This is a genomic window from Nakamurella flava (assembly GCF_005298075.1).
GTDB lineage: Bacteria > Actinomycetota > Actinomycetes > Mycobacteriales > Nakamurellaceae > Nakamurella > Nakamurella flava.
On record NZ_SZZH01000008.1, the window covers coordinates 1 to 57,671 of the forward strand.

At 72.4% G+C, this 57,671-nt stretch carries 50 protein-coding genes (1 of these 50 running past the window's edge); 16 read left to right on the forward strand and 34 right to left on the reverse strand.

Annotation, left to right across the window (positions count from 1 at the left end; all coding sequences use genetic code 11):
* The 3 genes from FDO65_RS23185 to FDO65_RS21095 form a co-directional block, all read left to right on the forward strand.
* Positions 1-1,219: 2-oxo acid dehydrogenase subunit E2 (locus tag FDO65_RS23185; RefSeq protein WP_137451738.1), on the forward strand; the 1,219-nt coding region annotated here is incomplete at its 5' end.
* Between the two features lie 142 nt (positions 1,220-1,361).
* On the forward strand, positions 1,362-2,120 hold the full coding sequence (locus FDO65_RS21090) for an IspD/TarI family cytidylyltransferase (protein ID WP_137451739.1): 759 nt from the start codon (positions 1,362-1,364) through the stop codon (positions 2,118-2,120).
* Position 2,121: 1 nt separating this feature from the next.
* The gene (locus FDO65_RS21095) at positions 2,122-2,478 is read left to right on the forward strand and encodes an SIR2 family NAD-dependent protein deacylase (RefSeq protein ID WP_137451740.1); all 357 of its coding nucleotides are present in this window, start codon (positions 2,122-2,124) and stop codon (positions 2,476-2,478) included.
* A 28-nt stretch (positions 2,479-2,506) separates the two neighbouring features.
* Here FDO65_RS21095 and FDO65_RS21100 read toward each other — a convergent pair whose 3' ends face one another.
* From FDO65_RS21100 to FDO65_RS21160, 13 genes are all read right to left on the reverse strand, one after another.
* A complete protein-coding gene (locus tag FDO65_RS21100; protein WP_137451741.1) occupies positions 2,507-3,394 on the reverse strand; it encodes a cell division protein FtsQ/DivIB in 888 nt (295 codons plus the stop codon).
* The gene (murC, locus tag FDO65_RS21105; RefSeq protein WP_137451742.1) at positions 3,391-4,860 is read right to left on the reverse strand and encodes a UDP-N-acetylmuramate--L-alanine ligase; all 1,470 of its coding nucleotides are present in this window, start codon (positions 4,858-4,860) and stop codon (positions 3,391-3,393) included. The genes FDO65_RS21100 and murC overlap by 4 nt, the downstream gene beginning before the upstream one ends.
* Positions 4,857-5,966: an undecaprenyldiphospho-muramoylpentapeptide beta-N-acetylglucosaminyltransferase gene (murG, locus tag FDO65_RS21110; protein WP_137451743.1), complete on the reverse strand. Its 1,110-nt coding sequence runs from the start codon at positions 5,964-5,966 to the stop codon at positions 4,857-4,859. The genes murC and murG overlap by 4 nt, the downstream gene beginning before the upstream one ends.
* Positions 5,960-7,429: a putative lipid II flippase FtsW gene (gene ftsW / locus FDO65_RS23190; protein ID WP_166442333.1), complete on the reverse strand. Its 1,470-nt coding sequence runs from the start codon at positions 7,427-7,429 to the stop codon at positions 5,960-5,962. The genes murG and ftsW overlap by 7 nt, the downstream gene beginning before the upstream one ends.
* A gap of 152 nt (positions 7,430-7,581) precedes the next feature.
* Positions 7,582-9,147 carry a UDP-N-acetylmuramoyl-L-alanine--D-glutamate ligase gene (gene murD / locus FDO65_RS21120; protein ID WP_137451745.1) on the reverse strand — a complete coding sequence of 522 codons (1,566 nt, stop codon included), beginning with the start codon at positions 9,145-9,147 and terminating at the stop codon, positions 7,582-7,584.
* A gap of 4 nt (positions 9,148-9,151) precedes the next feature.
* The gene (gene mraY, locus FDO65_RS21125) at positions 9,152-10,243 is read right to left on the reverse strand and encodes a phospho-N-acetylmuramoyl-pentapeptide-transferase (protein WP_137451746.1); all 1,092 of its coding nucleotides are present in this window, start codon (positions 10,241-10,243) and stop codon (positions 9,152-9,154) included.
* Positions 10,240-11,751, reverse strand: a complete 1,512-nt coding sequence (locus tag FDO65_RS21130) for a UDP-N-acetylmuramoyl-tripeptide--D-alanyl-D-alanine ligase (protein ID WP_137451747.1) — start codon at positions 11,749-11,751, stop codon at positions 10,240-10,242. Before FDO65_RS21130 ends, mraY begins: the two co-directional genes overlap by 4 nt.
* Entirely contained in the window at positions 11,748-13,442 is a 1,695-nt protein-coding gene (locus tag FDO65_RS21135; protein ID WP_240757788.1) for a UDP-N-acetylmuramoyl-L-alanyl-D-glutamate--2,6-diaminopimelate ligase, read from the reverse strand. The genes FDO65_RS21130 and FDO65_RS21135 overlap by 4 nt, the downstream gene beginning before the upstream one ends.
* Before the next feature lie 17 nt (positions 13,443-13,459).
* Positions 13,460-15,541, reverse strand: a complete 2,082-nt coding sequence (locus FDO65_RS21140) for a peptidoglycan D,D-transpeptidase FtsI family protein (RefSeq protein WP_137451748.1) — start codon at positions 15,539-15,541, stop codon at positions 13,460-13,462.
* Positions 15,538-16,242 carry a cell division protein FtsL gene (ftsL, locus tag FDO65_RS21145; protein WP_137451749.1) on the reverse strand — a complete coding sequence of 235 codons (705 nt, stop codon included), beginning with the start codon at positions 16,240-16,242 and terminating at the stop codon, positions 15,538-15,540. The genes FDO65_RS21140 and ftsL overlap by 4 nt, the downstream gene beginning before the upstream one ends.
* A gap of 97 nt (positions 16,243-16,339) precedes the next feature.
* Positions 16,340-17,335 (reverse strand): 16S rRNA (cytosine(1402)-N(4))-methyltransferase RsmH, encoded by a 996-nt coding sequence (gene rsmH, locus FDO65_RS21150; protein ID WP_137451750.1) that lies wholly within the window; start codon positions 17,333-17,335, stop codon positions 16,340-16,342.
* A gap of 335 nt (positions 17,336-17,670) precedes the next feature.
* Positions 17,671-18,105 carry a division/cell wall cluster transcriptional repressor MraZ gene (gene mraZ, locus FDO65_RS21155; RefSeq protein WP_137451751.1) on the reverse strand — a complete coding sequence of 145 codons (435 nt, stop codon included), beginning with the start codon at positions 18,103-18,105 and terminating at the stop codon, positions 17,671-17,673.
* Between the two features lie 429 nt (positions 18,106-18,534).
* Entirely contained in the window at positions 18,535-19,086 is a 552-nt protein-coding gene (locus FDO65_RS21160) for a GtrA family protein (RefSeq protein ID WP_137451752.1), read from the reverse strand.
* Between the two features lie 255 nt (positions 19,087-19,341).
* On the opposite strand from FDO65_RS21160, the gene FDO65_RS21165 reads away from it, so the two are divergent.
* From FDO65_RS21165 to FDO65_RS21175, 3 genes are read left to right on the forward strand one after another with little or no spacing between them, the layout of a single operon-like run.
* Positions 19,342-20,355, forward strand: coding sequence for an AAA family ATPase (locus FDO65_RS21165; protein WP_137451753.1), 1,014 nt, complete (start codon positions 19,342-19,344; stop codon positions 20,353-20,355).
* Positions 20,348-21,694 carry a DUF58 domain-containing protein gene (locus tag FDO65_RS21170; RefSeq protein ID WP_137451754.1) on the forward strand — a complete coding sequence of 449 codons (1,347 nt, stop codon included), beginning with the start codon at positions 20,348-20,350 and terminating at the stop codon, positions 21,692-21,694. Before FDO65_RS21165 ends, FDO65_RS21170 begins: the two co-directional genes overlap by 8 nt.
* Positions 21,691-24,051, forward strand: coding sequence for a transglutaminase TgpA family protein (locus FDO65_RS21175; protein WP_137451755.1), 2,361 nt, complete (start codon positions 21,691-21,693; stop codon positions 24,049-24,051). The genes FDO65_RS21170 and FDO65_RS21175 overlap by 4 nt, the downstream gene beginning before the upstream one ends.
* Before the next feature lie 224 nt (positions 24,052-24,275).
* Here the strand turns inward: FDO65_RS21175 and FDO65_RS21180 are convergent, their stop codons facing one another.
* Complete coding sequence (locus tag FDO65_RS21180) at positions 24,276-24,653, reverse strand: DUF3040 domain-containing protein (RefSeq protein WP_137451756.1); 378 nt, start codon at positions 24,651-24,653, stop codon at positions 24,276-24,278.
* A 219-nt stretch (positions 24,654-24,872) separates the two neighbouring features.
* On the reverse strand, positions 24,873-25,679 hold the full coding sequence (locus tag FDO65_RS21185) for a class I SAM-dependent methyltransferase (RefSeq protein ID WP_240757790.1): 807 nt from the start codon (positions 25,677-25,679) through the stop codon (positions 24,873-24,875).
* A gap of 240 nt (positions 25,680-25,919) precedes the next feature.
* On the opposite strand from FDO65_RS21185, the gene FDO65_RS21190 reads away from it, so the two are divergent.
* Complete coding sequence (locus FDO65_RS21190) at positions 25,920-26,825, forward strand: ParA family protein (protein ID WP_137451757.1); 906 nt, start codon at positions 25,920-25,922, stop codon at positions 26,823-26,825.
* Between the two features lie 9 nt (positions 26,826-26,834).
* Here the strand turns inward: FDO65_RS21190 and FDO65_RS21195 are convergent, their stop codons facing one another.
* The gene (locus tag FDO65_RS21195) at positions 26,835-27,428 is read right to left on the reverse strand and encodes an SAV_6107 family HEPN domain-containing protein (RefSeq protein ID WP_137451758.1); all 594 of its coding nucleotides are present in this window, start codon (positions 27,426-27,428) and stop codon (positions 26,835-26,837) included.
* A gap of 231 nt (positions 27,429-27,659) precedes the next feature.
* Between FDO65_RS21195 and FDO65_RS21200 the strand changes: the two genes are divergently transcribed.
* Positions 27,660-28,241 carry a GNAT family N-acetyltransferase gene (locus FDO65_RS21200; RefSeq protein WP_240757791.1) on the forward strand — a complete coding sequence of 194 codons (582 nt, stop codon included), beginning with the start codon at positions 27,660-27,662 and terminating at the stop codon, positions 28,239-28,241.
* 30 nt (positions 28,242-28,271) lie between these two features.
* Here the strand turns inward: FDO65_RS21200 and FDO65_RS21205 are convergent, their stop codons facing one another.
* The 10 genes from FDO65_RS21205 to FDO65_RS21250 form a co-directional block, all read right to left on the reverse strand.
* The gene (locus FDO65_RS21205) at positions 28,272-29,078 is read right to left on the reverse strand and encodes a potassium channel family protein (RefSeq protein ID WP_137451760.1); all 807 of its coding nucleotides are present in this window, start codon (positions 29,076-29,078) and stop codon (positions 28,272-28,274) included.
* A gap of 96 nt (positions 29,079-29,174) precedes the next feature.
* A complete protein-coding gene (locus FDO65_RS21210) occupies positions 29,175-30,941 on the reverse strand; it encodes a DUF885 domain-containing protein (protein ID WP_137451761.1) in 1,767 nt (588 codons plus the stop codon).
* Positions 30,942-30,950: 9 nt separating this feature from the next.
* Entirely contained in the window at positions 30,951-31,370 is a 420-nt protein-coding gene (gene mnhG, locus FDO65_RS21215; RefSeq protein ID WP_137451762.1) for a monovalent cation/H(+) antiporter subunit G, read from the reverse strand.
* 49 nt (positions 31,371-31,419) lie between these two features.
* On the reverse strand, positions 31,420-31,680 hold the full coding sequence (locus FDO65_RS21220) for an MrpF/PhaF family protein (protein WP_137451763.1): 261 nt from the start codon (positions 31,678-31,680) through the stop codon (positions 31,420-31,422).
* A complete protein-coding gene (locus tag FDO65_RS21225) occupies positions 31,677-32,306 on the reverse strand; it encodes a Na+/H+ antiporter subunit E (RefSeq protein WP_137451764.1) in 630 nt (209 codons plus the stop codon). Before FDO65_RS21225 ends, FDO65_RS21220 begins: the two co-directional genes overlap by 4 nt.
* On the reverse strand, positions 32,303-33,997 hold the full coding sequence (locus tag FDO65_RS21230) for a Na+/H+ antiporter subunit D (protein ID WP_205850228.1): 1,695 nt from the start codon (positions 33,995-33,997) through the stop codon (positions 32,303-32,305). The genes FDO65_RS21225 and FDO65_RS21230 overlap by 4 nt, the downstream gene beginning before the upstream one ends.
* The gene (locus FDO65_RS21235) at positions 33,997-34,368 is read right to left on the reverse strand and encodes a Na(+)/H(+) antiporter subunit C (protein WP_137451765.1); all 372 of its coding nucleotides are present in this window, start codon (positions 34,366-34,368) and stop codon (positions 33,997-33,999) included. Before FDO65_RS21235 ends, FDO65_RS21230 begins: the two co-directional genes overlap by 1 nt.
* Positions 34,365-37,235: a Na+/H+ antiporter subunit A gene (locus tag FDO65_RS21240; protein ID WP_137451766.1), complete on the reverse strand. Its 2,871-nt coding sequence runs from the start codon at positions 37,233-37,235 to the stop codon at positions 34,365-34,367. Before FDO65_RS21240 ends, FDO65_RS21235 begins: the two co-directional genes overlap by 4 nt.
* Positions 37,236-37,378: 143 nt before the next feature.
* Positions 37,379-37,921: a VOC family protein gene (locus tag FDO65_RS22610; protein ID WP_205850229.1), complete on the reverse strand. Its 543-nt coding sequence runs from the start codon at positions 37,919-37,921 to the stop codon at positions 37,379-37,381.
* Positions 37,922-38,045: 124 nt separating this feature from the next.
* A complete protein-coding gene (locus FDO65_RS21250; protein ID WP_137451767.1) occupies positions 38,046-38,231 on the reverse strand; it encodes a hypothetical protein in 186 nt (61 codons plus the stop codon).
* Between the two features lie 116 nt (positions 38,232-38,347).
* Here FDO65_RS21250 and FDO65_RS21255 point away from each other — a divergent pair, with 116 nt between their 5' ends.
* Positions 38,348-39,514, forward strand: a complete 1,167-nt coding sequence (locus tag FDO65_RS21255) for a trans-sulfuration enzyme family protein (RefSeq protein WP_137451768.1) — start codon at positions 38,348-38,350, stop codon at positions 39,512-39,514.
* A 49-nt stretch (positions 39,515-39,563) separates the two neighbouring features.
* Complete coding sequence (locus tag FDO65_RS21260; protein ID WP_137451769.1) at positions 39,564-40,382, forward strand: aldo/keto reductase; 819 nt, start codon at positions 39,564-39,566, stop codon at positions 40,380-40,382.
* Between the two features lie 216 nt (positions 40,383-40,598).
* Here FDO65_RS21260 and FDO65_RS21265 read toward each other — a convergent pair whose 3' ends face one another.
* The 3 genes from FDO65_RS21265 to FDO65_RS22360 form a co-directional block, all read right to left on the reverse strand.
* Entirely contained in the window at positions 40,599-43,607 is a 3,009-nt protein-coding gene (locus FDO65_RS21265) for a vitamin B12-dependent ribonucleotide reductase (protein WP_137451770.1), read from the reverse strand.
* Between the two features lie 121 nt (positions 43,608-43,728).
* The gene (gene nrdR / locus FDO65_RS21270) at positions 43,729-44,223 is read right to left on the reverse strand and encodes a transcriptional regulator NrdR (RefSeq protein WP_137451771.1); all 495 of its coding nucleotides are present in this window, start codon (positions 44,221-44,223) and stop codon (positions 43,729-43,731) included.
* Between the two features lie 210 nt (positions 44,224-44,433).
* Positions 44,434-44,730 (reverse strand): LysM peptidoglycan-binding domain-containing protein, encoded by a 297-nt coding sequence (locus FDO65_RS22360; RefSeq protein ID WP_166442334.1) that lies wholly within the window; start codon positions 44,728-44,730, stop codon positions 44,434-44,436.
* 777 nt (positions 44,731-45,507) lie between these two features.
* Here FDO65_RS22360 and lexA point away from each other — a divergent pair.
* Positions 45,508-46,257, forward strand: coding sequence for a transcriptional repressor LexA (gene lexA, locus FDO65_RS21280; RefSeq protein ID WP_240757793.1), 750 nt, complete (start codon positions 45,508-45,510; stop codon positions 46,255-46,257).
* Positions 46,258-46,372: 115 nt separating this feature from the next.
* Here the strand turns inward: lexA and tatA are convergent, their stop codons facing one another.
* The gene (tatA, locus tag FDO65_RS21285) at positions 46,373-46,699 is read right to left on the reverse strand and encodes a Sec-independent protein translocase subunit TatA (protein WP_137451773.1); all 327 of its coding nucleotides are present in this window, start codon (positions 46,697-46,699) and stop codon (positions 46,373-46,375) included.
* 326 nt (positions 46,700-47,025) lie between these two features.
* On the opposite strand from tatA, the gene hflX reads away from it, so the two are divergent.
* Positions 47,026-48,570 (forward strand): GTPase HflX, encoded by a 1,545-nt coding sequence (gene hflX / locus FDO65_RS21290; protein ID WP_137451774.1) that lies wholly within the window; start codon positions 47,026-47,028, stop codon positions 48,568-48,570.
* Between the two features lie 42 nt (positions 48,571-48,612).
* Here the strand turns inward: hflX and dapF are convergent, their stop codons facing one another.
* Entirely contained in the window at positions 48,613-49,464 is an 852-nt protein-coding gene (gene dapF / locus FDO65_RS21295; protein ID WP_137451775.1) for a diaminopimelate epimerase, read from the reverse strand.
* Between the two features lie 61 nt (positions 49,465-49,525).
* On the opposite strand from dapF, the gene FDO65_RS21300 reads away from it, so the two are divergent.
* Complete coding sequence (locus tag FDO65_RS21300; protein ID WP_137451776.1) at positions 49,526-49,879, forward strand: VOC family protein; 354 nt, start codon at positions 49,526-49,528, stop codon at positions 49,877-49,879.
* Positions 49,880-49,959: 80 nt separating this feature from the next.
* On the opposite strand, the gene miaA is transcribed toward FDO65_RS21300, so the two are convergent.
* A complete protein-coding gene (gene miaA, locus FDO65_RS21305) occupies positions 49,960-50,952 on the reverse strand; it encodes a tRNA (adenosine(37)-N6)-dimethylallyltransferase MiaA (protein ID WP_137451777.1) in 993 nt (330 codons plus the stop codon).
* Complete coding sequence (locus FDO65_RS21310) at positions 50,949-51,728, reverse strand: hypothetical protein (RefSeq protein WP_137451778.1); 780 nt, start codon at positions 51,726-51,728, stop codon at positions 50,949-50,951. The genes miaA and FDO65_RS21310 overlap by 4 nt, the downstream gene beginning before the upstream one ends.
* Positions 51,729-52,406: 678 nt before the next feature.
* On the opposite strand from FDO65_RS21310, the gene FDO65_RS21315 reads away from it, so the two are divergent.
* On the forward strand, positions 52,407-53,930 hold the full coding sequence (locus FDO65_RS21315; RefSeq protein ID WP_137451839.1) for a DUF349 domain-containing protein: 1,524 nt from the start codon (positions 52,407-52,409) through the stop codon (positions 53,928-53,930).
* Positions 53,931-54,058: 128 nt separating this feature from the next.
* Here the strand turns inward: FDO65_RS21315 and miaB are convergent, their stop codons facing one another.
* A complete protein-coding gene (miaB, locus tag FDO65_RS21320) occupies positions 54,059-55,576 on the reverse strand; it encodes a tRNA (N6-isopentenyl adenosine(37)-C2)-methylthiotransferase MiaB (protein ID WP_420847560.1) in 1,518 nt (505 codons plus the stop codon).
* Positions 55,577-55,954: 378 nt separating this feature from the next.
* On the opposite strand from miaB, the gene FDO65_RS21325 reads away from it, so the two are divergent.
* Positions 55,955-56,683, forward strand: a complete 729-nt coding sequence (locus tag FDO65_RS21325) for an amino acid ABC transporter ATP-binding protein (protein WP_137451840.1) — start codon at positions 55,955-55,957, stop codon at positions 56,681-56,683.
* 134 nt (positions 56,684-56,817) lie between these two features.
* Positions 56,818-57,671: the 5' portion of a glutamate ABC transporter substrate-binding protein gene (locus tag FDO65_RS21330; RefSeq protein ID WP_137451780.1), read on the forward strand. The gene runs 97 nt beyond the window's last position; only the first 854 of its 951 coding nucleotides appear in the window; the start codon lies at positions 56,818-56,820; its stop codon lies beyond the right edge, outside the window.

Below are 57,671 nucleotides of genomic sequence, written 5' to 3' on the forward strand. Positions count from 1 at the left end.
ATCCCCCTTCGCCGGCACCGTCGCCCGCCTCGTCGCCCAACCCGGCGACACCATCGCCGTCGGCGCCCCCATCGCCTACCTGCTGTCGGAGTCGGACGACCTGATGGCCGGCCTCTTCGACGACCCGGCCCCCACCGGCCCGAACGGGTCGACCGCCGAACCGGCCGTCCCCGGCTCCGACGTCCCCCCCAACCTGGACGCCGAACCCAGCACCAACGGCACCCCGAACCGGGGCCTGCTGGACGCAACCCCCGTCTCCCGCCGCGGACCCATCCCCACCGTCCCCCGCGCCCGCCGCCGCGCGGCCGAACTGCGGGTCAAGCTCGAGAACGTCACCGCGACCCGCGCCGACGGGGTCATCACCGTGGAGGACGTCGAAAAAGCCGCCCAGGCAACCGCTCCCACCCCGGTCGCTGCCCCGGCACCGGTCGCGGCGGCCCCGGTCGCCGCCCCGGCACCAGCTGCCGCTCCGGCCCGACCCGCCCCCGCACCAGCCCCGGCCGCCGCGGCCCCCGCGCCGGCCGCTGCGGCCACCGGCGACGCCGACCCGGGCTTCGCCGACGCCCTGGCCGCCCGGCGTCGCTCCATCCGGTCGGCCGTGGCCCGGACCATGACCTCCAGCGCCGCGGTCCCCCAGTTCACCGTGTTCGCCGAACTGGACCTCGATGCCGCCGCCCGTGCCCGCGGACGGATCGGCTGGACCACCCTGCTGCTGCGGGCGCTGTCGCGCGCGTTGCGCAACAACCCGCAGGTCAACGCCGGCTGGGACGAGCAGGCCGGCACCCCCGCCGCCCCGCACACCAACGTCGGCGTCGCCCTCGCCGTCGACTCCGCGGTCGGGCTGCTGGCCCCCGTCGTCCGCGACCCCGACCTGCTGCCGGTCGAGGAGCAGGACCAGCTGGTCCGGGCCACCATCAACCGGGCCCGCACGGGAGCGCTCACCGGAGCGGACATCACCGGCGGCACCACCACCCTGTCCAACCTCGGCGGATTCGGGGTGCCGTACTTCACCAGCCTGCTCACCCCACCCCAAGCCACCGCCCTGTCGATCGGCGCCATCACCGAACGGCCGGTCGTCCACCGCGGCGGCCTGACCATCCGCCTCGGCGCCACCATCGGACTCACCCTCGACCACCGACCCGTCGACGGGGCCGACGGCGCCAAGGTCCTCGCCGAGATCGGTGAGCTGTTCCGCAACCCGGACCGGTTGCTCGACTGAGACCGAACGCGAGTGGTGCAGGTGCGGTTGTCTTCGACTGCACCTGCACCACTCGACGGGGCCGACCGTCGACGTCGCGGCGGACGGCGGCGGCCCTCGCCGTATCCTGAGGACTCACCCTCCGAGCGACGGGAGCGACATCATGTCCGGAGCCTCTTCCGGACCGTCGCCGACCGTTCGGGCCGCTGGCATCGTGCTCGGCGCCGGCAGTGGCACCCGGGTGGGCGCTTCCCTCAACAAGGTGTTCCTCCCTTTGGCCGGCCGCCGGGTCCTGGCCTGGAGCCTGCTGGCCTTCGCCCGCGTCCCGGCGATCCGCCGGCTGCTGCTGGTGGTCCGGGACGGAGACCAGGATCTGGCCGACGAGATGATCGACCGCGAGGTGGCCCCGGCGATCGGTTCGGGCCGCCGGGTGGAGGTGATCACCGGGGGCAGCACCCGTCACGAATCCGAGCTCTTCGCCCTCCGGCACCTGGCCGCCGACATCGCTGCCGACCGGGTCGACACCGTCCTCATCCACGACGGCGCCCGCCCCATCATCGGCCCGTCGCTGGTGCACCGACTCCTCGACGAGGTCGCCGTCACCGGCGCCGTCTACCCCGGCCTGGAGGACGAGCAGATCTGCGCGACCGGCGAGGACGGCCACCTGGTCGTCGATCCGGCCGCCCGATACGTGAGAGCCCAAACCCCGCAGGTATTCTCCGCCGCCCCCCTGTTGCGGGCGTACGAGCAGGCCTTCCAGGACGGTTTCGACACCACCGACACCGTGTCCTGCTGGAACGCCTACCAGCCGACCCTGTCGTCGTGGATCCCCGGGGACGTCCGCAACATCAAGATCACCTACCCCGACGACCTGGTCGACGCCGAGCGAATGCTGCGGGCCACCGGATTCCAGGTGCAGTGAGATGGCCACCGACGAAACCGAACTCGCCGATCTGCTGTGCTCGTCCTGCGGACGGGTCACCGAACACGACGTCGTCTACGCCGGCCGGCTGCTGCTGCACACCGAATGCCACCGCTGTCACCACATCGTCCGCTACCCGCACGAGTCATTACCCGACGAGTACCTCGAAGACCTCAAGGACCGGGTTCGCACCAAACCGCGGCGGCTGTTGCGGCGGGCCAACCGGCACCCCCGACGGTTCCTCGCCGGGCTGCCGGGTGCGGTCCTGCGACAGCCCCGCAAGATGATCGGTGAACTGCGCCGCGTGCGCCGGGAAAGCGCCGAGGAACGCCGCCGTCAGGATCCCGGTTCGACCTGAGAACGCGGCAACCCGACACGGATTCAGTTCAGCGGACGCTGACCAGCGACGGGTCGGTGACGTCGTACTGCGACCCCTTCTGCTCCAGCAGCGTCGGCAGCACCTGCATCTTGCGAGCGGACTGATCCGCTCCGCCCCAGACCACGGTGCGGCCGTCGGTCAGGGTCAGCTGCACGTCGTAGGCGGTCCGCGCGCTCACCGCGGCGACCTGGCCGCGGAAGGAGTCGGTGAACGACTCGATGACCGTCATCGCCGCCTCCGTGGCCGGATCCCCCGGTCCCGGAGTGGCCAGCTTCAGAGTCACCAGGCCGGCCGGGGCCGCGGCGACCGGGAGATAGGCGACACCCTGCCGATCCATCAACCACAGCTGACCGTTGGCCGACGTGACCGCCACCGGGACGCGCGGGGTGATGGTGACCGTCACCGCGTTCGGCCAGGAGCGGCCGACACTCACCGCGTCGACCTGCGGAACGTCCCGCACCCGCTCGGCGATCCCGCCGAGATCGATACGGGCCAAGGGGGTTCCGTCGGGCACATCGACGACCGCACGCACCGCCGCGTCGAGCGAGGGGTCGAGTGTGCCGCCCGCCACCGCGGCGCCGTCGGCCCCGGTGATGGATCCCGCGGTGATGACGACGGACCGCAGACCGAGCAGCGGAGTGAAGAAGATGACGACCCCGGCCGCCACCAGCAGCGTCGCGGTCAGGGCGGCACCCAGGATCCAGGGCCACCGGCGCACCTGCTGCGGCGCCCGCCGCGGACGCACATCGGGCGCCGGTCGGTCGGCGGTCAGCACTCCCCCGGCCGGAGCGGCCTTCGTCGTCGCCTTCGCGCCGGACCGGCCGCCGGTCGACCGGGACCGACCCGATCCGCCGTCCTTGCGGGCTTCCCGCGACAACCGCGGCAGCCGCGTCATCGGGTTGCCTCCGCCGACAACCGCGCCAGCAGTTCGGGACCGATGGCCGTCACGTCACCGGCGCCCATGGTGATCACCACGTCGCCGTCCCGCAGCACCCGGGCCGCCGACACGGTGGCCGCGGCGCGGTCCGGCTCGTAGACCAGCGGCACCGCCGCGTCGACCGCCCGGGCGATCAACTCACCGGACACCCCCGGCCGCGGATCCTCCCGGGCCGCGAACACGTCGAGCAGCACGACCACGTCGGCCGCCGACAGGGCCCGCCCGAACTCGGTCGCGAACGTCTCGGTCCGCGAGTACAGGTGTGGCTGGAAGATCACCACCAGCCGACCGGTGGAGGGGACCACCGACCGGGCCGCGGCCAGCTGGGCGGCCACCTCGGTCGGGTGGTGGGCGTAGTCGTCGTAGACGGTGACGCCGGCCGCCGCGCCCTTGTGTTCGAAACGTCGGCGGACGCCGCCGTAAGTGGCGAGCCCCGCGGCCAGCGACGCCGGGTCGACGCCCAGCTCGGCGCCGGCGGCCACCGTCGCCGCGGCGTTCAGCATCATGTGGTCACCGGGGACCTGCAGGCGCAGCACCACCGGCGGCCCGCCGGGCAGGGTCAGCACCGCGGTCTGCGGACCTCCGTCCACCGCCGGGGAACCGTCGCGCTCCAGCCGGACCTCCGCGTCGGCCGATCGACCGTAGGTGACGACGCGGCGCAGACCCGAACGCCGGGCCGACGCCGCCAGCGCGGCCGAACCCGGATCGTCGGCGCAGGCGACGAGGAACCCACCCGGCTCGATGCGTTCGACGAACTGCTCGAAGACCGCCTCGTAGGCCTCGGCGGTGCCGTGATGGTCCAGGTGGTCCGGTTCGAGGTTGGTGACGATCGCACCGTGCGGGGCGAAGGCCAGGAACGATCCGTCGGACTCGTCGGCCTCGGCGACGAACACGTCACCCCGGCCGGCATGGGCGGCCAACCCGGAATCAGTCAGTTCGCCGCCGATCATGAACGACGGGTCCAGGTCGGCGGCCCGTAACGCCACCGTGAGCATCGAGGTGGTCGAGGTCTTGCCGTGGGTGCCGGCCACACAGACGGCCCGCTGCCCCGTCATCAACGCGGCCAACGCCACCGCCCGCCGGACCACCGGGATGCCCCGTTCCCGGGCGGCGACCAGCTCGGGATTGTCCGGCCGGACCGCCGTCGACACCACCACGGCCGTCGGCCCCCCGGCCAGCAGGTCCAGCCGATCGGCGCCGTGACCGACCGCGACCTGCACCCCGCGCTCGATCAGCGCGGACACGGTGGCCGACTGCTTGGCGTCCGACCCGGAGACCGGCAGCCCGCGGTCCACCAGGATGCGGGCGATGCCGCTCATCCCGGCGCCGCCCACGCCGACCAGGTGGGTACGGGCCAACGACACCCCTTCGGCGGTCACCGGGACCTCGGCGGCCGGGACGCTGCCGGAGTGGTCCGCGCTCATCGGGCGTTCCCGCCGGATCGGGCCGCGGCCGCGACGTCGAGCACCATCCGGGCCAACACCTCGTCCACCGGGTGGGCGGCCATGCCGGCCGCCGCGGCGGTCATGCCATCGCGGACGATGCCGTCGATCACCAACGGCACGACCTTCTCCACCACGACCGTCGGGGTGAGGTCGGCGTCGTCGATGACGACGGCCGAACCGGCCGCGACCTGCCCGGAGGCGTTCAGCCGCTGCTCGCCGTTGCCGTGCGGCAACGGCACATAGACCGCGGGCAGCCCGACCGCCCCGATCTCGGCGACGGTCATCGCGCCGGACCGGGCCAGCACCAGGTCGGCGGCCGCGTAGGCGAGGTCCATCCGGTCCAGGTACGGGACGGCGACGTACCGGGGCGACAGTCCACCGGGCACGGTCACCTCGTTCTTGCGGCCGTAGGCGTGCAGGACGCCGATCCCGTGGGCGGCCAGCTCGTTAGCCGCCCCCGACACCGCGTCGTTGATGCGCTGCGCGCCCTGCGAGCCGCCGAAGACCAGCAGCGTCGGGGCATCCGGGTCGAGCCCGAAGAACTCCCGGGCCTGCGCCCGCAGCGCCGCCCGATCCAGCTGGGACAGCGAGCGGCGCACCGGATTGCCGACGACGCGGGCTCCGGACAGGCCCGAGCCCTCGACGGCCGCCGCCACCGCGGCGGCGAACCGGGCACCCACCTTGTTGGCCAGACCGGCCCGGGCGTTGGCCTCGTGCACGACGATCGGCACCCGACCGCGGGCGGCCAGATACGCGGGCAGGGCCACGTACCCGCCGAAGCCCACGACGACATCGACATCACGTTCGTCCATGACGGCCCGCGTCGCCTTGATCGCCGACCGCATCCGGCCCGGCAGGGTCAACAGGTCACCGGACGGTTTGCGGGGCAGCGGCACCGGCGGCACCAGCCGCAGCTCGTAGCCGCGTTCCGGCACCAGGCGCGTCTCCAATCCCCGCTCGGTGCCCAGTGCGGTGATCACCACGTCGTCCCCGGCCAGCGCGACCAGCGCGTCGGCAACGGCCAGGGCCGGTTCGATGTGCCCCGCCGTACCGCCTCCGGCGAGCAGGACACTCGTCGTCACCACTGCGGGGAACCTCCTGAGGACGGGTTGCGGCGGGGATTCGCCGACGGGGTGGATCGGGCGGGTCGGGCACCGGCTGCGCCCCGCCGCCCGTCGGGCTGCCGGGGGATGGCTCCCGGTCGCTGTGTCCCGGTGGTCGGTCGGGGCGCGGCACCCCGGCTGCGGGGCTCCGCGCGGACCGCGTCCGGAGTACGCCGGGTCGGGCTCGCGGGCTTCCGCGCCGGGGCGGGCTTGGCGGCCGCGGCCCGCTTGGCCGATTTCGCGGCCCGCCGTTCGGCCTTGGCGGTCCGCTTGGCCGCCCGTTTGGCCCCGGCGCCCGGCTTGGGATTGACCCCGAGGAAGCGGGCCAGGCGGTTGCCGCCGTTGGCCTGCAGGACGGCGGCCGCCTCCGGCTCGCTCCGGGCGAAGTTGGCCAGCAGACCGAAGACGACCATGGTGATGATCAGCGAGGTGCCACCGGCGGAGATCATCGGCAGCGGGATGCCGGTGACCGGCAGCAGACCCACGACGTAGCAGATGTTGATGCCGGCCTGGCCGACCAGCCACACCGTGCCCGCCGAGGCGACGATCTTGACGAACGGGTCGACGTTGCGGCGGGCGATCCGCAGGCCCGTGTAGGCCAGCAGACCGAACAGCAGGAGCAGCAACGCGGCCCCGATGAAGCCGAGTTCCTCGCCGACGATCGCGAAGATGAAGTCCGAATCGGCGTTCGGCAGATAGCTCCACTTGGCCCGGGACTGCCCGAGACCGACCCCGAAGATGCCGCCGTTGCCCATCCCGTACAGGCTCTGCGCGAGCTGCCACCCGGAGGCACTCGTGGGATCCGGGTTGAGGAAGGACAGCACCCGGGCCAGCCGGTAGGTGGCGGACAGGGCCAGCGCGGTGACCCCGAGCACCGCCAGGCCGGCCAGGGTGGCGAACATCCACCACGGAGCGCCGGCGAAGAACAGGCACGCCATGAAGACGATGAGCAGGGCGGTGGTGGTGCCGAGGTCGGGCTGCATCATGATCAACCCGGCGATGAGGATGAACACCGGTAGCACCGGGATCAGCAACGAACGCGGCGAGGCCAGCGTCGACCGCCGGGCGGCCAGCACGTGCCCCATCCACAGCAGCAGCGCCAGCTTGGCCACCTCGCTGGGTTGGAACTGGAAACCGCCGATCGCGATCCAGCTCCGGGCCCCGTTGACGAGCTTGCCGACCCCCGGGATGAGCACGGCGACCAGCAGCAGGATCGAGAACATCACCGCCGCGGTCGACAGCGAACGCATCAGCCGGACCGGCAGGTACTGGGTCGCCCCGAACAGGACCAGACCGACGAGCGCGAAGGTGGCCTGGTTGGCGAACACCCCGAACGAGGAGCCTCCGGTGCGGAACGCCGTCACCGAGGACGAGGACAGCACCATCAGCAGACCGAAGCCCAGCAGCAGGGCGAAGATCGCCTGGATCAGGTGTAGCGAGGCCATCGGACGATCGAGCCAGTCCGAGGCGTAGCGGACACCGGCCCGCAGCCGCGTGCGCACCGGCCCCACGGCCCGGTCAGCCGGACCGCGAGCAGGGCGTCGTCGGTCGTCGCGCTGCTCCGACCCACCACCGGCCGGTCGGGGCGAGGTGACGGTCACGCCGGACCCTCCGAGCCGGTCAGTTCGCCGACAGCCTGAGCGAACGCCTGACCCCGCGCCGCGTAGGACCGGAACATGTCCAGCGAGGCCGCGGCCGGGGCCAGCAGGACGACGTCACCGGGTCCGGCCATGTCGGCGGCCGTTCGCACCACTGTTCGCATCACGTCATCGTCCCGGCCCTGCACGACCACCCTGGGCACATCGGGGGCGTGTCGGGAAAGAGCAGCCGCGACGAGTGGCGCGTCGACCCCGAGCAGCACGACCCCGACCAACCGGTCACGGACGGCGACCACCAGGTCATCGACGGTCGCCCCCTTGAGCTGGCCGCCGGCCACCCACACCACCCGGTCGTAGGCGGTTAGGGAGGCCAGCGCCGCATGCGGGTTGGTGGCCTTGGAGTCGTCGACGAACCGCACCATTCCCGCACCGTCGGTCCCGGCCCCTCGTCGCGCCGGCCGGGCGCCGACCAGGACGTTGCGGTGCGCGCCGGGGGCGTAGGCCCGCAGGCCCGCGGCCACCTGCTCGGCCGTGACGTCGCCGGACAGGGCCAGGGCCGCCGCGGCGAGCGCGTTGGTGACGTTGTGCGCCCCGGGCGGTCGGACGTCGGCGGCCGGCAGCAGCTCGCCGGCGCGGAAGGCGGCGTCGACCAGGGCGCCACCCCGGACGCCGAGCATGCCCGTCCGCGGGTCCCCGGCCGTGACGCCGACGCGGGTCCCCGCCCGGTCCGCCGCTTTCAGCAGGGCCAACGCCCCCGGGTCGTCGACCACGGCGACCGCGATCTCCCCGGTCAGGGCCCGCGCCTTGGCGCCCGCGTAGGCGGCCATCGATCCGTGCCAGTCCAGGTGGTCCTCGGCGACGTTGAGGACGACACCCGCCCGGGGCCACACGCTGGGTGCCCAGTGCAGCTGGAAGCTGGACAGCTCGACGGCGATGACGTCCTGCCGGGGCTCCGCGAGCACCGCCTCGAGCACCGGCCAGCCGATGTTCCCGCATGCGGTCACCTGGCGGCCGGCGGCCCGCAGGATCGACTCGAGCATCCCGGTGGTCGTCGTCTTGCCGTTGGTGCCGGTGACCACCAACCAGTCGCGCGGCTCGGCCGCCGGGTCGGTCAGCGGCCAGGGGGCCGCCCCGGCCAGCTCGTCGGGGTCGCCCTGGTGATCCAACCGCCAGGCCAGTTCCACCTCCCCGATCACTTCGAGTCCGTGGGCCTGCGCAGCCGTCAGCAGTGGGTGGTGCGGCGGCAGGCCGGCGGAGGTGACGACCGCGCTGAGCGCCCGCTCCCCCATCTCGGTGTCGACCAACTCCGGCGGCTCGACCGGGTCGCCGACGAACCGGATGTCGCCGGGGATGTCGGCGAGTTCGGCCGGCGGCGTCCGGTTCGACGTCACCAGCACGGTCGCCCCGGTGGCCGCCAGGTAGCGGACGACCGGCAGACCGGTGACCCCCACCCCGGCGGCCAGGACGACGACCCCGGGGCCGGGACGCCAGCGCGCGCGGTGACGAGCCAGGCCGGCCTCGGTGCTGGTGCTGCGGTCGGTGCCGGGCTCGTCGGGTGCGCCCATCGGCTCAGCCACCGGTCAGCGAGAGCCACTCGGCGTAGAACAGGCCGAGGCCCAGCGCCGCCGACATGGCCGCCAGCAGCCAGAACCGGACCATGACGGTCGTCTCGGCCCAGCCGGACAGCTCGAAATGGTGGTGGAACGGGGCCATCTTGAAGATACGGGTGCCGCGGGTCCGGAAGACGGCGATCTGGATGATCACCGACAGCATCTCGATGACGAACAGGCCGGCGATGACCACCAGCAGCAGCTCGGTGCGGGTCATGATCGACAACCCGGCGATGAGACCGCCCAAAGCCAGCGAACCGGTGTCGCCCATCATGATCCGGGCCGGGTGGGCGTTCCACCACAGGAACCCGATGCAGCCGCCCAACGCCGCTGCCGCGACCACGGCCAGGTCCAGCGGGTCCCGGACCTCGTAACAGCCGGCCGCGGCCGCGTCGCTCAACGGCTGCCAGCAGGCGTTGCGGAACTGGAAGAACCCGATCGCCACGTAGGTGAAGAGCACCATCACCGACGACCCGGCGGCCAGGCCGTCCAGCCCGTCGGTGAAGTTGACCGCATTGGACCAGGCCGACACCAGCAACCAGGCCAGGGCCACGAACCCCACGGTGCCGACCGACAGCAGCGCGATGTCCCGCGTGTAGGAGATGTAGACCGACGCCGGCGCGAAGCCGGACGAGCTGCGGAACTGCAGGGCCAGCACCCCGAACGACAGGGCGATGAACGTCTGGCCGAGGAACTTCATCCGCTTGTTCAGACCCAGGTTGCGCTGCTTGCGGATCTTGATGAAGTCGTCGAGGAAGCCGACCAGACCCATCCCGGTCGTCAGGTAAAGCAGCAGCCAGGCCGAGGCCGTGGGGCCACCTTCGCCGGTGATCATCTGCACGATCACCGCGGCCAGGTAGCCGGCCCACATCGCGACGATGATCGCGGTACCACCCATCGTGGGGGTGCCGCGCTTCTTCTTGTGGTGCTGCGGGCCGTCCTCGCGGATCTCCTGGCCGAACCCCTGCCGGGAGAACACCTTGATGAGGTACGGGGTCAGCATGATCGACACCGCGAGGGCGACGATCGCGGCGATGAGGATGGACTTCACGCCCCGGCCTCCCCGGTGCGGTCAGCAGTTCCGATGCGGTCGATCAACGCCGTTGCCACCCGTTCCAGACCGACGGACCGCGATGCCTTGACCAGCACCACGTCACCGTCGGCGAGTTCCTCGATCAGGACGGCGACCGCTTCGTCGACGTCGGACACGGGCAGCGACTCGCCACCCCACGAACCTTCCAGATGCGCTCCGAGATGCAGCGCGCGGGCCAGTGAGCTGCGACCCGCTCCCTCGGCGCCGACCACGATCAGCTGGTCGATGCCCAGGCGGACCACCAGCCGGCCGACCTCGTCGTGCGCCTCGATGGCACTGTCCCCGAGCTCGGCCATCTCCCCGAGCACCGCCCAGGCCCGCCCCGGACGGGACCGCTTCATCTTCGCCAGGGAGCGCAGCGCGGCCTTCGTCGAATGCGGGTTGGCGTTGTAGGCGTCATTGACGAGCAGCACGCCACCGGCCAGTTCGGTGACGTCCATCCGCCACTTGGATGCGGGACCGGCGGCGCTGAGCGCGTCGGCCACCTGCTCCACCGGCATCCCGACCGCGCGACCGACCGCGGCCGCGCTCAGGGCGTTGCCGATCTGGTGCGCGCCCACCACGGACAACCGGACCGGGGCCGAGCCCTCCGGGGTGACCAGGGTGAAGACGGCGCGGTCGGCGTCGTCGGCGGTGACGTCCTCCGCCCGGACCGTCGCGGCCGGGTCCTGACCGACGAGCACGACCTCGGCGTCCGTGCGGTCGGCCATCGCGGCCACCCGCTCGTCGTCGGCATTGAGGATGGCGACTCCGCCCCGGCCGGGCAGGACGGATCCCGACGGCAGGGCCTGCACCAGCTCGGACTTGGCCTCGGCAATGCCCTCGACCGACCCGAACTCACCCAGGTGGGCCGACCCGACGTTCAGCACGGCGCCGATGCGGGGCGGGGCGATCCGGGCCAGTTCGGCGATGTGGCCCTTGCCGCGGGCCGACAGTTCCAGCACCAGGTACCGGGTCTGCGGGGTGGCCCGCAACGCGGTGTACGGATGGCCGAGCTCGTTGTTGAACGACTCCGGCGGGGCGACGACCGGATCACCGGAGGCCGACAGCACGGCCGCGATGAGGTCCTTGGTCGACGTCTTGCCGGACGAGCCGGTCACCCCGACCACCTGCAGATCGTGTCCGACGACGAGCGCCTTCACCGATGCCTGGGCCAGTCGGGCCAACGCGGCGAGCACCCCGGCGTTCGGATCCCCGCCGTCGCCGTCCGGGACCCGGAGCAGCGGCAGACCGGCATCGGCCGGCAGGTCGCGCGAGCCCAGCACCGCGACCGCACCCGCGCCCCGCGCGGCGGCGGCGAAGTCGTGGCCGTCGGCGTGGTCGCCGACCAGGGCGACGAACAGGGCGCCCGGCTGCACGCGCCGGGTGTCGAACTCCGCGGACGTCACCAGCAGTTCGCCGGGGGCGTCGGCGGGCAGGGCCGCGCCGGTCGCCTCGGCGACCTGGGCGAGGGTCATCTCGATCACGCCGGGCCGCCCGTCCCGCCGGCGTCCGCCGGCGTCACCCGTGCGTCCAGCGCCTGGAGCGCCTGCTCCAGCTCCTGCCGATCGGAGAACGGCAACAGCTCGTCACCCACCTTTTGTCCCGTCTCGTGTCCCTTGCCGGCGATGACGATCGCGTCACCCGGCCCGGCCGCGGCCACGGCCGCGCGGATGGCCTCCCGCCGGTCGCCGATCTCCCGGAGTTCGACCGCCCGGTCCCCGACCCCCTCGGCCACCACGGCCCGGGCCCCGGCCAGCACGGCCGCGCGGATCCCGCCCGGGTCCTCGGACCGCGGGTTGTCGTCGGTGACGATCACCAGGTCCGCCCGGCGGGCCGCTTCGGCGCCCATCATCGGCCGCTTGCCGTGGTCGCGGTCGCCGCCGGCGCCGATGACCAGGATCAGCCGGCCGACCAGCCCGTGGCGGACGGCGTCGAGCACGGCGGCCAGCGCGCCCGGCTTGTGCGCGTAATCGACGACGGCCAGAAAATCCTGACCGGCCAGGACGCGCTCCATCCGACCGGGGACCACCACGTCGTCGAGCGCGGCGGCCGCCTCGTGCGGATCGCGGCCGAGCGCGTTCACGCAGGCCACAGCCAGCCCGGCGTTCGCGACGTTGAACGGCCCGGGCAGTGCCAGGTTGAACCCGATCGCGGCATCGTCCGGGCCGAGCAGGGACACCTGCTGGCGCCCGGCCGGCAACGGCACCGCGCCACACACCCGCCAGTCCGCCGGTCGACCCGGATGCGTGGAGACCGTCACCGCCTCGGGATGATCGGCCGCGAGCCGCTGACCCCACTCGTCGTCGACCATCACGACCGGACGACGGGCCCGACCGTCGAACAGCTGCGCCTTGGCCTGGAAGTAGTCCTCCATGTCGCGGTGGAAATCCAGGTGATCCTGCGACAGGTTGGTGAACGCCCCCACCTCGAAGTGGGTCCCGTCGACCCGGCCCAGGGACAACGCGTGCGAGGAGACCTCCATCGCCACCGCGTCGACGCCCTGCTCGACCATGACCGCGAACAGCGCCTGCAGGTCGGGGGCCTCGGGGGTGGTCAGGCTGCTGGGCAGCACGGTGACGCCGCCGTCGGGATCGCCCCAGCGGGTCTGCACGGTGCCGATCAGTCCGGTGCGGGACCCGTCGGCGGCCAACGCCCGCTCGAGCAGGTACCCGGTGGTCGTCTTGCCCGCGGTGCCGGTCACCCCGACGACCTGCAGGCGCCGGCTGGGGTCGCCGTAGACCTGCGCGGCGACCGCGCCGAGCACGCGGCGCGGCTCGTCCACGATCAGCCGGGGCAGGTCCGCGGTCACCGGGTCGGTGTCCAGCCGGGCCGCCCCGGCCGGGTCGGTCAGCACCGCCACGGCCCCGGCGTTCACCGCGGCGGCGGCGAACTCGGCCCCGTGCACCCGGGTACCGGGCAGGGCCGCGAACAGGTCGCCCGGCCGGGCCTCCTGGGCCCGATGGGTGATCCCCGTGATGAGGAGGTCGTCGAGACCGGCCCCGGACGAGGGACCGCCGGTCGGGGCGCAAGCACCGGCGGAACTCGCGTTCCGAACGCCGGCGGCGGTGGCCGGTCGCCCGGTCGGGCGAGTGCCGGCCGTCCGGGCGAGGTCGACGAGCCTGGCCCCGACCGGTCGCTGCGGGCGCAACGAGGTCGGAGCGACAGGGGAAGTCACGGCGCGCACGTTACCCGCTACGGCAGATACAGGTCGTAGACCGGAGCCGGCGTCGCCGACGGCGGCACGTCCCCGGCCCGCAGCACGTACGAGGCCACGTCATGGAACAGCGGAGCGCAGCTTGTCGTCCCGACGGACGAATCCCCGCGCGGGTTGTCCAGCATGATCGAGATGGCGTACTGCGGGTTGTCGGCCGGGACGATCCCACCGAAGGTGGACGTGATCAGGCTCTGCGAGTACTCACCGGTGTCCTCGTCGACCTGCTGCGCGGTACCCGTCTTGCCGGCCACCTGGTAGCCGGTGATCTGCGCCTGCGGGGCGGTGCCGCGGTGTGCCGTGTCGCCGCTCTGGATGGTGCCGCGCAGCATCTGCAGCAGAGTGGCCGCCGACTCGGGCTTCATCACCTGGGTGGTGGTGCCGGTCGGGAACGGGGTGGTCACGCCATCGCTGGTGGTGGACGCCACCAGCGTCGGCTGGATGCGGACGCCGCCGTTGGCGATCGTCTGATACATGCTGGCCAGCTCGACCAGGTTGTACGAGACGCCCTGGCCGATGGGCAGGTTCGCGAACGTCGCCGCCGACCAGGTGGACATGGCGGGCAGGTTGCCGCTGGTCTCCGCGGGCAGCTGCACGCCCGTGCGGGCCCCCTGGCCGAAGCGCTTGGCCATGGCCATGAAGTCGTCCTGACCGACCTGCTGGGCGATCATCAGGGTGCCGACGTTGGAGGACTTGGCCAGGATGCCGGTCGCCGTCATCTTCGTCGGGCCGTGGGCCCACGCGTCCTTGACGGTGATGCCGCCCATCTCGATGCTGCCGTCCACCGTGAACGGGGTGGTCGGCGTGATGAGGCCCTTGTCGAGGGCGGCGGCCATGGTGACGACCTTGTTGACCGAGCCCATCTCGAACGCCGCGGTGGCCGCGAGGTTGCCGGTCTGCCGGGTGGTCTGACCCGGCTGGTAGCAGGCCATCACCGGAATGTGGGCGTCCTTGACGGCCATGACGACGATGCAGCCCTTCTTGGCCTGCGAAGCGTCGACGTACTTCTGCAGCTGCTGCATCACCGCGTACTGCAGGTCGCTGTCGATGGTCAGCTGCACGTCCATGCCGTCGACCGCGGGGACCTGGTCGCGAGTCGAGTTCGGGATGACGAGGTGGGTGGCGTCGACGTCGACCGTGCGGGTGCCGTCCTTGCCGGCGAGCCGGGTGTCCCACTTGGACTCGATACCGGACAGGCCGTTGCCGTCGTAGTCGGTGTTGCCGACGATCGCGGCCATGGCGCTGTTGTCCGGGTACTCGCGCATGTCCTGCCGCTCGGTGGCCACCGCGTTGATGTGCGCCTGGTCGAACAGCGGCGAGATCTCCTTCATCATCGCGGCGGCCTGCTCGGGCAGCAGGTTGCGGGCCAGGTAGACGTAGGTGCGGCTGGACTGCAGCTTCTCCAGGATGTCGGCCTCGGTGACCGGCGCCCCCGTGGAGGCGACGTCCGGGGCGCCGCCCTGGGCCAGCCCCGCGACGATGATGCGGGCGACCGCCTGCCGCTGGGCGTCGTCGGTGAACAGCTTGGGCCGGGCGGCGATGGCCCGACCCTCCACCGTGAAGGCCACGTTGTTGCCGTTCACGTCGGTGATGGTGCCGCGCTGGGCGATCAGCGGGATCTCGCGGGTGCGCTGCTGGGCACTCTGGGCCGCGTAGTTGCCGATGTCGAAGACCTGGATGGTCGTCAGCTTGACGAGCGCCGCCACCAGGACCAGGACCAGCGCGAACAGCGCCAGCCGACCCCGGCGGGCCGGGCTGAACGAGGACTGACGGGCGCGCTTGGCGCGGCGGCCGCGGACCGACGCGGACGGGTGGCCCGTACGCAGTGGCCGCCCGGCGAAACCCGCGCCGCGCGCCGGCCGGGCGGTCGCGGTCGGTGCCGGACGGTCGACCGGACGGACGCCGTCGGTCCGGATGCGCCGGGGACGGGCGCTCTGCGGGGCGCTCGACCCGGAGACCGGCCCGGGGCGGGTGGGCCGGGCCCGGCGAGGATCCACCGGTCCACCGGACCCGACGCGACCAGTGTCGCGGGCGGGACGGCCGCCGCCGATTCCCGTCGTCATCCGACGGTTCCCGTCGCGGTGACGGCGGACGGGGCGGCGGTCACCGGGGCCGGAGCCGCCGGGGCGGCCGCCTCGGGTGCTGCGGCTTCGGGGGCGGCAGTCGTCGGAGCGGCGGTCGTCGGAGCGGCCTCGGCCGCCGGGGCGGGAGCCGGGGTGGTGGCCGGGGTGGCCGCCGCTCCGGCGGCCGCCGGATCGGTGGTCGGTGCGGCCGCGGCCGGCGCCGGCGTGGGCACGGCCGACGGCGTTCCGACGACGGTGCCGTGGCCGGCGCCGTCGATCTCGAGCATGGCGGAATCGCCGGCGATGGTCAGGCCGAGCTGGGCGGCGACCTGGGCGATGCGCGGAGTCGAGTCCAGGCCGGCGACCTCCCGCTGCAGGGCCTCGATGTCCAGGCGGAGGCTCGCGCTGTCCGTCCGCGCCTTCGCCGCCTTCATTCCGGCCTCGTCGGTCAGGGTGTTGAGGTAGAGCACCCCGGCCACGCCGGCGGTCAGCAGGACGATGACCGCGATGACGAACGGAGCCCGGTCGAGGGCGGCCGCCACCGGACGGCCGGGCGAGCCGAGCCGGGTCTCCCCCGACTTCTGCAGGCGCCGCTGCCGACGTTCATACGCCCGCCGCGACGACTCCGTCGACGACCGACCCGACCGGGCCCGCCGTCCGGTGTCCGGTCCTGCCGTCCGTACCTCGTCCTGGATCGTCACGCCGCAGCCTTCCTGTACCGGACCATCTGCCCCACCCCGTTCGTGCCACTGATCGCCGTCCGGCGTCCCGCCGATTCGTTCGTCGCCGGTTCGTTGGTCATCGCCGGCCCCCGCCGGTCGTCAACCGCTCGGCCGCCCGCATCCGCGCCGACGCGGCCCGCGGGTTCGCCTGCACCTCGTCGTCGGTCGGCAACTCGGCCCCACGGGTCAGCCACCGGAACTCCGGCTCGGTGCCGGGGAGCTCGACGGGTAGGCCGGGGGGTGAGGTCGAGAGCGTCGACGGCTGGATCGCCCGCTTGACGATGCGGTCCTCGAGCGACTGGTAGGACAGCAGCACGATCCGGCCGCCCACGGCGATCCGCTCGAGCACGGCGGGCAACGCGCGGCGGAGCGCCCCCAGCTCGTCGTTGACCTCGATGCGCAGGGCCTGGAAGGTGCGCTTGGCCGGGTTGCCCCCGGTCCGGCGGGTGGCCGCCGGGATGTTGCTGCGGACCAGGTCGACCAGCCGGGCGCTGGTGGTGAACGGCTCCCGGGCCCGCTCGGCGACGATCGCGGCGGCGATCCGCCCGGCGAACCGTTCCTCTCCGTACTCCCGCAGGATCCGGGCGAGCTCACCGGTGGCGTAGGTGTTGAGGACGTCGGCCGCGGACGGCCCCGTGGTCGGGTCCATCCGCATGTCCAGTGGGCCGTCCTGGGCGTAGGCGAAGCCCCGGTCCGCCCGGTCCAGCTGCACGGACGACACCCCGAGGTCGAACAGCACACCCTGGACGCGGGCCCCTGGGACGTGCTCGTCGATGGCGTCACCGATGCGGTCGTACACGGCGTGGACCAGGACGGCCCGGTCGATCACGCCCGCCTCGGTCAGCCGCCGCTCGGCGATCTCCAGGGCCTGCGGGTCGCGGTCGATACCGACGATCCGCAGGTGCGGGTGGGCCTGCAACAGGGCCAGCGTGTGGCCGCCCATGCCGAGAGTGGCGTCCACACACCAGCTCTGATCCGGCGCGCCATCCAGAGCCGGGGTCAGCAGCTCGTCGACCCGGCCGAGCAGGACGGGGACGTGTCCCGCCGGCACCGGCTGCGACCGCTGCCCCATCGGCGTCCCCTCCGGTGTCTGACGTGGTGATCGGGTTCTGCTGGCACGTGCCGGGTGGCGCGCACGGGAAAGAACCGGAGCACGGCCGTGACGGCCGGTCCGGTGGGTGCTGGTCGGGTGCGGGTGGAGCGGGGCCGGGCGGTGCTGGTGGGAGACGGGTGTCGGAGCGGGATCCGGTGGACCGGGGTGTTCCTGCTTCCTGGTCCCCATCCGCGTCGGGCCCTGGCACGGGGGAAGTCGTGTCAGCGCCGGTCGGTCCTGGCACGGGGGAAGTCGTGTCAGGGCTGGAGCGGATGCGGGCCGGGCGGCAGGTCCATCGCCGTCGGTCCGGTGGATCAACTGGTGAGCAACCCCCGTTCCGGCGCGGCGTATGCGGCCTCCTGGCGGGCCTCGTACTCCTGCCACTCGGTGGCGTCCCAGATCTCCATCCGCAGGCCGACACCGGTGATGACGATGTCCTTGGTGAGGCCGGCGTACTCCCGCATGCGGGCGGGGATGGAGATGCGGCCCTGGCCGTCCGGACGCTGCTCGTCGGTGTTGGCCAGCATGTAGCGCTGGTAACCGCGGGCGCGTTCGTCGGTGATCGGGGCATTGATGGCGGCGTCGGCGAAGGTGTTGAAACCGTCAGGGGTGAAGACGTAAAGGCAGTGATCCTGTCCCCGCACCACCATCACCCCCGCCGCGAACTGGTCCCGGTATCTCGCGGGCAACGTGACCCGCCCCTTGTCGTCCATCCGCGGCGTGTAAGTGCCGAAGAAACCGGAAGGCATCCCCGAACACCTCCCCCGGATCCAAGTTGCACCACCTTAACCCACTTTCTGCCACCCACCTCCACCCAACACCCCCGATCGCGGTACGGCGGAGCATCACTGCAGGTCGTGGCGGTGGGGCGGAGTGGGGAGGCCGGCGGGGTCCACCCGTCCGGGGTGTGTCGCGGTGGCCGCGCGACCCGGGACCAGGCTTTCTCGGCGGTCCGGGGCGACCGCTCGCTGCCGGGACGCATGCACATCACCCCAGGTCAGCGCATCCGTCCGCGACCTACCGACGTCCCGGCGACGGCGGACACCCGGCCGGCACCGCCCGGGTGGGGCGCGGTGGGGGGAACCAGTGGGGCGCGGTGGGGGGATCCGGTGGGGCGCGGTGGCAGGCGGTGTGGGGACCGTGGCCAGAACCGGTGGGGCCCGGTGGCAGAAGGGGTGTCAGGTCGCAGCGACGGCGGGCGCGGCCGTGCCGGTGAAGACGAACCTCTTGTAGGCCCAGAACCGGAACGTGGTGCCGAGCAGCAACCCGACCACGTTGGCCGCGATGTTGTCGGCCAACGGCGAGGTGAACCCGAGGAGGTAGTGCGAGACCCACAGGCAGGACAGGGCGATGCCGAGGCCGATCGTGCACATCACGAAGTAGAGGACGGCCTCGCGGCCGGCGTCGGCCCGGCGGGTGTGCCGGAACGTCCAGTACCGATTACCGAGCCAGGCCACCAGCGTCGCGGCGGCGGTCGAGATCACCTTGGCCACCAGGGGCTGACCATCGAGCAGCGGATCGGAGCCGACATAGCTCAACAGATTGAACAGCCCGATGTCGACGGTGAGCGCGACGATGCCGACCATCCCGAACTTGGCCAGCTGCCGGACCAATCCCTGCCCGGCGGTCCAGAGGCGGCGCACCAGGGTGGGTGGCGTCGGCGACGGCCCGCCCGGGGCGTCGGGGGCCGCGGGCGCGGGGGCGGCCCGACCGGACGGGGAACTGGACATCGACGCCATGCTACGGCGACCGCTCCCCCGTACCGGGACATCCGGCGCCCGATCCCCCGGCCGACGGAACCCCCGACCGATCCACGCAGCTGCGTGGAACGGCTGCCCGCGGCAGCGTGCTGGCAGACTGGCCGCCAGGGGTTCGACCGGTTCGTGGGGACCGACCGTGCAGGGACGTCCAGCTCGATCGACCGGGATGTCCCACCGGTGGGTGCCGTCGGTCCGCATCGGGCAGCGATCGCTGGGAGGACACGCGTGACTTCGAACGTCGAGCTGGACCGGGCCGCGGCCCCGCAGGACGGCACCGCCGTGCCCGACCGGGTCGCCATCGCCGACGTGGCCGCGCTGGGCGGACGTATCGCCGCCGCGGTCTCCCAGGTGGTGCTCGGCAAGCCCGACGTGATCCGGCTGGCGCTCATCACCCTGCTGTCCGAAGGGCACCTCCTGCTGGAGGACGTCCCCGGGACCGGGAAGACCGTGCTGGCCAAGTCCCTGGCCCGCTCCGTCGACGGGACGGTCAGCCGGGTGCAGTTCACCCCCGACCTCATGCCCGGCGACGTCACGGGCGTCAGCGTCTACGACCGCTCGACGTCGCAGTTCGAGTTCCGGCCCGGCCCGGTGTTCGCCAACATCGTCGTGGCCGACGAGATCAACCGGGCCTCCCCCAAGACGCAGTCCGCCCTCCTGGAGTGCATGGAGGAGCACCAGGTCACGGTCGACGGCACCAGCTACCGGCTGGGACGCCCGTTCCTCGTCGTCGCCACCCAGAACCCGGTCGAGATGGAAGGCACCTACCCGCTGCCGGAGGCGCAGCGCGACCGGTTCTTCGCGCGGGTGAGCATCGGCTACCCGGACCGCTCGGCCGAGGTCGCCATGCTGGCCGATCGCGACCGGGGGGATCCGCTCGCGGCCATCAGCCCGGTGGCGGACGCCGCCACGATCGCCGCGCTCATCGACACCGTCGGCACCGTCCACCTGGCCCCGGCCCTGCGGCAGTACCTGGTCGACATCGTCGGCACCACCCGCACCATCCCCGAGATCCGCCTGGGCGCCTCACCCCGGTCGGTGCTGCACCTGGCCCGCGCGGCCAAGGCGGCCGCCGCCCTGGACGGTCGGAACTTCGTCGTCCCCGACGACATCCAGCGGCTCGCCGTCCCGGTACTCGCGCACCGGCTGCTGTTGACGGTCGAGGCCCACGCCGCCCGGCGGTCGGCCGAGGACATCGTCGCCGGGCTGGTCGGGCGTCTGCGGGTACCGCGCGGTGGCTGATCCGGCCGGTTCCGACCCCCGGGCCGTCGCCCGGGGCCTGACCACCCGGGGCCGTTGCCTGCTGGCCGGCGGTGTCGCCGCGGGGGCGTGCGCCTTCGTGCTGGACGAACGGGATCTGTTGCGGGCGGGTGTCTTCGCCGTGGGGCTGGCGCTGCTGGCCGTGGTGGTGGGCCTGACCCGCCGGGTGCGGCTGGCCGCCGACCACCGCGTCACCCCCGCCCGGCTCGAGCCGGGGACGCAGGGCCTCGTGCGCATCACCGTGACGAACACCGGGACCGGGCGGACGTCGCCCCTGGAACTGACCGAGCCGGCCACCGACGGACTGACCGCGGGCTTGTGCTGCCTGCTGCCCCCGTTGCGGCGCGGCCGGTCCGCGCAGACCGACTTCCCGCTGCGGGCCGAGCGGCGGGGCCGCTTCGAGCTGGGCCCGCCGCTGGTGCGCATCGGCGACCCGTTCGGACTCTGGCAGGAACACCGGGTGCTGCCCGCCCGCACGCAGGTGCTCGTCGTCCCGAGCGTCGTACCCCTGGCCGGTATGCCCAGCAGCCGCGGCACGCGGTCGGCGGCCAGTGACCGGGCCCGGTCCGGTTCGGTCGGCGGGGACCCGGACGTCGGCGTCCGGCCCTACCAGCACGGCGACGACATCCGCACGGTGCACTGGCGCGCCTCGGCCCGGACCGAGGACCTGATGGTGCGGCTGGCCGAGCCGGTGTCCCACGGCGGCGCCACCGTCGTCCTGGACCACCGCGCAGCCGGTGTCCGCGGCCCCGGGGCCGCGAGCAGCCTGGAGACCGCGGTCAGCCTGGTGGCGTCGGTCTGTCTGCACCTGCTGCAGGCCGAACATCAGATCAGGCTGACCACGCACAGCGGACACGACCTGGCCAGCGGACGGGACATCACCGACGACGTCCTCGCCGCCCTGGCCGTCGTCGAACCCGACCCCGCCGGAATCCTGCACCCGTCCGCCCTGGCCCGGACCGGGCTGACGATCGCCGTCCTCGGCGGCCTCGACTCCGCCTCCGCCCACCTGCTGGTCGCCGGCCGGACCCCGGGCACGAACGCCGTGGCCCTGCTGCTGGACGTGTCCGACTGGGACGGGACGGACCGCGCGGTTCAGGCGGCGCAGCGGGCGGCGGCCGAGATCCTGCGCTCCGGCGGCTGGCGGGTCGTCCGGGTACGGCGGGGCGAGCCGTTGGCCGCCGCCTGGGAACGGGCCTGCAGCGGGCGTCCCGCCCTCTGGTCGACGGGCCCAGGTGATCCGGGCGCGGTCGGTGAACCGTCGCGGCCCCCGCACGCCGGGCCGACCGTAGCGACGACGAGCGTGGGAGTCCGGCGATGAGCACTGCCCGCACCGACCGGAACCGGGCCGACGGCCGGGTCGCGTCCCCGGCCGTCGCGGCGCCCGCCGATCCCCCCGACCGGCCGGTCGGCGTGATCGGGTCGCTGGTCGGGGCGATCGCCGTCCTCGCGTCCTGCCTGTCGATCCCGCCCCTGGTGGAAGGGTCGGCCTGGGTGTGGCCGACGGTCGAGGTCGTCGCGGTCGTCTGGCTGGTCGGGGTCGGATGCCGGTTGTCCCGGCTGCCCCTGTGGGGCACGGTGCCGGTGCAGCTCGCCGCACTGGCGATCGCGTTGACCGCGCTGTTCACCACCGGCGGATACGGCGGGGTGATCCCCAACGCCCGGGTGGTCGCCGAGGCCGGGCAGCTTCTGGACGGCGCGTTCGGTCAGATCCGCACCTCGGTGGCGACCGCCGAGTCGTCGACCGCCATCGCCTTCCTCATCGCGGCCGCCGTCGGCCTGGTCGCCGTCGCCGTCGACGTCCTCATCGCCGCCAGGGCGCCGGCGATGACGGCGTTGCCGCTGCTGTGCATGTTCTCGGTGCCCGCCGCCGTCGACGTCGACCTGTTGCCGTGGCCGGCCTTCGTCGCTCCCGCCGTGCTGTATGCCGTCCTGCTGGCGGTGACCGGCATGGACGGCCGCCGACGCGGTGCGGGCGCCGCCGGGGCGGTCGTCGCCGGCGGCCTCGCGCTGGGGTCCGTCGCGGTCGTGGCGGCTCTCCTGACGTCCTCGACGGTGACCACCGTGGGCACGGCCGGACGGCTGGAACGGACGGGGAACTCCGCCGACACCGGCATCGGGTTGTCGCCGTTCACGTCCTTGCAGGGTGACCTGCAGCAGAGCGATCCGGTCCCCGTGCTGCGGGTGGAGGGTCTGACCGGGCCGGACTACCTGCGCACCGTCGGTTTGCAGCGCTGGACCCCGGGAGTGGGGTGGTCGCCCTCCGAGCTGGCCGCGGGTTCACTGCCGTCCACCGTCGACGCCTCGGCGACCACCGTGCAGGTGACGTCCCTGGCCTACCGGGCCCCCTTCCTGCCCATCTTCGACGGGACGGACGGCATCCGTGGCGTCGACGGTGACTGGTCCTACGACGCGGCCGTCGAATCGGTGCACCGCGACAACCCGACCAACCCGGGGACGTACCAGCTGCAGGTGGCCAAGGTGCAGGCGTCGGCGGCGGACCTGCGCACCGACGACGTGACCCCTGGGGGTCTGCTCACCGAGACCGGCGATCTGCGCCCGGAGGTCACCGCCCTGGCCGTGCAGGCCACCGCCGGCGCGACCACCGCTTTCGACAAGGCCGACGCGTTGCGCCAGTGGTTCACCGACCCGGCCAACGGCTTCGTGTATTCGCTGCAGGTCCCGGCGGGCAACAGCGGGGACGCGCTCGTCGACTTCCTCACCAATCGACGCGGCTACTGCGAGCAGTACGCCTCGGCGATGGCCGTCATGCTGCGCGCCATCGGCATCCCCGCCCGGGTCGCCGTCGGCTTCACCCAGGGTGAGCAGAACGCCGACGGCAGCTGGACGATCAGCAGCAACGACGCCCACGCGTGGGTCGAGGTGCCGTTCAACCGGGCCGGCTGGGTGCGCTTCGATCCCACCCCGCTGGGCGGCGGCCGGGGCGGCCAGCAGGGTTTCACCGAGAACAGCGATCCCGCCCAGACCACCGCGTCGACCAGCGCCGCCCCCACGTCGGCCGGCGCAGAACCCACCAGCCCGACCGCGGCGACCGAGCCCGGCGGGGCGGCGACCCCCACGGCGCCGACCGCCGGTCAGCAGGCCGGGGCGGGGACGTCCGGTGGATCCTCGATCTCGCCGACGGTGCTGTTCACGCTGGCGGCCCTACTGCTCCTGGCAGCCGCGGCGGCGACCCCGACCGTCGTGCGGGAACGACGACGTCGGCGGCGGGCCGCGACGGTGACGGCGGGCGGCCCGGGGGCGGCCCTGGCGGCCTGGGCCGAACTCGAGGACCTGCTGGTCGATCACGGGGTGGGCGGCGACCCGTCGGAGTCCGCCCGGGTGCGGGCGAACCGGCTGGCCCGGACGGCCCACCTCGGCGAGCCACACCGCGAGGTCCTGCGGGACATCGTCGGAGCCGCCGAGAAATCCTGGTACGCCCCGTCCCCGGACGGCAGCCGCGGCGCGTCCCGCCCGACCGCCCCGCCCGGTGCGGGAGCCGATGCGTCCGGCGGGGTGGCGACCCTGGCCGTGGAACCGGTGGGGGATCCCGCCCGCGGCGCCGCGTTGTGGTCCGGCGTGCAGGGCATCGCGCGGGACCTGGATCACGCGGCTCCGCGCTCGTTCCTGGACCGGTGGGTGCCGCTGTCCGTCCGACCCGCGTCCTGGCGGGATTGAGCGGAAGCGCGGAGAAGGAGGTCCCCGGGCGGTCTGTTCGAGGGTCGGTCCGGGGGGACGACGACGGGTCGGCTGAGCCCTCGTGGGCCGGCGGAACGGCTCGTCCGGCTGAGTCGGACGAACGGTCCGGCGCGGCGGCCGGTCACCGACCCCCCAACGGCAGCAGGGCCGGTCCGCGAGGACCGGCCCTGCTGACGTCACGCCCGACGGGGCGGGACGGGGAGCTACTGGTTGGGCTCGTCGAAACGCCGACGGAAGCGTTCTTCCATCCGGTTGCCGAGCGAGGAGTTGGGGCGCGGGGCGCGTTCGGCGTTCCGCGCGGCGCGGGCGCCGGGTTGACCGAAGACGAACAGTCCCACCGCGGTCACCATCGTCAGGAAACCGATCACGCTGACCACTACGCCCAGGGCGAGCAGACTTTGCGTGGCGATCACACCGACGACGAGTGCGACAAGACCGGCAACGAACAGTCCACCTGCGACGATCGGGCGACGACGACGGATGCGACTGACGTTGACACTGGTCGCAAACTTCGGGTCGTCCTCATACAAGGCGCGCTCGATCTCGTCGAGCATCCGCTGTTCGTGCTCGGAGAGCGGCATGGTCCCCTCCTCCGGCACCTCACCCCATGGCGGGGTCCATCTTACGACCGCCGACCGGCGGTCTGTTACCACAATACGAGCCGATCGCGCGCGACGCCTACCTGTGTCGAGATTCTCGCGAGAATCTCCACTCGGTCGGTGATCTTGAACGACGGGCTTCGCTCAGCGACAGGGCGCTGCTCTCCGGTTTACCCGATCGACGGTGCTCTGACGCCGTTTTCAGGCTGGGACTTCGCTGTGGCGACGGGCCACCAGATGCATGTCGGGGGCGATGTCCCGCAGCACGGGCGAGGCCGCGACGGCCGCCACCAATGCCGGTTGCGCGGCCTCGTCGGCCGCCGACAGCTGACGGGCGGAACCCACGGTCAACCCGGCGACCCCACCCACCCCGGAGAACGACTCGACCGCCAGACCGGCCGTCTCCAGCAGCCCGTAGAGCTGTCCGGGTTCGAAGCGACGCAGGAGCGGGTCGGTCGGCCCGAACCGACCCTCCGGGTCGTGGATGAGGGCCAGGGCCGCGGCCGAGCGACCGGCGAGGATGAGGCGGACCACCATGCCCCAGCGGGACGGAGCCAGCAGCGACAGCCGGCCACCGGGCCGCAGGGCGGCGGCCACCGCGGCCAGCACGGCCGCCGGGTCGTCCACCGACTCGAGCAGGTGGTGGCAGATCACCAGGTCGACGGAACCGGCCGGGACCACTGCCGTCGGCTGTTCGGCGTCGGCCTGGACAGCGGTCACCCGGTCGGCGACGCCGGCGTCCACCGCCCGGCGGCGCAGGATGGCCAGGGCGTCGACGGACGTGTCGGCCACGGTCACCTGGCAGCCGAGGGCGGCCAGGGGGACCGCACGCGTCCCGCTGCCACCTCCGAGGTCGAGCACGCGGGGACTCTCACCCGGAGGACCGATCGTGGCGACCAGCTCGGCCAGCACGGCATCGACCGGATCGGTCGGCTCGCCCGGCCCGCCCGGAGCCGCTGGCCGATCGTTCCTCCGGTTCGACTCGATCACCCGTTGCCGCTCGTCCACCGCGACTCCTCCACGTTCGACTGCGATCGCACAGTTCTGACGCCTTCACTGTCCCTGCTCGGCGTCCGGCCGGCGCGCCGATCCTCGACCCGATCCGTGCCATCCACGACGCCGCTGGTCGAATCGTCCCGTCGTCGGTCGTCAGCGTCCCCGCCGGAGGCCATCGTCACCGGTCAGAGCCTATCGACGGGAACGGAGGCCCTCCGAAGGCGGCACCGGGCGACCTATAGGGTTTGGCCCATGCTGGTGGCGAGTGTTCTGAGCCTCAAGGGTGGGGTCGGCAAGACGACGGTGACCCTCGGTCTGGCGTCGGCGGCGGTGGCCCGGGGTATCGACACCGTCCTGGTCGACCTCGATCCGCAGTTGAACGCGACGGCTACGGTCGCGGCGGACTGGGTGGCGGGCCAGTCCGACCGGGCGGCCGACGGGTCGGCGACCGAGGGGCGGAACGGCAAGAAGGGCAAGGCCGCCCGGGACAAGAAGGCCTCCCCCGCCGCGCTCACGGTGGCCGACGTCCTGGATGCGGACGGGGACAAGGCGATCGCCAAGGCCGTCAACCGGGCCGTGCGTGCGGCCGAGTGGGAACCACTGCGGCTCCTGCCGGGCAGCGAGGCCGCCGAGGCCCACAACCATCCCGATCCGAGCAGTAAGCGACTGCGCCGGCTGGCCACCGCTCTCGCGGCCATCGACCCGGCACCTGCTCTGGTGCTCATCGACTGCCCGCCGTCCCTCGGACAGCTGACCCGCAGCGCCCTGGTCGCCTCCCAACGGGCCGTCCTGGTGACCGAGCCCTCCCTGTTCGCCGTGACCGGCGTCCAGCGGGCGCTGGAAGCGGTCCAGACCGAGCGCGCCACCCACCACCCTGCGCTGCAGCCGCTGGGTGTCGTGATCAACCGGTTCCGCCCGCGGGTGAGCGAACACGAGTTCCGCCTGGCCGAACTGCGGGACCTTTTCGGCCCGCTGGTCCTCAGCCCGGTGCTGCCCGACCGGTCGGCCGTCCAGCAGGCCCAGGGAGCGGCCGTGCCCATCCATCAGTGGCCCACCAACGGTGCCCGCGAGATCGCCCAGAGCTTCGACGCCCTGCTCGACCGACTGCTGCGAGCCAACCGCGCCCGCCCCCGACCAGCCGCGCTCGCCGGCGCCTGACCGACCGCATCAGCCGGCGTCGAGGCCCTCGGCGTCCTGGACCAAGGTGGTCTCGACCAGATCGAGGAACGCTGCGGCCTGACGCACGATGTCGTCGGCCTCCCGGGGCGTGATGAGGCGGCTGATCCCCGCCTGCGCCGCTTGCCGTTTGGCCGAGCCGGCCGCGAAATAGGCCGCCCACTCCCCGAACTCAGGGGCGACAGCCGGCAGCAGCTGCCACACACTGCCCCGCCGACCCCGGGTCGGCCGGGCGCGGGCGGCGATGAGCGCGGCGGCGGCCCGCAGCGCCGACAGGTGAGCGGCGGCGTACCGATCGGCCACGTCTGTCGCACGGACGGCGGAACCCAACCCGCGACCGGCGTCGGCCAGCAGATCACGGACGGCCGGGGACAACGGAGCCGACAGACCGGGCAGGCCGACCGGGCTCGGCGTGACCCGACGGGGCCGTGCCCGCCCGCCCGCACGACCGGCGCCGGCTCCGGGACGACCGCGGCCACGCCCGGACGGCGAGCCGTCCCGGACGCCCCGTCCGCACCCGACCGGGCCGTCGATCCGCTCACCGGCCACCACCAGGCCGTGGTCGTCGATCATTGCAATGGTCACCGCCGACTCCCCTCTCCGGTCCCGTCCGGTCGACGCGGCGCCTCCGGACCCGGCGTTCGAGCGATCACGCGGTCTCGAACGCTGGTTCGAGCGTACGCCCGTTCGACATGGTCCACAAGGGTGCACTGTTCGACGGTGTTCGAATCCCGTCCGTCGCTCGCGGACCAGCGGATCAGACGACCCCCGACCGCGACCGGCGGTCCTTCGGCCGGGCGTGATCTGATGGTCGCCATGGCACCCACCGCCGGTCCCGACCCCGCCCGGTCGATCGCCACCCTCGGACCGGACGGATTCCGCCGGGACATCCATTCCCTGGTCGCGATCTACCTCGCCGCCATGGACTACCCCCGGGAGATCGCCCCCCAACGCACCGCCCTGTGGGTGGAACACAGCCGCCGGGTGGGCTTCGACGCGCGGGTGGCGCGGGACGCGGACGGCGATCCCATCGGGCTGGCCTACGGCTACCGGGGCGCGCCGGGACAGTGGTGGTTCTCCGAGATCGCCCGCGGCCTGGGCTCGACGACGGCGCCCGTGCTGCACGACTTCTTCGAGCTCACCGAGCTGCACATCCGCCCCGACCACCAGGGCCACGGGCTCGGCGAATCACTGCTGCGGTCGCTGGCCGCTCCCCGCCCCGAACGCCGGATGCTGCTGTCGACACCCGAGGGTGAGAACCGCGCCTGGCGCCTCTACCGCCGCCTGGGTTTCACCGACGTCCTGCGGCACTACCGGTTCACCGGCGACGCCCGGCCGTTCGGCATCCTGGGCCGCGAACTGCCGTTGGCCGTGGCCGATGGGGCCGCTGGGCACTGACCGTCGCGGCCGCGCCGACCACCAGCGACGTCATGGGGCGAGCGGACGGGAGCCGTTCGTCTCGGGCGTGGACCCGGTGCGACCGGCCAGTTCGGACCGCAGCGCGGCGACCTCCGCCGCCAGCGCCTCCAACCGGGCGGTCATCCGCTCGTCGGCGGCCCGCTCCCGGCGGGACTCCTCCGCCTCCCGGGTGTCCGCCTCGTCCTGGACCGCCTCCCGGGTCTCCACCCCGACCCGCTCCACCAGCCAGGACGCCAGCGCCGCGGTCACCGTGCCGAGCAGTGCCACGCCACCGATCATCAGGACGACGGCGATGAGCCGCCCCTCGAAGGTGACCGGGGTGATGTCCCCGTAGCCGACCGTGGTGATCGTGGCGAAGGCCCACCAGATGGCCTCGCCGAACGAGTGGATCTTCGAGGCCGGGTCGTGGCGTTCGACCTCGAGCATGGCCAGGGAGCACAGGTACACCAGCCCGACGGTCGAGCCGACGACGTAGACCAGCACCCGGCCGCGCATGGTCCGCCCGGCCAGGCGCTGGAAGGCGGCGAGCAGGATGATCAGCCGGAGCAGTCGCAGCGGCCGCAGCATCGGCAGGGCCACCAGCGCGAGATCGGGCAGATGCCGAACGAACCACCGTCCGCGCTGCTCGGCGAGCACCAGCCGGACCACGTAGTCGACGGCGAACGCCGCCCAGCAGAGCCACAGCAGGACATTCGCGCGGAAAGCCTCCTCGCCCCGCACGTCCCCGATGACGGCCCAGGAGAAGACAACGAGGAAGACCACGGCGACGCCGATCAGCGGCCACTCCGTCACAGCCCGCCAGCGCTCAGAGGTCACGCGCGCAGCATCGCACACAGTGATCGAAGAGCACTCCGAGTAAGCGCCAGCCCGCCCCCTCCGCGTGAGCCGCGCGGTGGTGGGCGACACCGGCGCTCAGAGCGCGGCGAGCCGCCCGGCCAGTGGATCGAGGCCCATCCCGCCGAGCCGAAGGGCCCGGTCGTGGAACGAGCGGAGATCGAAGGCGGCGCCGTGCCGGGCCCGGGCGGCCTCCCGGCCGGCCAGCCAGATGCGCTCCCCCACCTTGTAGGCCGGGGCCTGCCCCGCCCATCCGAGGTACCGGTCGATCTCGTCGCGGCAGTGGGCGGGATCGCTGATCGTGCGGGTGAGCAGGAACTCGAGCCCGAGTTCGCCGTTCCACCGCTCCCCTTCGTGGAACCCGGTACCGGCGGGGATGGGCAACTCGAGGTGCATGCCGATATCGACGACGACCCGCGCGGCCCGGAACAGCTGGGAATCCAGGAAGCCCAGCAGGGTCCCGGGGGTGTCGAAGTAGCCCAGCTCGCGCATCAGTCGTTCGGCGTACAGGGCCCAGCCTTCGACGTAGCCGGAGCAGTCGGCGGCCAGACGCTGGAAGTCGTTGAGCGACTCCCGCTGGCAGACGGCGGTACCGATCTGCAGGTGATGCCCGGGGACACCCTCGTGGTACACGACGGTCGCCTCCCGCCAGGTGCTGAAGACCTCCCGGCCCTGCTCCACCGACCACCACATGGCTCCGGGCCGGGACAGGTCGTCGCTCGGACCGGTGTAGTAGGCGCCGACCGGCCCGCCGGGCGGGGCGATCCGGCAGCGCAGGTCCCGTAACGGCGGCGCGACGGTGACGTGGTGGGCGCCGACGTCGGCGAGCACCCGGTCGGACAGATCCTGCATCCAGGCCTGCAGGCCGTCCTGGCCGCGCACCTGATAGGTCGGGTCCTCGTCCAGGATCGCGGCCGCACCGGCCGGTCCCTGGCCCGGGGCGATCTCCTCGGCCACCGCCCGCAGTTCTCGTTCCAGTTCCAGGAATTCGTGCCACCCCCAGGCGTAGGTCTCCTCGAGATCGATCGTGGCGCCGAGGAACTCGCGGGAGGCCAGCGCATACCGCTCCCGGCCGACGGCGTCGGCCCGAGGTGCCCGGGGGGCCAGTTCGGCCCGCAGGAAGTCGCCGAGCTCGCCGTAGGCGGCATCGGCGGCATCGGCAGCCCGCTGCAGATCGGCCGACAGGGCCGACCCGCGGTCCTGATCCGCGCCGAGGGACCGCGCCAACCCGCGGAAGAAGCCGTCCGGCGCGGTCCGCCCGCTGTAGGTGTCGCACTGTTCGGCGCAGCGGTCGATCTGCCGCAGCGCCACCACCCGGCCGGAGTCGGCGGCGGCCAGCAGCGAGGTCCGGTAGTCCCGTAGGGCCCGCGGGACGGCGGCCATCCGCCGGGCGATGGTGGCGACGTCCTCGTCCGACTCGTGGGGCATCAGGTCGAAGACCATGCGGACGTTCTGCACCGGCGAGTCGATGACGTTCAACGAGGCCTGTGCCCACCCCGACTCGTACAGGTCGCGGGCCACGCCGAGCCGCTCGGTGAGCACCTCGTAGGCGATCCCGGCCGGGCTGTCCGGGGAGGCGGGCGCCGGAACGGCGTGCAAGGTGCGGGTCACGAGCGCGTGCTTCTCGGCCAGCCCGTCCGGGGTGAAGTCGTCCAACCGGTCGTCGTGCCCGGCGACCCCCAGGTACGACGCCATGATCGGCGACAGCCGGGCGTACTCGGCCAGGTACTCGTCGGACAGCCGGTCGATCAGCGCCCGGTCGGCGTCACCCGCCGGGGCGCCGGCGGACACGGGAGGCCGTGAGGTGTCGCTGCGGTCGTCGGGGGTCGAAGGATGCGCGGGCATCCCCGCACGTTAACCCCGTCCGGCCGGCCGATCGGATTCGTCGGCCGTCGCCTGCCCCATCTGTTGCGGGCCGTCGTCCGACGCCGGCAGCCGTTCGTCCAGGTGGGCGCGGTCCTCCGGTGTCACGGACTGGTCCTCGTCGTCCTGCTCGGCGTTGCGGTAGGCCACCCGCACCGTCAGGTGGGCCGAGACGGGGGCGGTGACGAACTGCAGGATGACGATGAGCAGCAGCAGGCCGATGACCCCGGGGGTCTGCAGACGCAGCCCGACCCCGAGCATCAGCAGCATGATGCCGAGCACCTGCGGTTTGGTGGCCGCGTGGATGCGGGCCATCGTGTCCGGGAACCGCAGGACGGCCAACCCGGCGAACAGGGACAGCGAGGCCCCGAGGATCAGCGCGGCCGACGCGATCCAGTCGACGACAGTCATGGCTGCTCCCTCCGGTGGCGACGGGTGGTCCGGTGGTGGCAGGCCCCGGTCATTGGCGGTCCCGGGGCAGCAGCTTGGCGAGTCCGGCCGACCCCATGAAGCCGAGCAGGGACACGACGACGGCGACGACCAAGGTGGAATCGGACTCCGTGTAGGCGGCCAGCAGGACGATGACGCCGACCACGATGGCCAGCAGGACGTCGAGCGCCACCGCCCGGTCGATCTGGGTCGGCCCCTTGACCAGCCGGATGACGGCCAGCAGACCGCCCACGGTGAAGAGCGTCCCGGCGATGAGGATGGTGGCGGTCACCGGCGGCTCCCCTTCTCGGTCCCGGAACGTCCGGTGGCGGCGGGCCGGGGCTCGGGGGCCCGGTCCGTGGTCTCGTCACGGCCGAGCGCGGCGCGGATCCGTCGTTCCTGGTCGCGGACCTGCTCGTGGAACTCGGCCATCGTCTTCTGGTCGGCGTCCAGCACGTGGATCATCAGCGTGCGCCGACGGGGGTCGATCTCGATGATGAGGCTGCCCGGAACGAGGGAGACCGCCAGCGCGGTCAGCGCCTGCAGCAGATCCGAGTCGGACTCGAGCTGTACGACGGTGGTCTCCGAATGCGGGGGGCGCGGCCGGACCGCCAGCCAGGCCACATGCACGCTGGCCACGACGACGTCGCCCAGGAAACGTCCGATCAGCACCAGGGTGCGCCACGGGTGCAGACCGAACGAGAAGTACATCTGCGGCAGCGGGAAGAGCAACAGCACCACCGCGCCGACCAGCACTCCGAGCAGGATGACGATGAGCGAGGCGGAACCCCACAGCGCCATCCAGACCAGGACGAGGAAACCCAACGTCAACAGGTAGGGCCGCCAGCGGCTGGATCCGGGCGCCGGCTCGCCGCGGATCGCTTCGGCGCGTTGCCGCAGGCGCCGGACGCCGGTCATCGGCCACCTCCGGCTTGTCCGTTCGCCGCGGCCGGCGAACCCGGGTCGAGACCGGGTAGTGGTTCGCCGCTGGAGAAGACGGCCTGCACGTACTGGTTGCGGTCCGACAGTGCCTCCGCAGCGTCCTGGGCGACCTGGTAGATCGGGCCGGCAGCCACCGTCAGCAGCAGGCCCACGGCGACCATGGCCGTGGTCGCGCCCACCATGCCGAGCGGCAGGCGCGCGGCCTTCTCGCCGGCCTCTCGGCGCTTGGCCTGCCGCAGGGCCTCACGCTGGGCGGCCCGGCGGGTGGCCAGCGACCGCCCCGACTCGGTCTGCAGCGCGTCGTCCGGCTCCTCCAGCGCCGTCACCTCGGGCGCGGGTCGCCAGAACGTGCGGCCCCAGACCCGGACGATGGCGTACAGGGTGAGCAGGCTCGTCAGGGTGCCGCCGATGACCAGGATCAGCGAGAGGACCCGACCGTCCTGCACGCCGGCCTCGAACAGGCCGACCTTGCCCAGGAACCCGGAGAACGGGGGCATCCCCGCCAGGTTCATGGCCGGCAGGAAGAACAGCGCGGCCAGCAGCGGGGAGGCCGACGCGAGCCCGCCCAGCCGGGCCAGCACGGTGGACCCGGCCACCCGCTCGATGAGGCCCACCCCGAGGAACAGCGCGGTCTGGACGAGGATGTGGTGTGCGACGTAGTAGATCGCGGCCGCGGTGCCGGCGGTCGACCCGAGAGCGACGCCGAACAGCATGTAGCCGATGTGCGAGACCAGCGTGAACGACAGCATCCGCTTGATGCCGGACTGGGCCACCGCGCCGAGGATGCCGATCACCATCGTCAACAGGGCCGCGATCATCAGCAGGGTGCCGAACGAGCCCGTCGGGAACAGCAGGTTCTGCACGCGGATGATCGCGTAGATGCCGACCTTGGTCAGCAGCCCGGCGAACACCGCGGTCACCGGCGCGGGCGCCGACGGGTACGAATCCGGCAGCCAGGCATACATCGGGAAGACCGCCGCCTTCACCCCGAACGCGACCAGCAGCATCGCCTGCAGGGTCGCGACGATGTCCGGGTCGACCGCCGGCAGTTTCACCGAGAGGTCGGCCAGGTTGATGGTCCCGGTGGCCGCGTAGGTCAGGGCGATCGCGGACAGGAAGATCAGGGACGACAGCAGGGAGACGACGATGTACGGCGCTCCGGCCCGTAGCCGTTCCTTCGTCCCGCCCAGGGTGATGAGCACGAAGCTGGCGGTCAGCAGGATCTCGAAGCTGACGAAGAGGTTGAACAGGTCACCGGCGACGAAGGCGTTGGAGACGCCGGTGGCCAGGATCAGGAACGTCGGGTGGAAGATCGAGACCGGGGTCTCCGGGGTCTCCGACTCGTCGGCCATGCCCTGCGAGATCGCGTAGACGAGAACGGCCAGCGCCACCGTCGTCGACACGACCAGCATGAACGCGGCCAGTTCGTCGGCCACCAGGGTGATGCCGAAGGGCGCCGTCCAGCCGCCGACGTTCACGACGATGGTGCCGTTCTGCACCACCCGGGCCAGCATCAGGATCTCCACCGCCAGCTGGACCGCCAGGGTGCCGACCGAGATGAACCGCTGGACGCGGGGGCGCCGGCTGACCACCAGGGTGGTGGCGGCGCCGGCCATCGGCAGGACGATGGCCAGTGGGAGCAGGAAGTCCAGTGCGCTGCCGTTCATCACTCGTCCCCCGCTCCGGGACTCGCGTCCTCCAGTTCGACGTCCTCGGTGTCGTCGCCGATCTCCGGCTCCTCGGTGACCTTGTAATTGCGGTACGCCATGGCGAGCAGGAACGTCGTCACGGCCAGGCTGATGACGATGGCCGTGAGGATCAGCGCCTGCGGCACCGGATCGGCCATCGGCTCACCGTTGGACGGTTCGCCGACGATGGGCGCGGCGCCGTCGCTGTTGGACAGCAGCAGCAGGTTGACGGCGTGCCCGGCGAGCAGGAAGCCCAGCAGCACCCGGATCAGGTTCCGCGACAACATCAGGTAGATGCCGCACGCGAACAGAGCGCCGACGGTGACGGCCAGCACGACACTGGTGGTCATCGGGACCGCCCTCCCGTCGGGGTCTGTTCTTCGCGGGCCCGCCGCTCCAGCACGCCCTGCCGGTCCAGTTCGGCGCCCAGCGACCGCAGCACGTCGAGCACCAGGCCGACGACGATGAAGTAGACGCCGATGTCGAACACGGACGAGGTGACGAACTTGAGGTCACCGAGCACCGGGACGGTGGCCCGCAGGATGGTGGACTGCAGCGCGTCGCCGCCGGCGACCAGGCCGTAGGCGGCCGTCGCCGCGGAGATCAGCAGCCCGACCCCCATCAACTTGCCCGGGTCCACGGGCGCGGCCTCACCGAGCTCGAACGCCCCGCCGGCGATGTAGCGCAGCGTCAGGGCGAGCCCGCCGATCAGGCCGGCGGCGAAACCGCCGCCCGGTTCGTCGTGGCCGACGAACAGCACGTAGATCGAGAACACGATGATCGTGTGGAAGATGAGCCGGGTGACCACCTCGAGCAGCAGCGACCGGCGGGGCATCCAGTTGGTGACGAGCCACGGTGACGGCTTCGCGGGGGCCTTGGCCGAGGGCAGGCTGGTGGGTTTGCGCGGGGTCCGCCCGGTGCGGCCGACCAGGAAGATCAGCGAGGCGACGCCGGTGGCCGCGGCGATCAGCACGGTCAGCTCGCCGAAGGTGTCCCAGGCGCGGACGTCGACCAGGATGATGTTGACGATGTTGTAGCCGCCGCCGTACTCGACGGCCGGGCCGGCGAGGTCGGCCGACACCGGGGTGGCGACCCGGCTCCCCGGGATGATCAGGGCCAGGGCCGTCATCAGCGCCCCGGCGGCCAGGGCCAGCACGACGCGGAAGCCGTTGCCCCGGTGTGAGGCGAACAACGCCCGGTCCGGGAGCCGGGTGAGCACGAGCAGCCCGGCGATCAGGGTGATCGTCTCGACCAGGATCTGCGTGAGCGCGAGGTCGGGGGCGCCGCGCAGGATGAACAGGATGGCGATCGCGTAGCCGACGCCGCCCACCATGATGATGGCGGTGAGACCCCGCTTGATCTGGGTGGTGGCCACGGCCAGCCCGATGACGACGACGGCCACCATGATCTCGCCGGGGTCGCTCCAGAGCGCCAGGTCGGCGGTCGACGTGCCGGCGCGGATCAGCATCGTGCCCGGGAAGGCGATGAGGACCAGGAGGATCGCGCCGAGGGACACCGGCAGCGAACCGCGCTGGGTGGTGGCGGTGACGCCGACGGCGATGGCATCCAGGCCCCGGGTCGTCGCCCGGTAGGCCGCCCCCGGCGGCCCGCCGGGTCGGGCCAGTTCGGTCCGGCGTTCCCGGGTCCGCTGGGCCAGGAAGACGGCGGCACCCCCGAGCCACCCGACCACCGACAGCAGCAGGGCCAGGCTAAACCCGTGCCAGAGGGCGAGGGCGCCGTCGTGGGTCGATCCGGCGAGCTGCGCGTAGGACTGGACGAGGGGTTCGGCCAGGAACGGGGCGATCCCCAGCACGAGACCGATGACCACGAGCAGCACGGTCGGACCGCTGCACCACGCCGAGACGGGGGCGACCGGCAACTGCCGACTGCCGGCGGCGGGGACCCCCGGCTTGTCGGCGAAGGCGCCCCACAGGAACCGGATCGAGTAGGCGGTGGTCAGGATCGAACCGACCAGCATGATCACCACGGCGACGGCGCCCCAGGTGCCGCCGTCGAGCAGGCCCGCGTACCCGGACTCCTTCGCGGCGAACCCGAACATCGGCGGGACACCGGCCATGCTGATCGCCGCGAGGGCGGCCAGCGCGGCGACCAGGGGCATCCGCCGGCGCAGTCCGGACAGCTTGGTCAGGTCGCGGGTTCCCGTGCTGGTGTCGATGATGCCGACCACGAAGAACAGCGGAGCCTTGAACAGGGCGTGGCCGAGCAGCATGGCCAACCCGCCGAGCAGCGCGTCCGGGTTGCCCGATCCGAACAGCAGGGTCATCAGACCCAGTTGGGAGACGGTGCCGTAGGCGAGCAGCAACTTCAGGTCGCGCTGTCGCAGGGCGGTGGCGGCGCCGTAGAGCATGGTGCCGCCGCCGAGCAGGATGAGCAGCGGCTGCCAGAACGACAGATCGGCGAAGCCGGGGGCGAGCCGGGCGAACAGGTAGATGCCGGCCTTGACCATCGTCGCGGCGTGCAGGTAGGCGCTGGCCGGGGTGGGCGCGGCCATCGCCCCGGGCAGCCAGAACTGGAACGGGATGATGGCCGATTTGCTGATCCCGCCGATCAGCAGCAGGACGATGGCGGCGGTCACCAGTGGGCTCGACGGCGGGTCGGCCAGGATCGCCGACAGCTGGAACGTGCCAGCCTGCACACCGAGGATCACCGCGCCGATCAGCATGACCAGGCCGCCGGCGGTGGTGACCAGCAACGCCTGGGAAGCCGCCTGGCGTGAGGACCGCTTGCCCTGCCGGTGGGCGATGAGCAGGTAGGACAGCAGGCCGGTGAGCTCCCAGAACACCACGAGCAGGATGAGGTTGTCGGCCCAGACCAGACCGAGCATCGCCCCGGCGAAGACCAGCAGCGACCCGGCGTACTTGCCGACCCCGTCGTCGTCGCGGGGGAAGTACCGCGCGGAGTAGATCATCACCAGCGTGCCGATACCGGCGATGACCAGCGTCAGGGCCAGCGACAACGCGTCCAGCCGGAGGTCGATGGTGAGCCCGATCTGCGGCAACCAGGGCACCGAGACGTTCCGGCTGCCGCCGTCCAGAACGGCCGGCAACTGCAGGGCGGCCCAGACCGTGGTGGCGCCGGGCAGCGCCGCCAGCACGATGAGCGCGTCGCGGTCCATCGCCCGGCACAGCGGCAGGGCGAGCAGTCCGATGACGAGATAGGCCAGCAGGAACCAGGGCGCGGCGGCGAAGGCGGTCATCGGCGGACCCGCCCGGATCGCAGGGCGCTGACCCGGACCCCGACGCAGCGCCCCACCCCGGGGGCGGGCCACGTGGACGCGGCGGCGGAGCGGTCGGTGCGCACTGGACTCCCTCGTTCTCCGATACCGGTCGGACCGGATCGCTACGTATACAGGTCGGGCTGCAGTTCGTTGATCTTGACGAGCACGCCGTCAGGTGTCCGGACCTGCAGTTGCCGTCCGAACGCCTCATCGCTGGTCGGGGCCACGACGTCGGCGCCGGCCGAGCGCAGCCGGTCCTCTACCTCCGTCAGCGGGCCGAGGCAGGAACAGTTCAGCTCGACCTGGCCCTCCCCCTGCTCCGGGTTGGCCGGGTGGGCCAACAGACTGAATTCGGCGCCACCCATCTCGAGCAGCGCCCAGTCGCCGTCCCGGCTGCCCTCCCGGACCTCCGCGCCCAACAGTTCCCAGAAAGCGACCGCCGCGGCCATGTCGGTCACGTGCACCATCGGCTGCAACCGGGGGCCCGGCTCCGTGGCCGGCCCGGCCGATGCCGCGGGATCCCGCGGGGTGGCCGCGAAGTGCTCCTCGAGCACGGTGGCCAGTAGATCGGACAGCGACAGCTGGCGGTCGATCGCCTCATGCTTGACGCGGCGGATCAGGTCGGGCGGCAGCGCGACGTTGAACTGCTGCTTGGACGACGCCATGGAGCCCATTCTAGCAACGTAGTTACCTAGGCCCCTAGGCCGTTCGGGTGGTCATGATCAAACAGGAAGTGCCGGACGTCCCACCGGGGTGGGCGCGCCGCCGTTCGTCGGCGGCGCCGTCCGTTCAGGGACGGCGCCCCTCGTTCTTGTCGACTCTCCGCTTGGCCAACGCGGACACGATCCGATCGACCAGTCTCATGATCGTGCCCATGTCGTCCTCCGGTTCCGGGTGGTGCCGGGCCCCGGGAGTGGGCCCCGGCATCCATGTTTCGATGACGAGGGTGATGGACGTGCTCGGGCCGCTGGACATCCGGGGACCGAGGCCACGTGCCACCCCCAGGGTGCCAGCTCCGGGTCCCGCCGGCGGAACGCGCGGCGGGCGATTCCGGGTCGAGGACAGAACGCGACGAGAGAGCGAGGCGAGGGATGGCCGATCAGGTGCGGTCGCAGGATGCGGAACGGTCGGACGGGTGGCGTCCCGACACGGTGGCGGTGGCGGCCGGTCGGCCGGCGCCGGAGCCCGGCGCCCCCTTGAACCAGCCGCTGGTGCTGGCGTCGAACTTCCGGTCGGCCCCGCCCGGCGAGACGGTCGGTGAGTACAGCCGCAACAACGGCACCCCCGGGTGGGCGGCACTGGAATCGGCGGTCGGCGCCCTGGAGGGCGGCCGGGCAGTGGCGTTCGGCTCGGGGATGGCCGCCGTCGCCGCCGTCACCGACGACCTGACGGTCGGCGCCCGCGTGGTCGTCCCGGTCGACAGCTACCAGGTGGTCCGGGGCTTGCTGCAGGACGGCACGGAACAGGGCCGCTGGCACGTCGACGCGGTCGACATCACCGACACCGCGGCGGTGGTGGCCGCCGTGGACGGGGCCGATCTGTTGTGGCTGGAGTCGCCGTCGAATCCGTTGATGGAGGTGGCCGATCTGCCCGCGCTGTGTGCGGCCGGCCGGGCGGCGGGGGCGCGGGTGGCCGTCGACAACACCTTCGCCACTCCCCTGCTGCAGCGCCCGCTGGACCTCGGTGCGGACGTGGTGGTGCACAGTGCGACGAAGTTCCTGGGTGGCCACTCCGATCTGCTGCTCGGCGTGGCCGTCGCCCGGGACGACGCCGAGTACGCCCGGCTGTACCGGCGGCGGGTGCTCAGCGGTGGGACACCCGGCGCGTTGGAGGCATTCCTGACGCTGCGCGGGATCCGGACGCTCGCCGTGCGGGTGGAGCGGGCACAGGAGTCGGCGGGAGTGCTGGCGGCACGGCTGGCCGCGCATCCCGCGGTCGAGCGGGTGCGGTACCCGGGACTGCCCGGGGACCCGGGACATCAGCGGGCGGCCGCGCAGATGACCGGGTTCGGCGCCATGTTGTCGTTCGAGGTCGCCGGGGGCGCCGCGGCCGGGGACGCGGTCGTCGCCGCGGTGCGGCTGATCACGGCGGCCACCAGTCTGGGTGGCGTGGAGTCGACCATCGAGCGGCGGGCGAAGCTGGCCGGCCAGGAACACATCCCGCCGGGCCTGCTGCGGCTCAGTGTGGGGATCGAGCACGTCGAGGATCTGTGGGCGGATCTGCTGGCGGGGCTCGACGCCGCTGCCGCAGCCCGGTGACGACCGACGCGGCGGCGGCTGGTCGGTCGGTCGATGTCAGGATGGGTCCATGCCCCCGATCCTGACGCTCAACGACGGTCATCCGCTGCCGGCCATCGGCTTCGGCCTGTACAAGGTCGACCCGGCCGAGACGGAGGCGGTGGTGACGGCCGGTATCGACGCCGGCTATCCGCTCATCGACGGCGGCGCGTTCTATGACAACGAGCGGCAGCTGGGCGCGGCGGTGCGGGCCAGCGGACGCCGGGACGAGTTGCTGGTGGCCTCCAAGGTGTGGGGCGACCCGGTGCAGAGCTACGACCAGACGCTGGCCGACTTCGACCGCAGCGCCGCCGATCTCGACATCGGCGTGGTCGACATCTACATGATCCACTGGCCGCGGCCGGCCCGGAACGCCTACGTCGACGTGTGGCGGGCGATGATCCGGCTGCGCGAGGAGGGCCGGGTCCGCACCATCGGCGTCTGCAATTTCAACGCGCAGGAGCTGCAACGGCTGGAGGACGAGACCGGCGTCGTCGCGCCGATCAACCAGGTCGAGTCGCATCCGTGGATGCCGCAGCACGATCTGCGGGAATACCACCGCGAGCACGGCATCGTCACGCAGGCGTGGAGCCCGCTGGGTCGGGGCCGGCTGTTGGAGGATCCGACGCTGATCGAGATGGCGGAGCGGCTCGGGGTCTCGGTCGCCCAGGTGGTGCTGCGCTGGCATGTGCAGCTCGGTGGGGCGGCCGTGCCGAAGTCCCGCAACGCCGACCGGCTGCGCGCGAATCTCGACCTCGACGGGTTCGAGTTGTCCGAGCAGGACATGGCCCGGATCGCGGGCCTGGAGAACGGCACCCGCACCGGCAGTGATCCGAAGGACCGTCAGTAGCCACTGCGGCAAGCATCTGCCCCGTCGAACAAGGACGGCCCCTGGCCGCTGACCGTGAGGTCGGCGACCAGGGGCCGTTGGTCTGTCCGGGGTTCTTGGGGGTCCGGACAGATTCCGGCCGCCGCGGAGAGGGAGGGGGTACCGCGGCGACCGGAAGCATCGGGGTGACCGGACGCCGGTCGTCAGGGGGGCGACGACCGGCGGCCGGACGGGGGGTCAGCTGCAGCCGGAGGTGGAGCCGCAGCCCTCGCACAGGTAGCAGGCACCGGACGGGCGCATCTTCGTGCCGCAGGTGAAGCACAGCGGGGCGTCGGCGGACTTGCCGATGACCAGCTCGAGCAGCTCCGTGGAGCTCCCGGCCGCACGGACCGGGGCGTTGGCCGCGACCGGGGTCGGGGCCTCGACGGGCTGCCCCTCGGCACCGGCCTGGGTGCTGGCGGCGTTGCCCGGCGCGGTGACTCCGCTCTCCACCGCGGGACGGACCACCGGGGTGGCGTCGACGCTGGTCTGCAGGTCCTCGACCAGACCCGACGGGTCCGAGCCGTAGCTGGTGGCCACCTGTGCCCGGCGCTCCTCGGCGGAGAAGATGCCGAGCTCGGCCCGCTGGTCCACCGAGAGGTAGTCCAGCGCGATGCGGCGGAACAGGTAGTCCATCACCGAGGTGGCGATGCGGACGTCCGGGTCGTCGGTCATACCGGCCGGCTCGAAGCGCAGGTTGGTGAACTTGGCGACGTAGGACTCGAGCGGGATGCCGTACTGCAGGCCCACCGACACGGCGATCGAGAAGGCGTCCATCACGCCGGCCAGGGTGGAGCCCTGCTTGCCCAGCTTGATGAAGACCTCGCCGAGCCCGTCGTCCGGGTAGGACCCGGTGGTCAGGTAGCCCTCGGCCCCACCGACGGTGAACGACACCGTCTGCGACGGGCGCTTCTTCGGCAGGCGGCGACGGACCGGACCGGTGGCGACGGGAGCGGCAGCAACCGCCGGAGCGACCTGCGCCTCGACCTTGTCCGTTGACTTCTTGGCTGCCGACAGCGGCTGGCCGACCTTGCAGTTGTCGCGGTAGATGGCCAGCGCCTTCAGGCCCATCTTCCAGCCCTGCAGGTAGATCTCGGCGACATCGGCGACGGTCGCCTCTTCCGGCATGTTCACCGTCTTGGAGATGGCGCCGGAGATGAACGGCTGCACCGCGGCCATCATCCGGACGTGACCCATAGGGGCGATGGACCGCTCGCCCATGGCGCAGTCGAACACCTCGTAGTGCTCGGTCCGCAGACCCGGGGCGTCGACGACGTGACCGTGCCCGGCGATGTGCTCGACGATCGCCTCGACCTGCTCCTCCTGGTAGCCCAGGGCGCGCAGTGCGCGCGGCACGGTCTGGTTGACGATCTGCATGGAGCCGCCGCCGACCAGCTTCTTGAACTTGACCAGCGCGAGATCCGGCTCGATGCCGGTGGTGTCACAGTCCATCATCAGACCGATGGTGCCGGTCGGGGCGAGCACGGAGGCCTGCGCGTTGCGGTACCCGTGCTGTTCGCCGGTGGCGATGGTGCGGGCCCACTCGGTGGTGGCCTGCTTGAGCACGGCGGTGTCGTTGCCGCCGAGCGCGCGGATGTAGTCGTTGGCCGCGGCGTGCTTGCGGACGACGCGCTTGTGCGCGTCGGCGTTGCGGGCGTACCCGGCGTACGGGCCGACGACCCCGGCCAGCTCGGCCGACCGTCGGTAGGCCACGGCCTGCATCAGCGAGGTGATGGCCGCGGCCAGCGACCGACCGCCGTGCGAGTCGTAGGCGTGGCCGGTGGCCATCAGCAGGGCGCCGAGGTTGGCGTAGCCGATGCCCAGCTGCCGGAAGTCGCGGGTGGTCTGCGCGATCGGCTCGGTCGGGAAATCGGCGAAGCAGATGGAGATGTCCATCGCGGTGATGACGAACTCGACCGCCTTGGCGAAGGAGACCGCATCGAAGCTGCCGTCCTTGCCCAGGAACTTCATCAGGTTCAGCGACGCGAGGTTGCAGGACGAGTTGTCCAGGTGCATGTACTCGCTGCACGGGTTCGAGGCGGTGATGCGGCCCGACTCCGGGGTGGTGTGCCAGTCGTTGATGGTGTCGTCGTACTGGATGCCCGGGTCGGCGCACTCCCACGCGGCGTGCGTGACCTTGCCGAAAAGCTCACGGGCGTCGATGGTCTCGATGACCTCGCCGGTCTGGCGACCGCGCAGCCCGAACTGGGCGCCGGAGTCGGACGTCGCCTCGACCGCGCGCATGAACTCGTCGGAGACCCGCACCGAGTTGTTGGCGTTCTGGTACTGCACGGAGATGATGTCGTCCCCGCCGAGGTCCATGTCGAAACCGGCGTCGCGGAGCGCGCGGATCTTGTGCTCCTCCCGGGCCTTGGTCTCGACGAACTCGGCGATGTCGGGGTGGTCGATGTCCAGGACGACCATCTTGGCCGCCCGGCGGGTGGCGCCACCGGACTTGATGGTGCCGGCGGAGGCGTCGGCGCCGCGCATGAAGGACACCGGACCGGAGGCGGTGCCACCGGAAGACAGCAGCTCCTTGGAGGAACGGATCCGGGAGAGGTTCAGCCCGGCACCGGAGCCGCCCTTGAAGATCAGGCCCTCCTCGCGGTACCAGTTCAGGATCGAGTCCATGGTGTCGTCCACCGACAGGATGAAGCAGGCCGAGACCTGCTGCGGGGACTGGGTTCCCACGTTGAACCAGACCGGCGAGTTGAACGCGAACACCTGATGCAGCAGCATCCAGGTCAGCTCGTGCTCGAAGACCTCGACGTCCTCCGCGGTGGCGAAGTAGCCGTTCTCCTCACCGGAGCGGGTGTAGGTGCTCACCACCCGGTCGATGATCTGACGCAGGCTGCTCTCCCGCTGCGGGGTGCCGACGGCACCGCGGAAGTACTTGCTGGTGACGATGTTGGTCGCGTTGACCGACCAGAAGTCGGGGAACTCGACGCCGCGCTGCTCGAAGTTGATCGAGCCGTCGCGCCAGTTGGTCATGACGACGTCACGACGCTCCCAGGTGACCTCGTCGTACGGGTGCACGCCGGCGGTGGTGAACAACCGCTCCAGCCGCAGACCCCGGCCCGAGGTCGACGCTTCGGCCCCGGCCGTCTCCGCCCGACCCTTACGCCCCCGCGTGGCCGAGTTGGTGCCATTGGTCGACGCGGTGGACCGCGACGAACCGTTGCGATCGGCTCCGACGGACTCCGTCATTCCGACTTCCTTCCCCTGGGTGTTCACTGGGCCGTCCTCGACGGTCAGCGGATGAGTTCTTGCTGCGGCACCGAACGGCAGAGCACGGCCGACGGTGCCGGTGGTCGTGCGGGAGGGTGGGCTAGTTGATGGACGCCGACGAGCCGGGCGGCCCGGCTGCGGTCGTCAGGTGGTCGTCGCCCCGCAGGCGGCGGATCTCGACGGCGAAATCCTCGGCGGACGTGAACGAGCGGTACACGCTGGCGAAGCGCAGGTACGCGACTTCGTCGAGCTGACGCAGCGGCTCCAGGATGGCCAGACCGACCTCCTGGCTGGGCACCTCGGCGTACCCGGCCGCGCGCACTGCCTCTTCGACCTTCTGGGCGAGCAGGGCCAGAGCGTCCTCGTCGACCGGCCGGCCCTGGCAGGCCCGTCGGACACCGGCGACCACCTTGGCTCGACTGAACGGCTCGGTCACGCCGCTCCGCTTGACGACGACGAGCACGGACTCCTCGACGGTGGTGAAACGCCGCCCGCACTGCGGACAGGACCGCCGACGCCGGATGGCCTGGCCCTCGTCCACCTCGCGCGAGTCGATGACCCGGGAATCGGGGTGACGACAGAACGGACAGTGCATGCCGAGCCCCCTTCCCGAACCACCGGATCGACCGGATGTGGATGGATCTGTGGATCGCCGGTGGGCAACCCGCCGAATCTGTGGACAACCACCACGCGGTGGTGGCACAACCTGTGGACTACTTACACCAGTGTAAGTCCCACATGTTGGGGTTGACGGTAGATCGAGACCTACGCCGGCCGCAAGTCAGCACAAGGGGGACGACTGGGGTCAGCCGACCGTCACAGAGGGCGAACCCGGGGACGTCGCGGCCTCCTGAACAGGTGACGAGCTCGGCACCTGGATGACGAGCCCGACCGGGAGGACACCGTCCGGCAGATCGTTGACGACGACGATCTCCTCCACCACGGCGCGCGGGTCGCGCTCCGGCGAGTACTCCTGCGCAAGTGCCCACAGGGTGTCGCCGGGCTGGACGATGACCTGCACCAGCTCGGTGGGCGGGGCCGGCGTGAGGGCGGCATGGACCCCGAGCCCGAGCAGGGCGACGACGGTCAGAGTCACGCTCAACCGGGCCCACCTCTCCCATGGGCGCTGGAGGGATTCGCCGCGCGGGCAGTCCACCGGCGGCGCCAGGAGCCGGCGGCCGGAGCCGGTGAGGTGACCGGATCGCGGACGTCGACGGTCGCCGAGCCGCCGCCGACGGATCCGCCCGGGCGCACCCGGCCCGCCGACCCGCGCCGCCGCGCCCGCGTTCGAGCGGCCGTTCGACACCTCGCCGATCGGCGCCAGGGCGCACTCCGGGCGCCGTCGCGCGGGCACCACCACGGCCGCGGGCACCTCCTCCCCGGATCGCCGGCCGTCACGTCGACCGGCGGTGACCGGCCGACAGCGCACCGTCGACAAGGGCCCCGTCAAGGACGGGACGAACGTGCCGGTCCGCACCGAAACCTGTGTTCCCATCAGTCACCTCGGTCGCTCAGCCGGTCGGACCGGCATCCGTCGGGGCTCGACGGCGGCCCCGGAGGCACCGCCTGGACGGCGGTATCGAACGGGCTGTACGTCGAACGGTCGTTCTAACCGACCGCACGTCGAGTTCTACACGACGGGTCCGACAGTGGGTAGATGTGACCGGCGTGTCGGTCGAACGCGTGTTTGAAATGTCGTGTCACGACGCCTAGGCTGATCACCGTCGCCGATGACCAGTCACCACCGGACGGCGCCCGGCCGGACGGTTGATCGACACGGCGAGCAGCAGCGGTCCGGCCGAGGTCGCGCGGCCGAGCGGGCGGACACCAGCGGCGAGCGGCACCACCGACAGCGGCATCGAACAGGGAGGTCATCAGCGTGGCAACCAAGGACGCCCGGGGCCCGGGAGCGGGATCCCGGAAGCAGTCGGCCGACGTCGACGTGGACGGCGAGGGCGAAGTCCTCACGTTCCCCGACGCCGAGACCGACCCCGACGGCGGCGGCCGCGACTGGGTCATGACCATGCGTCAGCACAAGATCCTGCAGGTCATCCGCGATTCTGTGGAGCGCCGTGGCTATCCGCCGAGCGTGCGGGAGATCGGACAAGCCGCCGGGCTGAAGTCGCCGTCCTCGGTCGCCCACCAGTTGAAGGTGCTGGAGAAGCGGGGCTTGATCCGCCGCGACCCCAACCGCCCGCGCGCCGTGGATATCCGACCCCGGGAGGAAGTCCCCGAGGAGACCAGCGAGCAGCCGGCGCCCGTGTACGTGCCGGTGGTCGGACGGATCGCCGCCGGCGGCCCCATCCTGGCCGAGCAGGCCGTGGAGGAGATCTTCCCGCTCCCCCGCGAGGTGGTCGGTGAGGGCACGCTGTTCCTGTTGCGGGTGGTCGGCGACTCGATGATCGACGCGGCCATCACCGACGGCGACTGGGTCGTCGTGCGGCAGCAGCCGATGGCCGACAGCGGCGAGATCATCGCCGCCATGATCGACGGGGAGGCGACCGTCAAGACGTTCAAACGGTCGGACAACCGCGTGTGGCTGATGCCGCAGAACCCGGCCTACCAGCCCATCCCGGCCGAGGACGCCGTCATCCTGGGGCGGGTCGTCTCCGTCATCCGCAAGGTCTGAGGGCGGGCGGTCCGGCCATCGGGGCCCGACGCCGAACATGACGAAGACCCCGGTCCGCATGTGGCGGGCCGGGGTCCTCGGACATCTGGAGGCCGGGAGAACCCGACGGATCACGTCAGTAGGCGCGGTCCTGCGTCGTCGGCTGGACGTACGGCGCCGGCTGGTGCACGTCCGCCGGCGGGGCCACCGGAGGCGGCGGAGACACCGGAGCGATCGGCGCCGGAGTGATCTGCTGAGTCGGCGTGGCGTAGCGGGCCGAGGCGTCGGTCTCCGCCGGGCGCTTGGCCTTCTCCTCGTCGTCATGCATCGCCGAGACCTCGGATTTGAGGATGCGCAACGACCGGCCGACACCGCGAGCGGCGTCGGGCAGCTTCTTCGCCCCGAACAGCAGGATGAACACGGCCAGGATGATCAGCCAGTGCCACCAGGACAAGCCACCCATTGCAACCTCCTCGACCAGCGGTTGGTCGCCACACCGGTGCCGGGGCCAGGGACACCCCGCGGGGGTGACCTCCGACGGCCGGAGGAGCCCGGACCATGCAGCTGGCCCCCAGGGTACTCGGCGCCGGCCATCACCCACTGCGGAATGAACCGGCAGTCCCCCGGCGTTCACCATGATGTCGCCTGCAGAACCGCTCGCCCGGGCGGACCGCCGGGTTCGTCATCCCCGGCGACCGCCCCGACATCCATCCCGCGGACCCCCGGAAGTTCGATCCGCGCTGCGCCCGCCGCGAAAACCGGTCGACCGCGTGGCAGGGTGAAGGCACGATGACGGCCGACTACGACGCGTCCCGCCCCGAGCGGGCACGCCCCACCGACAGCAGTGAGGTCCTCTTCGTGCGCACAGCCGCCACATGGAACCCCGGGACGGCCAGCACCGGCCCGGCCGCCGACATCGATGCGTTCGACCTGCCGGCCGACGACACCGTCGGCACCGTCGGCACCCAGGGCGACCGCGACCTGGCCGATCGCGCCGCGCTGCGGCGCGTCGTCGGTCTGTCCACCGAACTGACCGACATCACCGAGGTCGAATACCGCAAGCTGCAGCTGGAGCGGGTCGTCCTGGTCGGGGTCTGGGCCGGCGGCGTCGCCGCCGCCGAGGCCGAGGCGTCGATGGCCGAACTCGCCCGCCTGGCCGAGACCGCCGGGTCGGTCGTCCTGGACGCCGTCGTCCAGCGACGCAGTCATCCGGACGCCGGCACCTTCATCGGCTCCGGCAAGGTCACCGAACTCAAGGAGATCGTCGAGGTGACCGGCGCCGACACCGTCATCGCCGACGGCGAGCTCTCCCCCGGACAGCTGCGCAATCTCGAGGAGAAGCTGCGGGTCAAGGTCGTCGACCGGACGGCGCTGATCCTCGACATCTTCGCCCAGCACGCGCGCTCGCGGGAGGGCAAGGCCCAGGTCGAGTTGGCCCAGCTGAACTACCTGGTCCCCCGCCTGCGCGGGTGGGGTGTCGCCCTGTCCCGGCAGCGGGGCGGCCGGGTCGCCGGCGGCGCCGGCATCGGCTCCCGCGGACCCGGCGAGACCAAGCTCGAGATCGACCGGCGCCGGATCTACAAGCGGATCGCCCAGCTGCGGTCGGACCTGTCGGCCATGCGTCGCGTTCGGGACACCAAGCGTTCGCAGCGACGGGCCCGCGCCATCCCCGCCGTCTCGATCGCCGGATACACCAACGCCGGGAAGTCCTCCCTGCTCAACCGGCTGACCGACGCCGGGGTCCTCGTCGAGGACGCGTTGTTCGCCACCCTCGACCCGACCACGCGGCGGTCGCGCACGGCCGACGGGCGGATCTACACCCTGACCGACACCGTCGGATTCGTCCGGCATCTGCCCCACCAGCTGGTGGAGTCGTTCCGGTCGACGCTGGAGGAGATCGGCGACTCCGATCTGCTGCTGCACGTCGTCGACGCCTCCGACGAGCATCCCGAGGACCAGGTCACCGCGGTGCGGACCGTGCTCGCCGAGATCGAGGCCGCCGAGGTCGTCGAGATCGTCGTCATCAACAAGGCCGACACCGCTCAGGCGGACGAGCTGACCCGGCTGCGGCATCTGTTCCCGGACGCAGTGGTGGTCTCGGCGCGCACCGGCGAGGGCATCGACGAGCTGCGCCGCCGGATCGCCGACGCGCTGCCCGACCCCTCCATCACCGTGGACGTGCTGCTGCCCTTCACCGAGGGCGCCCTGCTGTCCCGCATCCACGAGGAGGGCGAGGTGCTGCTCGAGGAGCACACCGGCGACGGCACCCGGGTCCGTGGTCGCGTGTACCCCGACCTCGCCGGGCTGCTGGCGCCGTTCGTCGCCGTCAACTGACGGCGGTCGGCGGCGAAGGACCGGCCCGTCCGCCCGGTTCCGTCAGCCCCAGAGTGCCGGATCGAGCCGGCCGGACGCGACGATGATGGCCGGTCCGGTCAGCGTCGCCTGTCCGTCGGCGATCCGCACGACGACCTGACCGCCGGGTACCCCGACCGTCACCTCACCGTCCCGGCGTCCGGACAGGTCCAGGTAGGCCGCGGCTGCGGCCACCGTCCCCGTCCCGCACGACCGGGTCTCCCCCGACCCCCGCTCGTGCACCCGCAGACGGATCTGATCGCGCCCGGCCCCGGCGTCCAGCCCCTCGATGAACTCGACGTTCACCCCGGCCGGGAAGACGGTGGTGTCGTACTCCGGAGCCCGGGTCAGGTCCAGTCCGTCGATGTCGTGGTCGGTCACACAGGCCAGGTGCGGGTTTCCGACGTCGACGGCCACCCCGTCCATCGCCAGACCGGACACCCGGGTCGACGACCGCACGCCCAACCGCACCGGGCCCATCCCGATGGTGACGTCCCCGTCGGCTGCCACCCGGGCCGTCCGCAGCCCACCCCGGGTCGCGAAGTCGAACTCCCCGGGCTCGACCCAACCGGCGGCCACCAGGTACCGGGCGAACACCCGGGCTCCGTTCCCGCACATCTCTGCCAATGACCCGTCGGCGTTGCGGTAGTCCATGAAGAACCCCGCGCCGCCGTCGGCGTCGGGGACGATGCGGATGACCCCGTCCGCCCCCAGGCCGGCCCGGCGATCGCACAGCCGTCGCACCCGCTCGGGGGTCAGGTCGAGCTGACTGTCGGGGTCGGGCAGCAGGATGAAGTCGTTCTCGGTGCCATGACCCTTCAGGAACGGGACCCCGTTCGGGCCTGGCACCACCACTGCACCCCCGGCACTCGTCATGCGCTCAGGGTAGGTCCTGACCGACGACGAGTTCCCCGATGACGAGTGACCTGGAGACGCCATGGCCCTGCACCTGCACATGATCAACCTGGACTGCGCGGACGTGGCCGGTCAGGCCGCGTTCTGGGCGGGTGCCCTCGGACTCACGGTGAACGACCACGACGGCAATGCCTTCATGCGCACCATCGGCGGAGGCGGCCCGGCCGGGCCCCGGATGATGTTCCTGGCCGTGCCCGAGGGCAAGACGGTGAAGAACCGGATGCACCTCGACCTGCACGCCGACGACCGGGCCGCCGAAGTGGACCGGCTGGTGGGCCTGGGGGCGGCGGTGGTCGCCGACGTGGAGGAATGGGGCGGCCGGTGGACCGTACTGACCGACCCGGAGGGCAACGAGTTCTGCGTCGCCCAGGACTAGTCGCCCGAGCTTGCGAGGGCGCCAGAAAGCACACAGGAGAGCGTGTCTCGCCCCATGTGCGAGACACGCTCTCGTCGGCGTCAGACCTCGTCGACGAGTGCGAGCACCCGGTCGACGGCGTCGGCCGCGGTGGGGTCGACGTCGATCAGCCGGTGGTCGCGGTTGAACCAGGAGCGTTGGCGGCGGACGAAGCGCCGGGTGGCGGCGGCCGTCGCGATGATGGCCGACTCGACGTCGCTGGTCCCGTCGAGGACGGCCAGCATCTGCGGGTACCCCAGGGCCCGCCGGGCGGTCACGCCGTCGCGCAGGCCGCGACGTTCCAGGTCCCGCACCTCGTCCAGGAAGCCCTCGGCCACCATCGCGCGCACGCGCCGCTCGATCCGCTCGTCCAGCTCGGCACTGGGGCGGTCGACCCGGACGAGCCGGGCGTCGAACCGTGGTCGGCCGGGCCGCGGCAGGGTGGCGCTGAACGGCTGCCCCGTCAATTCGATGACCTCCAGGGCCCGGACGATGCGGCGTTCGTTGCGCGGGTCGATGATGCCCGCGGCGACCGGATCGGAGTCCGTCAGGCGCGCGAACATGGCCGGCGCTCCCACCACGGCCATCTCGTCCTCGAGGCGGGCACGGACCGCCGGATCGGTGGGTGGGAAGGCGATGTCGTCGACGACGGACTGGATGTAGAGGCCCGACCCACCGACCAGTAGTGGGATGCGGCCGCGGGCCAGCACCCGGTCGACGAGGTCGCGGGTGACCGTCTGGTAGGCCGCGACGCTCGCGGTCTCGGTGATGTCGAGGACGTCGAACTGGTGGTGCGGGATTCCGCGCCGTTGGTCCGGCGGTGTCTTGGCGGTGCCGATGTCCATGCCCCGGTAGAGCTGCATGGAGTCGGCATTGATGATCTCAGCGCCGGTGATCTCGGTGCCGGTGTCGGTGCCGGTGCCGGTGCCGGTGCCGTGAGTACCGATGCGGATCCCCCGCTCGGCGATCCGTTCGGCGAGGTCAAGTGCGAGATCGGTCTTGCCGGTCGCGGTGGGACCGGCGATGACGATGAGGCGACCGGGTCGGGCGGTCATCGGCTCGTCCCCGCTCCATCGTCCGGGCGGGCGGCGGCGTCGTCCCAGTCCCACCGGGCGACGACGTACCCGACGCCGAACGGGGCGGACTGGGCCAGCACGGCGGCGCGGGCGGGCGGGCGGCCCCGGGTCCAGGCGGCGAGGACCCGCAGGCCCGCCACCCGGGCCAGCAGATCCGTCGGCGCCGGGTCGGCGTCGACCGCGGTGGCCGCGGCCAGCGCCGCGGGGTCGCCACCGGCCAGGGCCGCGGCCAGTGCGCGGTCCCAGCCGGCCGACCGCGGGTCCTCCCGGCCCGGGGCAGCCGGGCCGTGGGCGGCGGCCCCGTCCGCGAGCACCAGCACGCCGGTCCGGACGTTCGGATCGTCCAGGGACGGAGGACGTGCCGGGTGGTCGTCGCTGGACCGTGCGGCGTCGTCCACCTCGACGACCGTGACGGGCCCGGCGGTTCCGGCCGCGGTCAGCAGGTGGGCGACCACCGCGGCTCCGATGTCCTGGACGGGGCCGCGACCCCGGTCGCTGCGGGTGACCGTCAGCCGGTGAGCGGTGGGATCCGGTCCCGGGCCGGCCGCGGTGACGTCGCGGGCCGGCCGCCCGGCCGCCGCATCCACCGACCACCGTCGGGCCGGGACGAGGGCGACGATCCGGTCAGCGCCGCGCAGCCCGCGGATCGCCGCCTGGCAGGCGGTACCGATGGTCGACGCGCGCGCGGCCAACTGCGGGGCCACCCCCGGCAGCAACCACGGGGCGCCCGGGCACACCGCGGCGGCAATGATCACCCCGACAGGCTAGAACGCAGCCGGGCGGTGATCGGCCGCCGGCGGGTCGGGACCGGGGCGAGGCCCGCGGCGGACCGGTGCCGGGGAGTGGCCGGCAGTACTCGACGGGACCGGCGGCACCGCCGCGGCCCACGCCGCCCTTGCCCACCCGCCCATTCGGTCCCCCGGTATCGCCGCCGGGCGTGCCGACCTGCACACTGGTCGGTGACGTCGGCCACGCCGACCGCGCAGCCCAGGGGTGTCGACCGGCACCCGGGGACCCGCCCGTGGGTCCCTTCGAGCAGTAGAAAGGTCCGGACCCCGATGGCCTCACCGACCGACCCCCGCGACCCCGCCGCTTCACCCTCTGACGGCGTGGACGCATCGACGGCCCACGACGGGGCCCGCACGTCGTCCGAACCCGACACCGCAGCCGACCGCACGGCCGGCGAGAACCCGGTCGGCACCATCGACCCGGCCGAGTACTCGCCGACCAAGGCGGCCATGGCCGCGGTCGCGGCCGTCGAGGCCCCGGCGGCGCCCATCGGCACCGGCGGCCAGCCGCAGGATGCGCCGTCCCCCGGGGCCGACGACGGGAACGGGGATCAGTCGTCCACCGCGGTCGAGATGCCCGTGGTCCCGGCCACCACCGACCCCATCGCCCCGCCGACGATCGTCCCGCCGGCCGAGCCGGTGCCGATGCCCGCTGCCGCTCCGTCGCCGACCGAGCCTTCTGCTCCGACGGACGCTCCGGCCACCGGCGAGGAGCCCGTCGAACCCACTGCCGCCCCCACCGAGCCGACCTCGACCGAGTCCGGAACGACCGATGCCGGCCGGGGTCCCGGGGGTCCGGGTGGACGCGGTCACCGCGGTGGTCCCGGCCGACCGGCCGGCCCCCGCGGGCGCGGTCCCGGTCGCCCGGGTGGTCGCCCCGGCCGTCCCGGCGGGCCCGGAGCCGGCGCGGCTCCGATCGGTCCCGGGCCGGGCACCGTCATCGAACCGATCGTCGAACCGGTGGACCCGCACCTGTGGGGCCGGATCGACGAGGCCGGCGTGGTCTACGTCATCACCGCCGCCGGCGAGCGGGCGATCGGCAACTGGCAGGCCGGTGACGCCGAGGCCGGGCTGGCCCACTTCGGGCGTCGCTACGACGACTTCTCCACCGAGATCGCGCTGCTGGAAGCACGTCTAGCCTCCGGCAGCGGAGATCCCAAGGCGACCAAGCAGCAGGCGGTCGCGCTGCGCGAGTCGGTCGACACCCTGCCGGCCATCGGCGATCTCGACGGGGCCGCCGCGCGCCTGGAGAACGTCATCGGCGCCGCCGACCTGGCCATCTCCGGGGCGTCGATCGCCCGGACGCAGGCGCGGGCGAACGCCATCAAGGCCAAGGAGGCGCTCTGCGAGGAGGCCGAGGCGCTGGCCGACTCCACCCAGTGGAAGACCGCCGGCGACCGGTTGAAGTCGATCGTCGACGAGTGGCGCGCCATCCGCGGGATCGACCGGAAGACGGACGACGCGCTGTGGAAGCGGTTCGCCAAGGCCCGGGACACCTTCACCCGGCGGCGTGGCTCGCACTTCGCCGAACTCGACAAGCAGCGGGTGGCCGCCAAGGACGCCAAGGAGGCGCTCATCGCCCGGGCGGAGGCGCTGTCCGGCGGCACCGACTGGGGCCAGACGGCCGCCGCGTACCGGACGCTGATGAACGAGTGGAAGGCGGTTGGCCGGGCGCCGCGGGACGTCGAGGACGCCCTGTGGGCGCGCTTCCGCGCCGCCCAGGAACAGTTCTTCTCCCGTCGGAACGAGACGTTCTCGGCGCGGGACGCCGAGTTCGGAGCGAACGCCGAAGCCAAGGAGAAGCTGCTCGTCGAGGCCGAGACCATCGACCCGGCCAAGGGTCTGGACCAGGCCAAGGCGGCGCTGCGGTCCATCCAGGAACGCTGGGAGGCCGCCGGCAAGGTGCCGCGCGAGCGCATCCGCGAGCTCGACGGCCGGTTGCGCGCCGTGGAGGACAAGGTCCGGCAGGCCGAGGAGCGGCACTGGCGACGCACCGACCCGGAGACCGAGGCCCGGGTGGCCCAGTTCCGGTCCCGGGCCGAGGGTTTCCGTGCCCAGGCCGCGAAGGCCCGGGCGGCCGGCGACGAGCGCAAGGCCAAGGATGCCGAGCGCCAGGCCGAGCAGTGGGAGGAATGGCTGCGCGCCGCTGAGCGGGCCGTCGACCGCTGATCACCGGGTGACACCCGGCCGGCCCCACGGCGGGGTCGGTCGGGCCGTCGACCGCTGATCCACCGGGTGACCCTCGGTCGGCCCCACGCAGGGGTCGGCCGGGGTGTCACCGGGGTGGACTGCGGCGGTCAGCCGACGCTGCAGCCGCCGACCGGTTCGGCCGGCCGGGCGGGGCGCCCGACGGACGGCAGGCCCAGGCCCACTCCCGGAGTGCGGACCGACAGGCCCGCCTCCGAGCGGTCACCGGCGCGCGTCCGCCGATGGGACAGCAGCGGACTGTCGGCCATCAGGTGGTGCGGCGCACCGTAGGTGACCGTGGTGGTGACGACGTCTCCCGGCCGCACGGCCCGGTCCACCGCCGGGCCGGTCGGCTGGAAGTGCACCAGGCGGCCGTCCCGGGCCCGGCCGCTCATCCGGCCGGACGCGGCGTCCTTGCGGCCCTCGCCGGCCGCGACCAGCACCTCGACGGTGCGACCCACCTGGGCCTGGTTGCCGCGCAGCGCGCTGGCGTCGACCACGGCGGTCAGGCGGGCGAAGCGCTCCTTGACCACGGCGGCCGGGACCTGGTCGGGCAGCGTTGCGGCCGGCGTTCCCGGCCGCGGGGAGTACTGGAACGTGAACGCCCCCATGAAGTCGGCGGCCGCGGCGACATCCAGGGTGGCCTGGAAGTCCTCTTCGGTCTCGCCGGGGAAGCCCACGATGATGTCCGTGGTGATGGCCGCGTCCGGCATGGCCATGCGTACCTCGTCCAGGATCTCCAGGTAGCGGCGGCTGCGGTAGGACCGCCGCATCGCCTTGAGGACGCGGTCGGACCCGGACTGCAGAGGCATGTGCAGCTGGTGGCAGACGTTCGGCGTCTGCGCCATCGCGGCGATGACGTCGGGCGTGAAGTCCTTCGGGTGCGGCGAGGTGAACCGCACCCGCTCCAGACCCTCGATGTCGCCGCAGGCCCGCAGCAGCTTGCCGAAGGCCAGCCGGTCGCCGAACTGCACGCCGTAGGAGTTGACGTTCTGCCCGAGCAGGGTCACCTCGAGCACGCCGTCGTCGACCAGCATCTGCACCTCGGACAGCACGTCGCCCGGTCGCCGATCGGCTTCCTTGCCCCGCAGGGACGGCACGATGCAGAACGTGCAGGTGTTGTTGCACCCGACCGAGATGGACACCCAGCCGGAGTACGCCGAGTCCCGCTTGGCCGGTAGCGACGACGGGAAGACCTCGAGCGCGTCGAGGATCTCGATCTCCGCGGACTGGTTGTGGCGGGCCCGGGCCAGCAGCGTCGGCAGGGATCCGACGTTGTGGGTGCCGAAGACCACGTCCACCCACGGGGCCCGGCGCAGGATCTCGCCCCGGTCCTTCTGGGCAAGGCAGCCACCGACGGCGATCTGCATGTCCGGTCGCTCGGTCTTGGCCGGAGCGAGGTGCCCGAGGTTGCCGTACAGCTTGTTGTCGGCGTTCTCGCGGACGGCGCAGGTGTTGAAGACGACGACGTCCGCCGCGGTCGGATCGGGGGCCGCCACGTAGCCGGCGTCCTCGAGGAGGCCGGCCAGCCGTTCCGAGTCGTGGACGTTCATCTGGCAGCCGTGTGTGCGGATCGCGTAACTGCGGCCCGCCCCGCTGGTGTCCGGACCGTCGGACCCGACCTGCACGTCCGCTTCAGGACCCAGAACCGCATTCTTCACGCAGGACAGCGTACGTCTGTCCGGCCGCGCCCCGGTCCGGGTCGGGCGCCCGCCGGGCGCACGAGACCGACGGTGGATCTTGCCGTCCGGACCAGCGGGACGGCACATCCTTGCGGCCGTCCGGGCCGCCGGCCCCGATCGTTGTTGTCTCGGTGACGTAAAGGTTCGGTGACGACGGCCGTGACCAAAGGGCGGTCGCGCTCATCGTGTGACAGTGTCGGTCGAACGGGGTGGGCCTGGTCGCCCTCCGCGATCGTCGCCCCGCCCCCGAACCCGACCGTCGGCGGATCCCCGCGATCCGCATGGAATGGAGGCTTGGTGAGCGGAGCGACCGCATCCCCCTCGATGATCAGCATGCGATCCGTGGACAAGCATTTCGGAGCGCTGCACGTCCTCAAGGACATCAATCTGGAAGTACCGGCCGGCCAGGTCGTCATCGTGATCGGGCCGTCCGGGTCGGGGAAGTCGACGCTCTGCCGCACCATCAACCGCCTGGAGTCCATCGACTCCGGCGACATCGCCATCGACGGAACGCCCCTGCCCCTGGAGGGCAAGGGACTCGCGATGCTGCGGGCCGACGTCGGGATGGTCTTCCAGTCGTTCAACCTGTTCGCCCACAAGACGATCCTCGAGAACGTCACCCTCGGGCCGATCAAGGTCCGCAAGATGAACAAGAAGGCCGCCGAGGAACTGGCCCTGTCCCTGCTGGACCGGGTCGGCATCGCCGCCCAGAAGGACAAGCTGCCGGCCCAGCTGTCGGGCGGTCAGCAACAGCGGGTGGCGATCGCCCGGGCCCTGGCCATGAAACCCAAGGTCATGCTGTTCGACGAACCGACCAGCGCCCTGGACCCCGAGATGGTCAACGAGGTGCTGGACGTCATGACGTCCCTGGCCCGCGAGGGCATGACCATGCTCGTCGTCACCCACGAGATGGGGTTCGCCCGCAAGGCCGGCGACCGGGTCCTGTTCATGGCCGACGGCGAGATCGTCGAGGACGCCCCGCCGGAGCAGTTCTTCACCCAGGCGCAAAGCGCCCGGGCCCGCGACTTCCTCGGCAAGATCCTCACCCACTGAGTGCCCGTGGAGCCCTCGGTGCCCACCGCGAACCCGGCAGCGCCGGGCCGGTGCGGCCGGCGCCCACCCCTGACCCGAGCGACACCACACCCGTGCGGGATGAACCCGTGTACGTCACCAGAGAGGGACGATCGATGAGATTACGGATGATCACCACCGCCATTGCCGGCGCCGCAGCCGCCGCCCTGGCCCTGACCGCCTGCGGCGGGGGCGGCAGCACCGCCGCGCCGGGCACCACCTCGGCCACCACCGCCGCGCAGTCCAGCACCTCGGCCGCGGCCAGCGGAAGCGACGGCGCAACGTCGTCGGCCGGCGATACGGGCGGCAGCGCGGCCGCCGGCGATTCGAAGGTGCTCAGCGACGCCGCCTCCGGCAAGCTCGTCGTCGGCATCAAGTTCGACCAGCCGGGCCTGGGCCTGAAGAACCCGGACGGCTCGTTCTCCGGTTTCGACGTCGAGGTGGCCAAGTACGTCGGGCAGAAGCTCGGCGTGGACCCGGCCAACATCGAGTTCAAGGAATCGAAGTCGGCTGAGCGCGAGGGGCTCATCGAGCGGGGCGAGGTCGACTACATCGTCGCCACCTACTCGATCACCGACACCCGCAAGGAGAAGGTCAACTTCGCGGGCCCGTACTTCGTGGCCGCCCAGGACCTGCTGGTCCAGGACAGCAACACCGACATCACCGGCCCGGACTCGCTCAACGGCAAGATCCTGTGCTCGGTGACCGGGTCCACCCCGGCGCAGAAGGTCAAGGACCAGTACTCGGCCGACGCGGCCCTGCAGGAGTTCGGCACCTACACCGAGTGCGTGGAGGCGCTGCGCAACGGCGCGGTCGACGCGGTGACCACCGACAACGTGATCCTCGCCGGCTACGCCGCCCAGTCCCCCGGCCTGAAGGTCGTCGGGCAGGGCTTCTCGACCGAGAACTACGGCATCGGCCTGCAGAAGGGCGACACCGCGGGGACCGAGGCCATCAACGCCGCGCTGAA

What these genes read in the sequence shown, in the direction of transcription:
- FDO65_RS21090 (WP_137451739.1), top strand. Translation starts at nt 1,362, where the DNA reads ATGTCCGGAGCCTCTTCCGGACCGTCGCCGACCGTTCGGGCCGCTGGC.
- FDO65_RS21095 (WP_137451740.1), top strand. Translation starts at nt 2,122, where the DNA reads ATGGCCACCGACGAAACCGAACTCGCCGATCTGCTGTGCTCGTCCTGC.
- FDO65_RS21100 (WP_137451741.1), bottom strand. Translation starts at nt 3,394, where the DNA reads ATGACGCGGCTGCCGCGGTTGTCGCGGGAAGCCCGCAAGGACGGCGGA.
- murC (WP_137451742.1), bottom strand. Translation starts at nt 4,860, where the DNA reads ATGAGCGCGGACCACTCCGGCAGCGTCCCGGCCGCCGAGGTCCCGGTG.
- ftsW (WP_166442333.1), bottom strand. Translation starts at nt 7,429, where the DNA reads ATGGCCTCGCTACACCTGATCCAGGCGATCTTCGCCCTGCTGCTGGGC.
- murD (WP_137451745.1), bottom strand. Translation starts at nt 9,147, where the DNA reads ATGGGCGCACCCGACGAGCCCGGCACCGACCGCAGCACCAGCACCGAG.
- FDO65_RS21140 (WP_137451748.1), bottom strand. Translation starts at nt 15,541, where the DNA reads ATGACGACGGGAATCGGCGGCGGCCGTCCCGCCCGCGACACTGGTCGC.
- rsmH (WP_137451750.1), bottom strand. Translation starts at nt 17,335, where the DNA reads ATGGGGCAGCGGTCGCAGCCGGTGCCGGCGGGACACGTCCCCGTCCTG.
- mraZ (WP_137451751.1), bottom strand. Translation starts at nt 18,105, where the DNA reads ATGCCTTCCGGTTTCTTCGGCACTTACACGCCGCGGATGGACGACAAG.
- FDO65_RS21160 (WP_137451752.1), bottom strand. Translation starts at nt 19,086, where the DNA reads ATGTCCAGTTCCCCGTCCGGTCGGGCCGCCCCCGCGCCCGCGGCCCCC.
- FDO65_RS21175 (WP_137451755.1), top strand. Translation starts at nt 21,691, where the DNA reads ATGAGCACTGCCCGCACCGACCGGAACCGGGCCGACGGCCGGGTCGCG.
- FDO65_RS21180 (WP_137451756.1), bottom strand. Translation starts at nt 24,653, where the DNA reads ATGCCGCTCTCCGAGCACGAACAGCGGATGCTCGACGAGATCGAGCGC.
- FDO65_RS21190 (WP_137451757.1), top strand. Translation starts at nt 25,920, where the DNA reads ATGCTGGTGGCGAGTGTTCTGAGCCTCAAGGGTGGGGTCGGCAAGACG.
- FDO65_RS21200 (WP_240757791.1), top strand. Translation starts at nt 27,660, where the DNA reads ATGGCACCCACCGCCGGTCCCGACCCCGCCCGGTCGATCGCCACCCTC.
- FDO65_RS21210 (WP_137451761.1), bottom strand. Translation starts at nt 30,941, where the DNA reads ATGCCCGCGCATCCTTCGACCCCCGACGACCGCAGCGACACCTCACGG.
- mnhG (WP_137451762.1), bottom strand. Translation starts at nt 31,370, where the DNA reads ATGACTGTCGTCGACTGGATCGCGTCGGCCGCGCTGATCCTCGGGGCC.
- FDO65_RS21225 (WP_137451764.1), bottom strand. Translation starts at nt 32,306, where the DNA reads ATGACCGGCGTCCGGCGCCTGCGGCAACGCGCCGAAGCGATCCGCGGC.
- FDO65_RS21230 (WP_205850228.1), bottom strand. Translation starts at nt 33,997, where the DNA reads ATGAACGGCAGCGCACTGGACTTCCTGCTCCCACTGGCCATCGTCCTG.
- FDO65_RS21235 (WP_137451765.1), bottom strand. Translation starts at nt 34,368, where the DNA reads ATGACCACCAGTGTCGTGCTGGCCGTCACCGTCGGCGCTCTGTTCGCG.
- FDO65_RS21240 (WP_137451766.1), bottom strand. Translation starts at nt 37,235, where the DNA reads ATGACCGCCTTCGCCGCCGCGCCCTGGTTCCTGCTGGCCTATCTCGTC.
- FDO65_RS22610 (WP_205850229.1), bottom strand. Translation starts at nt 37,921, where the DNA reads ATGGCGTCGTCCAAGCAGCAGTTCAACGTCGCGCTGCCGCCCGACCTG.
- FDO65_RS21250 (WP_137451767.1), bottom strand. Translation starts at nt 38,231, where the DNA reads ATGTCCAGCGGCCCGAGCACGTCCATCACCCTCGTCATCGAAACATGG.
- FDO65_RS21255 (WP_137451768.1), top strand. Translation starts at nt 38,348, where the DNA reads ATGGCCGATCAGGTGCGGTCGCAGGATGCGGAACGGTCGGACGGGTGG.
- FDO65_RS21260 (WP_137451769.1), top strand. Translation starts at nt 39,564, where the DNA reads ATGCCCCCGATCCTGACGCTCAACGACGGTCATCCGCTGCCGGCCATC.
- FDO65_RS21265 (WP_137451770.1), bottom strand. Translation starts at nt 43,607, where the DNA reads ATGACGGAGTCCGTCGGAGCCGATCGCAACGGTTCGTCGCGGTCCACC.
- nrdR (WP_137451771.1), bottom strand. Translation starts at nt 44,223, where the DNA reads ATGCACTGTCCGTTCTGTCGTCACCCCGATTCCCGGGTCATCGACTCG.
- tatA (WP_137451773.1), bottom strand. Translation starts at nt 46,699, where the DNA reads ATGGGTGGCTTGTCCTGGTGGCACTGGCTGATCATCCTGGCCGTGTTC.
- hflX (WP_137451774.1), top strand. Translation starts at nt 47,026, where the DNA reads ATGACGGCCGACTACGACGCGTCCCGCCCCGAGCGGGCACGCCCCACC.
- dapF (WP_137451775.1), bottom strand. Translation starts at nt 49,464, where the DNA reads ATGACGAGTGCCGGGGGTGCAGTGGTGGTGCCAGGCCCGAACGGGGTC.
- FDO65_RS21300 (WP_137451776.1), top strand. Translation starts at nt 49,526, where the DNA reads ATGGCCCTGCACCTGCACATGATCAACCTGGACTGCGCGGACGTGGCC.
- miaA (WP_137451777.1), bottom strand. Translation starts at nt 50,952, where the DNA reads ATGACCGCCCGACCCGGTCGCCTCATCGTCATCGCCGGTCCCACCGCG.
- FDO65_RS21315 (WP_137451839.1), top strand. Translation starts at nt 52,407, where the DNA reads ATGCCCGCTGCCGCTCCGTCGCCGACCGAGCCTTCTGCTCCGACGGAC.
- FDO65_RS21325 (WP_137451840.1), top strand. Translation starts at nt 55,955, where the DNA reads ATGATCAGCATGCGATCCGTGGACAAGCATTTCGGAGCGCTGCACGTC.